The 54560-nt window shown below is 63.0% G+C and carries 57 protein-coding genes and 1 pseudogene (1 of these 58 running past the window's edge); 34 read left to right on the top strand and 24 right to left on the bottom strand.

Going from position 1 to position 54560, the window contains the following annotated elements; genetic code table 11:
- The first annotated feature begins 49 nt into the window (after window positions 1-49).
- Both LB571_RS05135 and LB571_RS05130 read left to right on the top strand, forming a co-directional pair.
- Window positions 50-922 (top strand): carbohydrate ABC transporter permease, encoded by an 873-nt coding sequence (locus LB571_RS05135; RefSeq protein WP_263484726.1) that lies wholly within the window; start codon window positions 50-52, stop codon window positions 920-922.
- A 1-nt stretch (window position 923) separates the two neighbouring features.
- A complete protein-coding gene (locus LB571_RS05130) occupies window positions 924-1748 on the top strand; it encodes a carbohydrate ABC transporter permease (protein ID WP_224592698.1) in 825 nt (274 codons plus the stop codon).
- 87 nt (window positions 1749-1835) lie between these two features.
- Here LB571_RS05130 and LB571_RS05125 read toward each other — a convergent pair whose 3' ends face one another.
- Window positions 1836-2174: a hypothetical protein gene (locus LB571_RS05125; RefSeq protein WP_224592695.1), complete on the bottom strand. Its 339-nt coding sequence runs from the start codon at window positions 2172-2174 to the stop codon at window positions 1836-1838.
- A 153-nt stretch (window positions 2175-2327) separates the two neighbouring features.
- Between LB571_RS05125 and LB571_RS05120 the strand changes: the two genes are divergently transcribed.
- From LB571_RS05120 to LB571_RS05090, 7 genes are all read left to right on the top strand, one after another.
- On the top strand, window positions 2328-3071 hold the full coding sequence (locus LB571_RS05120) for a DUF899 family protein (RefSeq protein WP_224592693.1): 744 nt from the start codon (window positions 2328-2330) through the stop codon (window positions 3069-3071).
- 223 nt (window positions 3072-3294) lie between these two features.
- Complete coding sequence (locus LB571_RS05115) at window positions 3295-4293, top strand: YihY/virulence factor BrkB family protein (RefSeq protein WP_224592691.1); 999 nt, start codon at window positions 3295-3297, stop codon at window positions 4291-4293.
- 129 nt (window positions 4294-4422) lie between these two features.
- Window positions 4423-4980, top strand: a complete 558-nt coding sequence (locus LB571_RS05110) for a DUF4142 domain-containing protein (RefSeq protein ID WP_224592688.1) — start codon at window positions 4423-4425, stop codon at window positions 4978-4980.
- Between the two features lie 305 nt (window positions 4981-5285).
- Window positions 5286-5750 carry a cupin domain-containing protein gene (locus tag LB571_RS05105; RefSeq protein WP_224592686.1) on the top strand — a complete coding sequence of 155 codons (465 nt, stop codon included), beginning with the start codon at window positions 5286-5288 and terminating at the stop codon, window positions 5748-5750.
- Window positions 5751-5991: 241 nt separating this feature from the next.
- A complete protein-coding gene (locus LB571_RS05100) occupies window positions 5992-6384 on the top strand; it encodes a RidA family protein (RefSeq protein ID WP_140789581.1) in 393 nt (130 codons plus the stop codon).
- Window positions 6385-6738: 354 nt separating this feature from the next.
- On the top strand, window positions 6739-7497 hold the full coding sequence (locus tag LB571_RS05095) for a hypothetical protein (protein WP_411961402.1): 759 nt from the start codon (window positions 6739-6741) through the stop codon (window positions 7495-7497).
- A gap of 119 nt (window positions 7498-7616) precedes the next feature.
- Window positions 7617-8972 carry a hypothetical protein gene (locus tag LB571_RS05090; protein WP_224592682.1) on the top strand — a complete coding sequence of 452 codons (1356 nt, stop codon included), beginning with the start codon at window positions 7617-7619 and terminating at the stop codon, window positions 8970-8972.
- Window positions 8973-8983: 11 nt separating this feature from the next.
- On the opposite strand, the gene LB571_RS05085 is transcribed toward LB571_RS05090, so the two are convergent.
- The 3 genes from LB571_RS05085 to LB571_RS05075 all read right to left on the bottom strand — a co-directional run bounded on the left by LB571_RS05085 (window position 8984) and on the right by LB571_RS05075 (window position 14157).
- Entirely contained in the window at window positions 8984-9208 is a 225-nt protein-coding gene (locus LB571_RS05085) for a WYL domain-containing protein (protein ID WP_224592680.1), read from the bottom strand.
- 196 nt (window positions 9209-9404) lie between these two features.
- Window positions 9405-12896: a carbamoyl-phosphate synthase large subunit gene (carB, locus tag LB571_RS05080; protein ID WP_224592677.1), complete on the bottom strand. Its 3492-nt coding sequence runs from the start codon at window positions 12894-12896 to the stop codon at window positions 9405-9407.
- Window positions 12897-13323: 427 nt separating this feature from the next.
- Window positions 13324-14157 carry an SH3 domain-containing protein gene (locus LB571_RS05075; protein WP_224593029.1) on the bottom strand — a complete coding sequence of 278 codons (834 nt, stop codon included), beginning with the start codon at window positions 14155-14157 and terminating at the stop codon, window positions 13324-13326.
- Between the two features lie 193 nt (window positions 14158-14350).
- Between LB571_RS05075 and LB571_RS05070 the strand changes: the two genes are divergently transcribed.
- Entirely contained in the window at window positions 14351-14596 is a 246-nt protein-coding gene (locus LB571_RS05070; protein ID WP_224529214.1) for a hypothetical protein, read from the top strand.
- 105 nt (window positions 14597-14701) lie between these two features.
- Here LB571_RS05070 and LB571_RS05065 read toward each other — a convergent pair.
- Window positions 14702-14857 (bottom strand): annotated as a pseudogene (locus tag LB571_RS05065) (metallophosphoesterase); the annotation flags it as partial.
- 106 nt (window positions 14858-14963) lie between these two features.
- Window positions 14964-15320 carry an ArsR/SmtB family transcription factor gene (locus tag LB571_RS05060; RefSeq protein ID WP_015316191.1) on the bottom strand — a complete coding sequence of 119 codons (357 nt, stop codon included), beginning with the start codon at window positions 15318-15320 and terminating at the stop codon, window positions 14964-14966.
- A 195-nt stretch (window positions 15321-15515) separates the two neighbouring features.
- Between LB571_RS05060 and LB571_RS05055 the strand changes: the two genes are divergently transcribed.
- On the top strand, window positions 15516-16694 hold the full coding sequence (locus LB571_RS05055; protein ID WP_140617776.1) for an MFS transporter: 1179 nt from the start codon (window positions 15516-15518) through the stop codon (window positions 16692-16694).
- A gap of 45 nt (window positions 16695-16739) precedes the next feature.
- On the opposite strand, the gene LB571_RS05050 is transcribed toward LB571_RS05055, so the two are convergent.
- Complete coding sequence (locus tag LB571_RS05050) at window positions 16740-17198, bottom strand: MarR family winged helix-turn-helix transcriptional regulator (RefSeq protein ID WP_015316193.1); 459 nt, start codon at window positions 17196-17198, stop codon at window positions 16740-16742.
- A 275-nt stretch (window positions 17199-17473) separates the two neighbouring features.
- On the opposite strand from LB571_RS05050, the gene LB571_RS05045 reads away from it, so the two are divergent.
- Window positions 17474-18268 (top strand): SDR family NAD(P)-dependent oxidoreductase, encoded by a 795-nt coding sequence (locus LB571_RS05045; protein ID WP_224592674.1) that lies wholly within the window; start codon window positions 17474-17476, stop codon window positions 18266-18268.
- Window positions 18269-18288: 20 nt separating this feature from the next.
- On the opposite strand, the gene LB571_RS05040 is transcribed toward LB571_RS05045, so the two are convergent.
- Window positions 18289-18888: a LysE family translocator gene (locus tag LB571_RS05040; RefSeq protein ID WP_224592672.1), complete on the bottom strand. Its 600-nt coding sequence runs from the start codon at window positions 18886-18888 to the stop codon at window positions 18289-18291.
- Between the two features lie 96 nt (window positions 18889-18984).
- Between LB571_RS05040 and LB571_RS05035 the strand changes: the two genes are divergently transcribed.
- Window positions 18985-19854 (top strand): LysR family transcriptional regulator, encoded by an 870-nt coding sequence (locus tag LB571_RS05035; protein WP_224592669.1) that lies wholly within the window; start codon window positions 18985-18987, stop codon window positions 19852-19854.
- Window positions 19855-19863: 9 nt separating this feature from the next.
- Here LB571_RS05035 and LB571_RS05030 read toward each other — a convergent pair whose 3' ends face one another.
- From LB571_RS05030 to LB571_RS05020, 3 genes are all read right to left on the bottom strand, one after another.
- The gene (locus tag LB571_RS05030) at window positions 19864-20514 is read right to left on the bottom strand and encodes a dihydrofolate reductase family protein (RefSeq protein ID WP_140665015.1); all 651 of its coding nucleotides are present in this window, start codon (window positions 20512-20514) and stop codon (window positions 19864-19866) included.
- 111 nt (window positions 20515-20625) lie between these two features.
- On the bottom strand, window positions 20626-21462 hold the full coding sequence (locus LB571_RS05025; RefSeq protein ID WP_224592667.1) for a protein-L-isoaspartate O-methyltransferase family protein: 837 nt from the start codon (window positions 21460-21462) through the stop codon (window positions 20626-20628).
- Window positions 21463-21515: 53 nt separating this feature from the next.
- The gene (locus tag LB571_RS05020) at window positions 21516-22880 is read right to left on the bottom strand and encodes an Nramp family divalent metal transporter (protein WP_224592664.1); all 1365 of its coding nucleotides are present in this window, start codon (window positions 22878-22880) and stop codon (window positions 21516-21518) included.
- Window positions 22881-23112: 232 nt separating this feature from the next.
- On the opposite strand from LB571_RS05020, the gene mntR reads away from it, so the two are divergent.
- The 4 genes from mntR to LB571_RS05005 all read left to right on the top strand — a co-directional run bounded on the left by mntR (window position 23113) and on the right by LB571_RS05005 (window position 24715).
- Window positions 23113-23562, top strand: coding sequence for a manganese-binding transcriptional regulator MntR (gene mntR / locus LB571_RS05015; RefSeq protein ID WP_140761141.1), 450 nt, complete (start codon window positions 23113-23115; stop codon window positions 23560-23562).
- Between the two features lie 104 nt (window positions 23563-23666).
- The gene (locus tag LB571_RS05010; RefSeq protein ID WP_015316201.1) at window positions 23667-23855 is read left to right on the top strand and encodes a hypothetical protein; all 189 of its coding nucleotides are present in this window, start codon (window positions 23667-23669) and stop codon (window positions 23853-23855) included.
- Window positions 23856-23881: 26 nt separating this feature from the next.
- The gene (locus LB571_RS28755) at window positions 23882-24007 is read left to right on the top strand and encodes a hypothetical protein (protein WP_263484715.1); all 126 of its coding nucleotides are present in this window, start codon (window positions 23882-23884) and stop codon (window positions 24005-24007) included.
- Window positions 24008-24013: 6 nt separating this feature from the next.
- On the top strand, window positions 24014-24715 hold the full coding sequence (locus LB571_RS05005) for an alpha/beta hydrolase (RefSeq protein ID WP_318012381.1): 702 nt from the start codon (window positions 24014-24016) through the stop codon (window positions 24713-24715).
- Here LB571_RS05005 and LB571_RS05000 read toward each other — a convergent pair.
- Entirely contained in the window at window positions 24712-25113 is a 402-nt protein-coding gene (locus LB571_RS05000; RefSeq protein ID WP_224592661.1) for a hypothetical protein, read from the bottom strand. The genes LB571_RS05005 and LB571_RS05000 overlap by 4 nt on opposite strands.
- A 117-nt stretch (window positions 25114-25230) precedes the next feature.
- On the opposite strand from LB571_RS05000, the gene LB571_RS04995 reads away from it, so the two are divergent.
- Together LB571_RS04995 and LB571_RS04990 are read left to right on the top strand one after the other, a co-directional pair.
- Window positions 25231-26154: a neutral zinc metallopeptidase gene (locus tag LB571_RS04995; RefSeq protein ID WP_015316203.1), complete on the top strand. Its 924-nt coding sequence runs from the start codon at window positions 25231-25233 to the stop codon at window positions 26152-26154.
- A gap of 156 nt (window positions 26155-26310) precedes the next feature.
- Window positions 26311-27576, top strand: coding sequence for a TCR/Tet family MFS transporter (locus LB571_RS04990; protein ID WP_224592658.1), 1266 nt, complete (start codon window positions 26311-26313; stop codon window positions 27574-27576).
- A 33-nt stretch (window positions 27577-27609) separates the two neighbouring features.
- Here the strand turns inward: LB571_RS04990 and carA are convergent, their stop codons facing one another.
- Window positions 27610-28815: a glutamine-hydrolyzing carbamoyl-phosphate synthase small subunit gene (carA, locus tag LB571_RS04985; protein WP_224592654.1), complete on the bottom strand. Its 1206-nt coding sequence runs from the start codon at window positions 28813-28815 to the stop codon at window positions 27610-27612.
- Between the two features lie 275 nt (window positions 28816-29090).
- On the opposite strand from carA, the gene LB571_RS04980 reads away from it, so the two are divergent.
- Window positions 29091-29540 (top strand): GatB/YqeY domain-containing protein, encoded by a 450-nt coding sequence (locus tag LB571_RS04980; protein WP_224592652.1) that lies wholly within the window; start codon window positions 29091-29093, stop codon window positions 29538-29540.
- Window positions 29541-29604: 64 nt separating this feature from the next.
- Here LB571_RS04980 and LB571_RS04975 read toward each other — a convergent pair whose 3' ends face one another.
- Window positions 29605-30522: a LysR family transcriptional regulator gene (locus LB571_RS04975; protein ID WP_224592650.1), complete on the bottom strand. Its 918-nt coding sequence runs from the start codon at window positions 30520-30522 to the stop codon at window positions 29605-29607.
- 100 nt (window positions 30523-30622) lie between these two features.
- Between LB571_RS04975 and LB571_RS04970 the strand changes: the two genes are divergently transcribed.
- The gene (locus LB571_RS04970) at window positions 30623-31414 is read left to right on the top strand and encodes an alpha/beta fold hydrolase (RefSeq protein WP_224592647.1); all 792 of its coding nucleotides are present in this window, start codon (window positions 30623-30625) and stop codon (window positions 31412-31414) included.
- Window positions 31415-31441: 27 nt separating this feature from the next.
- Here LB571_RS04970 and LB571_RS04965 read toward each other — a convergent pair whose 3' ends face one another.
- Complete coding sequence (locus LB571_RS04965) at window positions 31442-32425, bottom strand: hypothetical protein (protein WP_140665034.1); 984 nt, start codon at window positions 32423-32425, stop codon at window positions 31442-31444.
- A gap of 377 nt (window positions 32426-32802) precedes the next feature.
- On the opposite strand from LB571_RS04965, the gene LB571_RS04960 reads away from it, so the two are divergent.
- Together LB571_RS04960 and LB571_RS04955 are read left to right on the top strand one after the other, a co-directional pair.
- Complete coding sequence (locus LB571_RS04960; protein WP_224592644.1) at window positions 32803-33513, top strand: DNA helicase; 711 nt, start codon at window positions 32803-32805, stop codon at window positions 33511-33513.
- Between the two features lie 52 nt (window positions 33514-33565).
- Window positions 33566-34123, top strand: a complete 558-nt coding sequence (locus LB571_RS04955; RefSeq protein WP_224592626.1) for a GNAT family N-acetyltransferase — start codon at window positions 33566-33568, stop codon at window positions 34121-34123.
- A gap of 52 nt (window positions 34124-34175) precedes the next feature.
- Here LB571_RS04955 and LB571_RS04950 read toward each other — a convergent pair whose 3' ends face one another.
- The 4 genes from LB571_RS04950 to LB571_RS04935 form a co-directional block, all read right to left on the bottom strand.
- Window positions 34176-35213, bottom strand: coding sequence for a P1 family peptidase (locus LB571_RS04950; protein WP_224592623.1), 1038 nt, complete (start codon window positions 35211-35213; stop codon window positions 34176-34178).
- Window position 35214: 1 nt separating this feature from the next.
- A complete protein-coding gene (locus LB571_RS04945) occupies window positions 35215-36399 on the bottom strand; it encodes an MFS transporter (protein ID WP_224592621.1) in 1185 nt (394 codons plus the stop codon).
- Between the two features lie 113 nt (window positions 36400-36512).
- Window positions 36513-36722: a DUF2061 domain-containing protein gene (locus tag LB571_RS04940; protein WP_015316213.1), complete on the bottom strand. Its 210-nt coding sequence runs from the start codon at window positions 36720-36722 to the stop codon at window positions 36513-36515.
- A 130-nt stretch (window positions 36723-36852) separates the two neighbouring features.
- A complete protein-coding gene (locus tag LB571_RS04935; RefSeq protein ID WP_224592618.1) occupies window positions 36853-38517 on the bottom strand; it encodes a Na/Pi cotransporter family protein in 1665 nt (554 codons plus the stop codon).
- Between the two features lie 379 nt (window positions 38518-38896).
- On the opposite strand from LB571_RS04935, the gene LB571_RS04930 reads away from it, so the two are divergent.
- The 3 genes from LB571_RS04930 (at window position 38897) to rpoD (ending at window position 43794) form a co-directional block, all read left to right on the top strand.
- The gene (locus LB571_RS04930) at window positions 38897-39265 is read left to right on the top strand and encodes an RcnB family protein (RefSeq protein WP_224585886.1); all 369 of its coding nucleotides are present in this window, start codon (window positions 38897-38899) and stop codon (window positions 39263-39265) included.
- A gap of 142 nt (window positions 39266-39407) precedes the next feature.
- Window positions 39408-41342, top strand: a complete 1935-nt coding sequence (gene dnaG / locus LB571_RS04925; protein ID WP_224592614.1) for a DNA primase — start codon at window positions 39408-39410, stop codon at window positions 41340-41342.
- A gap of 427 nt (window positions 41343-41769) precedes the next feature.
- Window positions 41770-43794, top strand: coding sequence for an RNA polymerase sigma factor RpoD (gene rpoD, locus LB571_RS04920; protein ID WP_140713786.1), 2025 nt, complete (start codon window positions 41770-41772; stop codon window positions 43792-43794).
- A 59-nt stretch (window positions 43795-43853) separates the two neighbouring features.
- On the opposite strand, the gene LB571_RS04915 is transcribed toward rpoD, so the two are convergent.
- On the bottom strand, window positions 43854-44912 hold the full coding sequence (locus LB571_RS04915; protein WP_224592611.1) for a TauD/TfdA family dioxygenase: 1059 nt from the start codon (window positions 44910-44912) through the stop codon (window positions 43854-43856).
- Window positions 44913-45252: 340 nt separating this feature from the next.
- On the opposite strand from LB571_RS04915, the gene LB571_RS04910 reads away from it, so the two are divergent.
- The 5 genes from LB571_RS04910 (at window position 45253) to LB571_RS04890 (ending at window position 48113) form a co-directional block, all read left to right on the top strand.
- A complete protein-coding gene (locus LB571_RS04910) occupies window positions 45253-45546 on the top strand; it encodes a GYD domain-containing protein (RefSeq protein WP_015316219.1) in 294 nt (97 codons plus the stop codon).
- Window positions 45543-45824, top strand: a complete 282-nt coding sequence (locus tag LB571_RS04905) for a DUF333 domain-containing protein (RefSeq protein WP_224592607.1) — start codon at window positions 45543-45545, stop codon at window positions 45822-45824. Before LB571_RS04910 ends, LB571_RS04905 begins: the two co-directional genes overlap by 4 nt.
- A 3-nt stretch (window positions 45825-45827) precedes the next feature.
- Window positions 45828-46886: a DMT family transporter gene (locus LB571_RS04900; protein WP_224592604.1), complete on the top strand. Its 1059-nt coding sequence runs from the start codon at window positions 45828-45830 to the stop codon at window positions 46884-46886.
- A gap of 3 nt (window positions 46887-46889) precedes the next feature.
- Window positions 46890-47270 carry a thiol-disulfide oxidoreductase DCC family protein gene (locus tag LB571_RS04895; RefSeq protein WP_181172913.1) on the top strand — a complete coding sequence of 127 codons (381 nt, stop codon included), beginning with the start codon at window positions 46890-46892 and terminating at the stop codon, window positions 47268-47270.
- A 144-nt stretch (window positions 47271-47414) separates the two neighbouring features.
- Window positions 47415-48113 (top strand): PadR family transcriptional regulator, encoded by a 699-nt coding sequence (locus tag LB571_RS04890; protein ID WP_015316222.1) that lies wholly within the window; start codon window positions 47415-47417, stop codon window positions 48111-48113.
- Between the two features lie 114 nt (window positions 48114-48227).
- Here the strand turns inward: LB571_RS04890 and LB571_RS04885 are convergent, their stop codons facing one another.
- On the bottom strand, window positions 48228-48395 hold the full coding sequence (locus LB571_RS04885; protein ID WP_181177954.1) for a hypothetical protein: 168 nt from the start codon (window positions 48393-48395) through the stop codon (window positions 48228-48230).
- Window positions 48396-48478: 83 nt separating this feature from the next.
- Here LB571_RS04885 and LB571_RS04880 point away from each other — a divergent pair, with 83 nt between their 5' ends.
- Complete coding sequence (locus tag LB571_RS04880) at window positions 48479-49120, top strand: TetR/AcrR family transcriptional regulator (protein ID WP_224592601.1); 642 nt, start codon at window positions 48479-48481, stop codon at window positions 49118-49120.
- Window positions 49121-49164: 44 nt separating this feature from the next.
- Window positions 49165-49455, top strand: coding sequence for an HlyU family transcriptional regulator (locus LB571_RS04875; protein WP_140617800.1), 291 nt, complete (start codon window positions 49165-49167; stop codon window positions 49453-49455).
- Window positions 49456-49567: 112 nt separating this feature from the next.
- On the opposite strand, the gene LB571_RS04870 is transcribed toward LB571_RS04875, so the two are convergent.
- The gene (locus LB571_RS04870; RefSeq protein WP_015316225.1) at window positions 49568-50602 is read right to left on the bottom strand and encodes a class I SAM-dependent methyltransferase; all 1035 of its coding nucleotides are present in this window, start codon (window positions 50600-50602) and stop codon (window positions 49568-49570) included.
- Between the two features lie 285 nt (window positions 50603-50887).
- On the opposite strand from LB571_RS04870, the gene LB571_RS04865 reads away from it, so the two are divergent.
- Window positions 50888-52888 carry a putative bifunctional diguanylate cyclase/phosphodiesterase gene (locus tag LB571_RS04865; RefSeq protein WP_140793270.1) on the top strand — a complete coding sequence of 667 codons (2001 nt, stop codon included), beginning with the start codon at window positions 50888-50890 and terminating at the stop codon, window positions 52886-52888.
- 81 nt (window positions 52889-52969) lie between these two features.
- Here the strand turns inward: LB571_RS04865 and LB571_RS04860 are convergent, their stop codons facing one another.
- Together LB571_RS04860 and LB571_RS04855 are read right to left on the bottom strand one after the other, a co-directional pair.
- Window positions 52970-54172: an MFS transporter gene (locus LB571_RS04860; RefSeq protein WP_224592598.1), complete on the bottom strand. Its 1203-nt coding sequence runs from the start codon at window positions 54170-54172 to the stop codon at window positions 52970-52972.
- A 174-nt stretch (window positions 54173-54346) separates the two neighbouring features.
- On the bottom strand, window positions 54347-54560 hold the end of the coding sequence (locus LB571_RS04855) for an Lrp/AsnC family transcriptional regulator (protein WP_224593022.1). The gene runs 245 nt beyond the window's last position; the window shows 214 of its 459 coding nt (coding positions 246-459); its start codon lies off the right edge, out of view — the gene reads right to left on this strand; it ends in the stop codon at window positions 54347-54349.

The following is a 54560-nucleotide window of genomic DNA, read 5'->3' as shown; positions in this document are numbered from 1 at the left end:
GAGCCTGACGCGCCAGCGTGCGCGCTCGGCATGGCTGTTCCTGGCGCCGATGCTTGTGGTGCTCGCCGCCGCTGCCGGCTGGCCGCTGGCGCGCACGGTCTATTTCAGCTTCACCGATGCCTCGCTGTCAGACCTCGACGCCCGCCAATGGGTCGGCCTGGCCAACTATGTCTCGGTGCTGCGCATGCCGAGCGGGCGGGTCATCTATGACGGGCTGCTTCTCGACCCGGTCTGGTGGGGCGCCGTGTGGAACACCGTGCGGTTCGCGGTGGTTTCAGTGACCTGCGAGACGATCCTCGGCATGGTCGTCGCCCTGGTGCTCAACGCCGAATTCCCCGGCCGCGGCGTCGTCAGGGCGGCGATCCTCATCCCCTGGGCGATCCCGACCATCGTCTCGGCGAAGATGTGGCAGTGGATGCTGAACGACCAGTTCGGCATCATCAATGTCGTGCTCGTCAACCTCGGGGTGATCGACCACAAGATCGCCTGGACCGCCAGCGCCGACACGGCGATGGCGGCGGTGCTGATCGTCGACATCTGGAAGACGACGCCCTTCATGGCGCTGCTGATCCTTGCCGCGCTGCAGATGCTGCCGCGCGAGATCATCGAGGTCGCCAGGCTGGACGGCGCCAATCCCTGGCAGATCTTCTGGCGGGTGACCTTGCCGCTGATCCGCCCGGCGGTGATGGTGGCGGTGATCTTCCGGGCGCTCGATGCGCTGCGCATCTTCGACCTGATCTATGTGCTGACGCCCAACAATGCGCACACCAAGTCGATGTCGGTGTTCGCCCGCGAGAACCTGTTCGAGTTCGACAAGTTCGCCTATGGCTCGGCCGCGTCGACCTTGCTCTTCCTCATTCTCGCTCTGCTCACCATGCTCACCATCCGCATCGGCCGGCTAAGCCTGGACGGAGGCCGCTGAGATGTGGCTGCTGAAGCGCATGGGTTTTTATCTGCTGGTCGGAGCAATCGTGCTGATCGCCTTGTTCCCGTTCTATTACGCCATCGTCACCAGCCTGAAATCGGGGACCGAGCTGTTCCAGGCCGACCTGTGGCCGAAGGTGCCCAACCTCGGCAATTATCGCAACGTGCTGTCCGAAGGCGCCTTCCTGCGCAACCTGCTGAACTCGCTGGTGGTTTCAGGCGCGGTGGTGGCGCTATCGCTGTTCCTCGGCGTCACCGCGGCCTACGCGCTGGCGCGTATCCGTTTTCGCGGCCGCTCGGCATTGCTGTTCGCCATCCTGTCGGTCTCGATGTTTCCGCAGGTGGCGGTGCTGGCCGGGCTGTTCGAGCTGGTGCGGCTGTTCGGCCTCTACAATTCGCTCCTCGCGCTGATCTTCTCCTACATGATCTTCACGCTGCCGTTCACCGTCTGGGTGCTCACCGCTTTCGTGCGCGACCTGCCGGTGGAGGTCGAGGAGGCGGCGATCCTCGATGGCGCGACGCCGTGGATCATCATCACGCGCATCTTCCTGCCGCTGATGTGGCCGGCGCTGGCGACCACCGGGCTGCTGGCCTTCATCGGTGCCTGGAACGAGTTCCTGTTTGCGCTGACCTTCACCTCCAACGACGCGCGGCGGACCGTGCCGGTGGCGATCGCGCTGCTTTCGGGCAATTCGCAGTTCGAAATCCCCTGGGGCAACATCATGGCCGCCTCGGTGATCGTCACGGTGCCGCTGGTAATGCTGGTGCTGGTCTTCCAGCGCAAGATCGTCTCCGGCCTCACCGCCGGCGGGGTCAAGGGGTGAGGAGTGGTCGGCGAAGCCGATCAATCGACAACGATTTGTCGATTGAAGCGACGAACGCCCGAAGCCATAGCGGAGGGCAGGGCATCCTCAGATATCGGGCGCGTTGCCGATTTTCTGCTTGATCTCCAGCGCCCAGGCGCGGCCCTCGTCGCCACCCCATAAGAGCCAGGCGATGGTGCCGGCCGAAGGGTTTTCTTCATTGCCGTAATTCTTGCCGCGCTTGTCGACCTCGTGGCGGGCGAAGTAGCTGACCATGCGGCGGATGGTGGAAGGCGCCAGCTTCTCCCGGTTCTTCAGCTCAGTCGCCCGCGTCACGCCGATCTCGGTGCCGCCACGGCCGAACTGCTTGCGCAGCCGCAGGCCCTTGGCGGCATTGTCGGCCACCACTTGCGGGCAGCGCAGGTCGATCTCGTCGGCTTCGTGCATTCTTCTCTCCACTCGCAGCTGTAGCCGATAACGGGGATGTGGCAAGGCCGGGCCTGTCCCGATGCGAAATGTCGGGACCGGTTCCGGCCAAACGTCCTTGGGTCGCAGAGCAACCGCGCCGGGACGCCGGCGCGCGGAACCAAGGAGCCGATCATGATCACCTTTCCCAACGAATCCGCCAGATACCGCACCGCGCGCGAAAAGCTGCTGAAGAAGGAAATCGAGCTGCGCCGGGCCATGGAAGCCGTGGCCGAGGCACGTCGCGCGCTGCCGCCGGGCGGGCTGGTGCCGCAGGATTATGTATTCGACGGGCTCGATGCCGCCGGCAAGCCCGCCAGGATAAAGCTGTCGGAGCTGTTCGCGCCCGGCAAGAACACGCTGATCCTCTACAATATGATGTTCCCGCGCCATCCGCGGGAGACGCGCGACGTCGCGGCCAGCGGCGGTACCGCGAAGCTCGCCCGGCCCGACCAGCCATGCCCGTCCTGCACCGCCCTGCTCGACCAGTTCGACGGCGCGGTCGGCCATCTCGAAGCGGCCGGCTTCAACTTCGCCGTGGTGGCCAAGACGGCGCTGGAAAACCTCGTCACGCTCGGCCGCGATCGCGGCTGGCGCAACATGCGGCTGGTGTCGTCGGCCAACAACAGCTTCAAGCGCGACTACAATGCCGAGGATGCGGACGGTGCGCAGATCCCGCTGCTGTCGGTGTTCCACCGCGACGCTGACGGCATCAGGCATTTCTGGTCGTCGGAACTCGGCTTCGCACCGACCGAGCCCGGCCAGGACCCGCGCGCCATCGGCACCTGCGAGATCCTGTGGAACCTGATGGATTTCACGCCGGAAGGCCGGCCGAATTTCGGCGAGCAACTGCAATATGGCGAGGCGTGCTGCCACTGAGGACGCTCAGTCCGCACGCTTCAGTTCGGAGTGGCTCTTCAGCACGTGGTCGCCGTAGGCCTGTTCGATGAGGTAGGGGGCTCGTCGGATGCCTTGCGTTTGACCAGTGTCCTTGATCCCGCGCTTCACGTGGCTGCTGGAACTCTCGCTCAAGTCGGCCGGAACATCGGAAGATCCGCTGCATTGATAGGAGACGGTTTGCGACCCGCTTCACGGATTAGACGTGCGCCCTGCAATTAAAGACGTATGGGACTTGGTGCGAGAAAGCGTGGTTGGCTTTGTCAACGACAATGCCCTTAGCCATGGCGCGGCAATGGCGTTTTATGCCGCCACGTCGCTGGCCCCGGTCCTGATAATCGTCGTTGCGATAGCCGGCATCGCTTTTGGTCATGACGCGGCACAGTTGGCCTTGTCTGCTCAGATATCGGGGCTGATGGGCCGGGAAAGCGCGGCGCTGCTTCAGACGGCGCTCGAAGGGGCATCCAGCAAATCATCGGGGACCCTGGCGGCCCTCATCGGCGTGGCCACGCTGCTCGTCACCGCCTCCGCGGTGTTTGGCGAGATGCAGCAGGCCCTGAATGCAATATGGAAGGTTGAAGCGAAAGGGGATTCGCTGTCGCGTCTCTTGCGCGCGCGTGCGGCAAGTCTGGGCCTGGTCGCCGCCCTTGGCTTTATGTTGCTGGTATCCCTGGCGGCGAGCGCGGCGATCTCGGCTCTGGGCAGCGTGATCGGCGCTTATCTGCCGTTCGGCCAATTTGTTCTGAGCGCCATCAACACCCTGATTTCCTTTTCCCTGATCTCTGTGATGTTTGCCGCGATCTACAAAGTGCTGCCGGACCGTGCCTTGCAATGGCGGGATGTCGGGATCGGTGCCGTGGTGACCGCCGCTCTGTTCACGTTGGGAAAGTCGCTTATCGGCTGGTATATCGGCACGAGTGCGATCGCATCGTCCTATGGTGCGGCCGGAGGGCTGCTCGTCATACTGCTCTGGGTCTATTATTCATCGGAAATCTTTCTGCTCGGTGCGGAGTTGACGCGCGCCTATTCCGTTCGACGGGGGAGCAGGTCCGACCTGGACGGGTTGGTTCAAAATGCTCCGGCTCCGGAAAGCCTTGTTCCAATGCACCGAAGCCCCGGCTCTTCGGGCTTGGTCCCCTTGTTGGCGGTGGCGTGCGTGAGCGCGACGATGACAGCCTTTCTGCTGGGGCCTCGCCGCCCTTAGGGAGAGATCCTGCCGTGGTCGCAAGGCTGCTTTCCCTTCTACGGCGCGATGAGAAGGATGCGGCTGGCAACCTCGCCGCATCTGCGGCGTTGGACTCCTCGAGGGAACCATTCCGATCGGAGACGCCAGATGAAAATGCTCCTGACCATGGTCGCCGTCGCGCTGACCGCCGTCGCGCCCGCCGCCCTTGCCCAGACGAACGGCACCAATTCGAACGCCGTCGCGCCCATGTTGCCCGACAGCAAGGTCGACACCCCGACCTTTGTCGGCGCAGTGCCCAGTGCCAATGAATTCGAGATCCAGTCGAGCCAGCTGGCCGAACAGAAATCCGCCTCGGCCGACGTCAAGGCCTTCGCCGCCCAGATGATCAAGGACCACACCAAGGCCGGCGAGGACTTCAAGCAGGCGCTGAGCAAAGGGCAGACCACCGCCTCGATCAAGCCCGCCGGACCCGCGCTGCAGCCCAAGGACCAGCAGATGCTGGACCAGCTCAAAGCCGCCAGCGGCAAGGCGTTCGACCAGAAATACGTCATGATGCAGACCGAGGCCCACAAGCAGGCGGTCGCCCTGTTCAGCACCTATGCGAAATCGGGCGACGACCCCGCGCTGAAGGAATTCGCCAAGAAGACGCTGCCGACGCTGAAGATGCACGAGAAGCACGTGAAGGAGCTCGGCGCGGCGCATTAGGGGGGCGGTGGCCAGGGCGAGAACGGTTCGAGATCCGCGCTCTACGGCCGCCCCCCCTGTCCTGCCGGACATCTCCCCTCAAGTGGGGAGATTGGCGGCTTCGGCGCCGGCTCTCTTCCTGGCGCTGTTGAAAATTGGCGAGAGCAGCGACAACAGCCAATCTCCCCCAAGAGGGGGAGATGTCCGGCAGGACAGAGGGGGGCGCCGTAGGGCGCTACGTCGGTACGCCCAGGCAAAACGCGCAACTTGGCCCTGTGCCTTCACCGGCCATGCGCTACACTGCCGCCTCACCTCGGGAGCACCCCATGCCCAAGATCGACCTCGCATCCGTGCCCGTGCGCAAGGGCTCGGGCTACCCCGCACCCTTCGACGCCCCTTGCGCCGACCGTACGCGCCGGCGCCTCGGCGATGCCGGCGGGCTTACCGATTTCGGCGTCAACCTGATGACATTGCCACCCGGCGGCTGGTCGAGCCAGCGTCACTGGCACAGCCACGAGGACGAGTTCGTCTATGTGCTGGAAGGCGAACTGGTGCTGGTCGAGGATGGCGGCGAGACGCTGCTCAAGGCCGGCGACAGTGCTGCCTTCGCCAAGAACAGCGGCAATGGCCACCATATGATCAACCGCTCGCCGGTTACGGCGCGCTACCTGGAAGTCGGCTCGCGCTCTCCGGACGATGTCATCACCTGCTCCGACATCGACATGATGAGCCCGAGTTCGGACGGGCGCTTCCTGCACAAGGACGGCACGCCCTATCCGGGGCAGGGGTAGGGCTGGACCATGCGTCGGCGCTGGCATTCCGCCCGTGCCGGGATAAGCTGCCAATAACCGCGGGAGTCGGCGCCAGCCCCCTCATCCGGCCGCTTCGCGTCCACCTTCTCCCCAGCTGGGGAGAAGAGATTGGCGCTGGCGCTCGTAATCTCCTCTCCCCTCTGGGGAGAGGTCAGCCGAGCGAAGCGGAGGCTGGGTGAGGGGGGTTGGCGCCAGCCCTGCCAACCCAGGGAGGACACCCATGAAAAAAGAAGTCATCGAAGTGCCCGTCATGTCGGACAAGGTGCGGGCGCTCGGCCTGCCCTGTTCGACGGCGGTGAGGGCCAATGGTTTCGTGTTCATCTCGGCGACGCCGCCGGTGGACATGGTGACCGGCGAGATGGTGCGCGGCGACATCGAGGTCCAGACCGAAGCATCACTGAAGGCGCTGAAACACTGCCTGGAAGCGGCCGGCACCTCGCTGGAAAACGTCGTGATGGTGCGCATCTACGCGGTCAATTCCGGCTTCTACAACGCGATAAACAGGGTGTATGCCCGGTATTTCAACGTGAACCCACCGGCGCGGAGTTTCGTGCCGGTGGCGTCCTGGCCGATGGAGTTTGATATCGAGATTGAGTGTGTGGCGGTGGGGTGAGGGGAATTGTCTCCTGCACTGATCAAAGGGTCAGAACGGTTGAGCCGACGCGGGATGTCGCCAACATGCGAATAATTTGCGCCTATTAACTGGAAAAGTGCCTTAATGGGTTCCGATCTTTTTCGTCAAAAGATACACAACCATGTGTCGTTCGCTGATTGTGTAGACTCAGGTTTGTGCAGCTAGAACGTATTAGGACGTATATTGAGTTCATATCTGCAAATAGCTGAGGAGATTCTGAGTGCCGCCAGGCGACCGCTCAGCGCACGTGCGATTCTCCGCTTAGGATATCTGCAGGGCCTTGTACCTCAGCATCTCTATGGGAGGACGCAGCATAAAACTCTGCAGGCACGCTTGAGCGAAGACATACTTCAACGACGAGATCAAAGTACGTTCTTTAGAACCAGGCCCGGCCAATTTTTTCTTAGGAAATTTTTGACCGATCCGTCACTTCCTATCGACTATCGAACGCCCATGGTGGCCAGACGTAGAACCCGGGAGCTTCTCGGGCATTCCGCATTGGCAATGCATTCTAACAATCTTGCCTCGCTGATTGGCAAAGGTGAAAAAATTTCACCCAGAGTCCTTACTCAAGCTTTCGAAAAAGGTCAGTTTGAATACGTGGACCCTAGGCGTGATTCTAACGATAGAGTCTTGGTTTGGTCGCTTGCGACAGTAGTGCGAGATCGTTATGTCCTCGGCTATCGGACGGGAAGGTATCGCGATGACCGCGATCAGTTTGCATCGAAGAGATCCATTTTCTTTTCCACTTTGGTCAGCGAGGACGATAGAACGCTATTCGACCTTGACGGGCTTGGAATCGCTAATAGTGCGCTTGCGGCTGCAGCTGTTGACCTTGATATTTCGCCTATGTTGTGCTCACCGGAGCACGATGATTTTCGACACTCTTTGAAGTTCTTTGTAGTAGCGGACGGGAAATCTGTAAAAGACGTACTTCTGGCGGTGGTTGAGATAGTGGCCCCTGACTGGTTTGAGCCAACAAGCAGAAAACTATCATTGAATCACCTTCATTGGATTGATATGTCGGTTCCTCAGAATAATATTGCAGATTTTGACCCTTGGTCTCAAAAAATATTGGCGTTATATTCCTAGTCTAATGTCGAGAGCGACGTATCTTAATGGTCCCGCGTATCTTCCAGCGTGCGGAAATTTCCTATCTCAAAAACGAGATAGGATCCGGATCCAACGCGCGCGCTAAGGCGGCGCTTCAGATGCTTGCGCAGGACTACCGGCGTGGAAGAACCTTGCCCTTAAAGGATTTGCCCTCGGTAGAGAACGTTCTACTCGGTGCATTAAATTCAGGTTCCTCAGACGAAAAGGTCAGGCGATGGGCCATAAACGCGATTGCTCTTTTTGGCCGGAAGGAGTCCTGCTTAGAGCCCGTTAAGCGTTGTCTTGAACTTTTTGATAATGAGCCACAAGTTGTTGCTTCTGCAATTTCTGCTATATTCAAACTTGATAAGCATGACGCTTATCAATATTTGAAGAAGCAGGGATGCGTCACGCCCGATCTGCTCCACCTATCTGCCCTTCAATCGGTCAGTTCTAGGGCGTTGGATTTAAGTGGCACTAAGATCAATATTGATACGGCGCCTGCAACCATTTTGAAGCTCGCCTTGGTCCTCGTTGGTATAGATAAGGCTCCCGATAATATTTTTGATCCACGTTATTCAAACTCTGAGATCGTCCGTGTGCTGGGAAGTCATGACGAGCCTATTGTGTCGCAGTACTCAGTCTGGGCAATTGCTGAGAATAGTCGCTTAGGAACGCGTGATCTAGGCATCGATGTAACGGCCCTTGATGATCATCCGGACAACGTTCGGTCTTATGTTTACCGGCTCTTCGGAGGCGAGTCAGAATACTCGACGTTGAAGCATGACATAATTCTTCAAGGCGTCGATGATCGCAGCCAGGAAGCCAGAGCAGGCTTGGCAAAGGGTATACGAGACAGCTTCTACGAAGGTCTGGATGGTGTTATTCTGGACTGGTGGGCTCGCGAAAAAGATGAGGAAGTTCATCAATTAATAGTTGATCATTTTGTACGGCAGGCGTCTCACGCGCAGCCGTACAAGAATCTGGCACTTGAAATATACTCAGCTGCTGATACTAGAGTCCGAGAAAGAATGGAGGCTGCGGCGGCTACCAGAGAAATCTATAAAGAATTCCGTGCGAAATCATACAATGACGAGCTTGGCTCACTTTTTGGAGGTGGAAACGTGACGACATACAACATAGACAAGTTCCAAAGCGGGGTCACTTCGTTTGGCGGCAATGCAACAAACGAAGGTAGCGTAAGCCTTACGCTGAATGCCGATCAGCGTCAGCAGGCGATTAGTTTTCTTGGAGCTGCCTCGGATGCGATCGCAGACCTGCCCATTTCTAAAGAATTGTCTGACGAAGCCGTTACAGCAATTGATCAAGCGAAGGTCGAACCATCAAAAGACAAGCTTTCGAGGGTGGTGAATACCTTAGCAAAGGTGAGAGATGGGCTCTCAAGTGTAGCAGGCGGCGCTGCTTCAATAGCGAAAATAGGAGCGGTGATCGCTTCGTTGTCAAGCTACCTCTAGATATAGAAAATCTATCGATTTTTGATGAAGACGATATCTTTCAAGGAAAAATCCCTTAATTCACCCTTGTCTAGGTCGGTGCCTTGTAAGAACCACTGATGTTCTTGGTGCCATTCAGTCGTGCCGAACCAAATTTTGACTGGTGTAATGCGGCGCACTGAATGATCTCCTCTCCAATTGGTATAGTTGAAAATAAGTTCCTTGTTATCTTTGGTCATCTCAGCGATCTCGATCATTTTTTCGCATATTGAGCATGGATGAAGAATGGCGTACTCAAGATCCGATGCCTCTGTATCGGTATGGTCCCCCAGTTCACCCTTTGTGCTGCCGTGTTATCTCCTGTTTTGCGGTCGAAAAGAAGCCCCTTTTCGGCATTTTCCAAATCTCTACTCCTGAGAATCCGCAAAGCGGAATCCTAGAGGATTGGCTCTCCTAAGCAAAATACTCCTGAAGCGGCCGGACCTCGAGGCTCCCCGCCTTCAGCGCCGCAATCGCCTCCGCCACGGCCGCAGCCCCCGACAGCGTCGTGTAATACGGCACCTTCTGCATCAGCGTTGCCCGGCGCAGCGATTTGGAGTCCGACACCGCCTTCTGGCCATCGGTCGTGTTGAAGACGATCTGGACCTGGCGGTTGCGGATGGCGTCTTCGATGTGTGGGCGGCCTTCCAGGACCTTGTTGATCTTCTGGGCGTCGACGCCGTTTTCGGCGAGGAAGCGTTGCGTGCCCGAGGTGGCCAGCACCTTGAAGCCGAGGCCGGCGAGGCGCTTGACCGCCGGCAGGATGCCTTTCTTGTCCTCGTCGCGGACCGAGACGAACAGCGTGCCGGAGCGGGGCAGGTCGACGCCGGCTCCGAGCTGGCTCTTGGCGAAGGCCAGCGCGAAATCGCGGTCGAGGCCCATGACCTCGCCCGTGGAGCGCATTTCCGGGCCGAGCAATATGTCGACGCCGGGGAAGCGGGCGAAGGGGAAGACGGCTTCCTTGACCGCGATGTGGCCGGGATTCCTGGGGTCGGGCATGGCGCCGTAATGGGCGAAGGCGTCTTCCAGCGTCTCGCCGGCCATGATGCGGGCGGCGATCTTCGCGATCGGACGGCCGATGGTCTTGGCGACGAAGGGCACGGTGCGCGACGCACGCGGGTTGACCTCCAGCACATAGACCGTGCCGTCCTTGATCGCGTATTGCACGTTCATCAGGCCGCCGACATTGAGCGCGCGGGCAAGAGCCGCCGTCTGGCGTTCCAGCTCGTCGACCAATTCGGAGGGCAGCGAGTGAACCGGCAGCGAGCAGGCACTGTCGCCCGAATGGATGCCGGCTTCCTCGATGTGTTCGAGAATGCCCGACACGAAGGTCGCCTTGCCGTCGCAGAGGCAGTCGACATCGACCTCGATGGCGCCGGAGAGATAGGTGTCGAACAAAAGCGGGTTCTTGCCCAGCAGCGTGTTGATCTGGCCGGTCTTGTCGTTGGGATATTTCTGCTTGATGTCCTCCGGCACCAGGCCGGGCACGGTGTCGAGCAAATAGGATTGCAGCATGCCCTCGTCATGGATGATCTGCATGGCGCGGCCGCCGAGCACATAGGAGGGGCGTACCACTAAGGGGAAGCCGAGTTCGCCGGCGACGAGGCGGGCCTGCTCGACCGAATAGGCGATGCCGTTCTTCGGCTGGCTGAGGTTGAGCTTGTGCAGCAGCTTCTGGAAGCGGTCGCGGTCTTCGGCCAGATCGATCATGTCGGGCGAGGTGCCGAGGATCGGAATGCCGGCCTTCTCCAGCGCGTCGGCCAGCTTCAGCGGCGTCTGGCCGCCGAACTGGACAATGACGCCGACCAGTTCGCCCGAGGCCTGCTCGGCGCGCAGGATCTCCAGCACATCCTCCGCCGTCAGCGGCTCGAAATAGAGCCGGTCCGAAGTGTCGTAGTCGGTCGACACGGTTTCGGGGTTGCAGTTGATCATGATCGCTTCATAGCCGGCATCGCGCAGCGCGAACGCGGCGTGGCAGCAGCAATAGTCGAACTCGATGCCCTGGCCGATGCGGTTCGGCCCGCCGCCAAGGATGACGACCTTCTTGCGCGCCGAGACCTGCGCCTCATCGGCGAGCGCGCCGGCGAAGGGCACTTCATAGGTCGAGTACATGTAGGCGGTGGGCGAGGCGAATTCGGCCGCGCAGGTGTCGATGCGCTTATAAACCGGATGAACGTCGAGCTTTTCGCGAGTCTTCTGAACGACTTCGGCGTCGGTCTTCGTCAGCGAGGCGAGGCGGGCGTCGGAGAAGCCCATCGCCTTCAGCATGCGCAAATTGACTGCGTCGCCCGGAATGCCGTGCTCGCGGATGCGGGCTTCCATGGCGACGATGCCGGCGATCTGTTCGAGAAACCAGGGGTCGATCTTGCACATGGCGTGCACGTCTTCCAGCGAGGTGCCCATGCGGATCGCCTGTGCCACCATGCGCAGCCGGTCGGGCGTCGGCGTGCCCAGAGCGGCGCGGATGGCGTTGCGGTCGTCGGCGCTGTTGGTAGCGCCAAGGCCGGGGATCTCGATCTCGTCGAGGCCGGTGAGGCCGGTCTCGAGACCGCGCAGCGCCTTCTGCAAAGACTCCTGGAAGGTGCGGCCGATGGCCATGACTTCGCCGACCGACTTCATGGCCGTGGTCAGCACCGGCTCGGCGCCGGGGAACTTTTCAAACGCAAAGCGCGGGATCTTGGTCACGACATAGTCGATGCTCGGCTCGAACGAGGCGGGCGTGGCGCCGCCGGTGATGTCGTTCTCCAGCTCGTCCAGCGTGTAGCCGACGGCTAGCTTGGCGGCGATCTTGGCGATCGGGAAGCCGGTCGCCTTGGAGGCGAGCGCGGACGAGCGCGAGACGCGCGGGTTCATCTCGATGACGACGAGACGGCCATCGGCCGGGTTGACGGCGAACTGCACGTTGGAGCCGCCGGTCTCGACGCCGATCTCGCGCAGCACCGCGATCGAGGCGTTGCGCATCATCTGGTATTCCTTGTCGGTCAAGGTCAGCGCCGGGGCAACGGTGATGCTGTCGCCCGTATGCACGCCCATCGGGTCGATGTTCTCGATCGAGCAGACGATGATGCAATTGTCCGCTCTGTCGCGGACGACCTCCATCTCATACTCCTTCCAGCCGAGCACGCTCTCCTCGATCAGCACTTCGGTGGTCGGCGAGGCGTCGAGGCCGGACTGGACGATGTCGTAGAATTCGGCCCTGTTGTAGGCGATGCCACCGCCGGTGCCGCCCATGGTGAAGGACGGGCGGATGATGGCCGGCAGACCGACATGGTCGAGGGCCTGGGCGGCGATCGCCATGCCATGGCTGATGTAGCGCTGCTTGCGGTCGCCTTCGCCGAGGTTCCAGCGGGTTTCCAGCGCATCGAGTTCGGCGTCAAGATTGTCGGGCTTCTCGGCCTTCAGCGCGGCGCGCTCGGCCTCATGCGTCTTGCGGTCGGCGTTCTTGACGTCGGTGGCGTTGGCCAGCATCGACTTCGGCGTCTCCAACCCGATCGTCTTCATCGCCTCGCGAAACAGCGCGCGGTCCTCGGCCTTGTCGATGGCATGGGCGTCGGCGCCGATCATCTCGACATTGTAGCGCTCGAGCACGCCCATGCGGCGCAGCGACAAAGCGGTGTTGAGCGCGGTCTGGCCGCCCATGGTCGGCAGCAGCGCGTCGGGCCGCTCCTTGGCGATGATCTTGGCGACCACTTCTGGGGTGATCGGCTCGATATAGGTGGCGTCGGCCAGTTCCGGGTCGGTCATGATGGTGGCCGGGTTGGAATTGACCAGGATGACGCGAAATCCCTCTTCCTTCAGCGCCTTGCAGGCCTGGGTGCCGGAATAGTCGAATTCGCAGGCCTGGCCGATGACGATGGGGCCGGCCCCGATGATCAGGATCGACTTGATGTCGGTGCGTCTGGGCATGTCTATGAATTCCGTTCGGCAGCGGGCTTGCACAAAAAACCGGGACGGGAAGACCCGGCCGGTTGTGCTCGCGATTCTGGTATCAGGCTAGGAGGGCCTTATAGGGAAGAGTTTTGCCCGATGTAACCCCGAAAATGCGGGATTGGGCGGGGCTGCACAGGCTGGGCGCGCGCGTTGGGTTTGAATGGGTATCTTGCAGTGCGTTGGCGCTGCCCCTCACCTGCCTGCCGGCATCCTCTCCCCGTATAGCGACGGGGAGAGGGGTGCTGCGGTCGCCGGTGTCGCCAATCACCGCTGTTGCAAGAAGAGCGCAAGGTTGCGGCCAGCATCTTTCTCCCCGTCATTATACGGAGAGAAATGCCCGGCAGGGCAATGAGGGCGGCGCAAACCCCAGCAATCAGGCAGCCACGGCAAAAGTCGCCGAACTCTAATCCCCCAGCACCACCGTGTCCGTGATCTCGAACCGCTCCGACACGCCGATGCGGATCATGTTGAGTTTGCCTTCCCGGGTGAAGCGGAAGTCGCTGCCGGCGTCCGAGCTTGCCGGCAGGCCGGCAGTGAAGGAGATGACGCGGCTGCCGCCATCGGGCCAGGTCACGGTGACGTCGGCCTTGTCCGTGCCCTTGTGCGTCACGCTCGCCGCGCAAGGCGCCATGGGCTGTCCAACGTAGCGGGCGCAGGGAATTTGCAGGCCGGCATCGCCGGCCGTGGCCCCGGTTGGCTCTTCGGCCGCGGGTCCGTTTTCAGCCGCAGCCAGCGCCAGGCCATAGGCATCCTGCATGGCGATCTCCGCCGCGGATTTCGGCATGGCTTCGGGGCTGGCGGGTTGGTTCACGTCACCCAGCCGAGCGGTCAGGTCGGGCGCATCGGGCGTCGCGGCGGCTTCGGTGGCCATGGCGGGCGTATCCGCGGCCTCGTCGGGCACGGTCGCCGGATTGAGGGGAACGAGGTAGCGCGCGGGAGCCCAGCCGGTGGCTTTGGGATTGTCAGACTCGACCTTGCACCAGGGATGGCCGTCAATGTCGTTGCAGCCGAGGTTCCGTACGCTCGCACCGGCCGCCAGGCGGGCCTCGGTCTTGCCGATCGCCGACGGCTTGGCGCGCACATTGAGCAGGTCGTCGGGGGCGAGCCCGGTGACGACGGAGATGAAAGGACCTTCTTCCGCACGGGCCGGGACAACAGCCAGCCACGCCACCATCAGCAGCGGAACCGCAACCAGCGCATGCAAACCTGTTCGGAGCGTAACTGTGCGCCTCATCATCTGGCCGTGCGCCGATACTCGAAATTCCATGCCGCGGCCATCTTGCCGCATGTTCGGCCGGTTTTATAGGGGACGATGGGCCGCCATGTAAGCCCGAAAATTGTTGCGAAGCCTTGGTATAGGCGGTGCTGGCTTGGGCGGTATTGACGCCCGCCGTCCATCGGATACGCTTCGAGCGTGTGCGGGGACCTACATGGCCGGGGACGGATATTCGCCAATCATCAAAGGCATTTTCATTGCGGAAGCGATTGTTGGAAGCATAGCGCTGATCGCCTTCCTCTGGACAGGAAAAGGCGTCGCACTAATTTATGGACGCGGTGTTTTCCTCATAGACCGGACCGAAAGCCCCTATCTCTATTGGAGCGGACTAGCGGTGATTTTAGCTGGTTTCGTGGCGTTTCCGATCTGGTCTCTCTACCGGAAGCCGCGAAGGCGCTGAGAAGACTTACCGGCCCTGTCTAGTTCCATCGAATGAGTGGCGGCATCCTGACAGGTGCTGCCCAGCCGAAGGAGAATGCCTACAGCACTTGTGCAGGCAGGATGCTTACGGCATGAATCCCGTCCTGAGCGCGTGCGCCCGTTCCGGGCGTCCCGCCTGTTCAGCCTGCCGTGCCGCCGCCTCGTGGTCGTACTCGACGGCGATCGTCTCGAAGCGATCCGGCTGGCCGGCGCCGCCCAAGGTAACGATGTCGTAGCGGGCTAAGCGCATTTTCGAGGGGGCTCCACAGGCTGGCGAAGGACTGGTCGAAAGGGCGACCCTGACAGGGACATGATTTCCTCCCGCTTAGCGAGGGAAAGAAAATGCGTCAGGCCGACACTTCGATGTCGTGGCCGCCGACGGCCGGCAGGGCGGCGTCGCCCGCGGCCGCGGCGATGACGCTGTCGAGCAGGCCGGGGAAGCGGGCGTCGAGATCGGCGCGGCGCAGCGTGATCATGCGGTTGGTGCCGACCACTTCGGCGCGGGTGACACCGGCCTCACGCAGCTTGGCGAGGTGGTAGCTCAGATTGGTCTTGGAGCCGAGATCGAGGAAGCGGCTGCAGTTCAGCGGCACGCCTTCCTTGCTGGCGAGATAGCGCACGATCGCAAGCCGCGTCGGGTCGCCGAGCACGCCGAGCACAATAGGCAGGCTGATCTGGTCCGTATTGGGGTGTGGCAAGGTCATGGCTGGAACCTAAGCACAGTTCGGGCCGATTTCAACGCGTCGATCCTGCCCGGTCCATACACACTGTTTCTCCAGTTCATGGCCGTCCTGACACAGGGCTGTCAGCATGGTTATGCTATTTTTGCCTGGCTTCATTGACATGATGCCCCTTTATGTCCAATTGTTCAATAACTTTTGAACTAAGGACGCTTTCCCATGGACAAGAGAATTTTCTGGCTTGCGCTCGGATCGTTTGCGATCTCGACCGAAGGCTTCGTCATCTCCAGCCTCCTGCCCGATATCGCCAGGGATGCCGGCATCTCCGTGCCGCTCGCCGGCTCGCTGATCACCGCTTTCGCGCTCGCCTATGCCGTGGGCACGCCGATCCTGGCGACGCTGACCGGCGAATGGGACCGGCGCCGCGTGATCCTGTGGACGCTGGTGTTCTTCGTCGTCGGCAATGTCGTCGCCGCCTTGAGCTCATCCTTCGAAGTGCTGCTCGTCGCACGCATCATCATGGCGCTGTCGTCGGGCCTGTTCGCGGCGACCGCGCAAGGCACGGCGGTGGCGCTGGTGGACGATCATCACCGCGCCCGCGCCATCGCCGTCGTCGTCGGCGGCACCACGGTGGCGGTCGCAGTCGGGGCGCCGCTTGGCGCGCTCGTCGCGGCCATCGCCGGCTGGCGCGGCACCTTCTATGCCATTGCTGGCCTTGGCGCGCTGTCCGGCGCCATCCTGTGGTACCGCCTGCCGCGCGGCATCATCGGCACCAGGCTGCCGCTGAAGCGCCGGCTGGCGGCCGCCATGCGTCCCGGCGTGATGCCGATCCTGGTGACGACATTGCTGGCGCTGGTCGGTGCCTTCACCGTCTTTGCCTATGTCGCGCCGCTTGCCATCGAGGGCGGCGGGCTGAGCGAGATCGCGCTGCCCGGCATGCTGCTCGCCTTCGGCGTCGGCGCCGTCGTCGGCAACATTGCCGGCGGCCAGGCGGCCGACCGTTTCGGCGCCACGCGCACCGTCGGCTGGTCGCTGGCGTTGAGTGCCGCCATGCTGATCATGCTGTCGGTCATCCCGACCTTCCTGCCGCAGCACATTGCCGGACCGGCGCTGATGGCCATGATGGTGCCGTGGGGCATCGTCGGCTGGGCGTTCCCGCCGGCGCAGGCCAGCCGCATCATCAAGTTGGCGCCGGACGCCGCCCCGATCGTGCTGTCGCTCAATGGTTCGGCGCTCTATCTCGGCGTGGCGGTGGGCGCGGTGGTCGGTGGTGGCGTGCTGCGCTACGGCGCGCCCGCCGATCTCGGCCTGGTCGCGGCGGTGTTTCCGATCGTCGGGCTCGGCATCGTGCTGGCGGGGCGGGTGTTTGCCCGGGCCGTCACCATGCCGGCGGAATAAGGCCGGCTCCGAGGCTTGCATCCTTGTTTTTTCGCGGCCGCTTCTTCAGCTGGAAGGAGTGGCCGCGGGCAATTCCAGCTTCAACGCAGCCACTTCATCGAGTGTGGCCCGCAGTTTCGCGGCCTGCTCCGCGCCGATCATGGCCTCGAATTGCCGCTGGGCGACGCTCCATAGCTTGATCGCCTCGTCGAGCTTGGCCTGTCCTGATGACGTCAGCCGTACGCGCTTGACGCGGCGATCGTCCTTGTCGGGGAAGGTTTCGACATAGCCGTCGCGGACCAGGGGCTTCAGCGTGTGGCCGAGCGCCGACAGATCCATGATCAGCGCCTCGGCAATGGCTCCCATCGCCGGCTCGCTGCCGACACTGATCTGGAAGAGCAGGCCGAACTGTGTGCCCTTCAGGCCGGAAGGCGCCAGCGCGTCGTCATAGAACCGGCCGAGCCTGCGCGCGGTACGCCGCAAGGTGGCATTGTTGCAACGGCTAAATCCGTCAGCTTCACTCATGATCGCTCCTTGCTGGAACACCTCCGGCGAAACGCATCGCCTCCAATGCTCTCTCTTGTCACGCAATTCCGGACGCAGAACCGCTGGGCACTTGCTGGAATTGTCTGGCAGGTGCGCCAGCCTGCCGCAGAAATAGTTTTCGCCGCCGCCGTTGACAAGATGGTGGCATATACCTACTTCGCGAAAAGTGGCATATACCACTAACTCGAATAACAGCCTGGCCGGCGGATATTTATCCACCGGGGCCGAAGACAGCGAACACAAGGAACGTGACAATGAGCAAGAATGACAACAAGGGCACGGCGGTCGTTACCGGCGCTTCGTCGGGGATCGGCGCCGTCTATGCGGACCGTCTGGCGGGGCAGGGCTACGACCTGGTGCTGGTGGCGCGCCGTGCCGACCGGCTGCAGGCGCTGGCCGAGAAGTTGCGCCATGACCACGGCCGCAACGTGAGCGTGATCAGCGCCGATCTGTCCGACGACGGCGATGTGCGCCGTGTCGAGCAGTCGATATCAGCCGACGAAACCGTGACGCTGCTGGTCAACAATGCCGGCCTTGGCGGTCAGGCAGCGGTGGCAACCGCCGATGCCGACGCGGCCGAGCGCATGATCAAGGTCAATGTCGTGGCTCTGACCCGGCTGACGCGTGCCGTGCTGCCTGGGTTCCTGGCGCGCAACCGGGGCGGGATCGTCAACATCGCCTCGGTCCTGGCCTTCGACACCTCGTTCGGCGGCATCTACAGCGGCACCAAGGCCTATGTCGTCAACTTCACCGAAGCCCTGCATCGCGAGGTCGCGGGCACCGGAGTGACGGTGCAGGTGGTGCTGCCGGGCGCGACCCGAACCGATTTCTGGGAGCTTTCCGGCGGTGATATCGACCAGTTGCCGAAGGAGATCGTCATGACCGCCGACGATATGGTCGACGCCGCCCTTGTCGGCCTGGCCAGGGGCGAGGCCGTCACCGTGCCGGCGCTTGCCGACACGGGAAAGCTGGACACATTCCTAGGCGCCCGCCAGGCCTTCTATGGCAGCCTGCACGCCGACAAGCCGGCCCCGCGCTATGCGGCTTAGGCTGACGTGGCGGCCGGCCGTCAGGCCGTCCGCCACATCGGGATGATCGAGGCGGCGAGCACCAGCGCGAGCACGATGTTGAGCGCGCGCCATTGCCACTCGGTCTTGAGCAGCCGCGCCAGCACCATGCCCGCCACGCACCAGACGGACAGCGAGATGGCGGCGGTGAGGCCGAAGGTCGAGCCGAGCAGCAAAGCGAGTTGCGCCGGACCGTCGGCAAGCGCGGCGAAGGAGGCCGCCGCGCCCAGACCCATCGCCCAACCCTTGGGGTTCATCCACTGGATTCCGGCGCCGCCCAGGAAACTGTTGGGTTTGGCCATGGCGACATCGAGATTGGGCGGGCCGGCGCGGCCGATCTTGATTGCCAGCCAGACGAGGTAGAGCGAGCCGGCGATCTTCATGGCAAGCTGCAGCGACGGCATGGCAAGCAGCAGCCCGGCGAGCCCGGCGGCGGCCGCCCCCGTCACGGTCGCGAGACCGGCGGCACTGCCGACCATCAAGGGAACCGAGCGGCGAAAGCCGAACTGCGCACCCGAAGCGGTCGACAATGTCGTGGCGATGCCCGGCGTCGCGGTGGCCACGAAGGCAAACAGGATGAGCGGCAGGATCGGCTGGAGCATGGAGCGTCCTTTGTCGGAGGCTTCATGGTAGACTGAGCGTGGCATCAGTAAATGCAATGTTTGCGATGATGATCATTAGCATTTATAATGCCGGTCATGATCCGAAATCTCGATGTCAGTCTCATGCGCACCTTCGTCACCGTCGCCGACAAAGCCAGCATGACGGCGGCGGCCAACGCGCTGCACCTGACGCAAGGGGCCGTCAGCCAGCAGGTCAAGCGGCTGGAGGAAACGCTCGGCTGCAGCCTGTTCGAGCGCGACAGGCGCGGCTTGCGCCTGACGCGGTCCGGCGAGCGGCTGTTCGACAAGGCCAAGCGCCTGCTCAGCCTCAACGACGAGATCTGGGCCGAGATGGCGGGCAGCGCGGTGGCCGGCCAGGTTCGGCTCGGCGTGCCCTACGACCTGGTCGGCACCTTGCTGGCTCCCGTCCTGAAGGCCTATGCCGAGGCCTATCCGCAGGTCGAGATATCGCTGGTCTGCGCCTCCTCGCCGGAACTGGCGGCGGCACTGGCGGCCGGAACCATCGACCTCGCGGTAATCGAGGAGCGGGTCGGCCCGACCTCTGGCGAATGCCTGGCCATCGATCGGTTGGTCTGGGTCGGCGCAAGGGGTGGGGTGGCTCGCGCCAAGCGGCCATTGCCCGTCTCGATCGTTGCCGACACCTGCGCCTTCCGGCCGGTGGTGCTGGCGGCACTTAACGAGCATGGGCTGGAATGGCGCAGCGTGTTCGAGAACGGCAACATCGACGCGACGACGGCGACGGTGCGTTCCGACCTCGCCGTCACTTCATGGCTCGCTTCCACCGTGCCAGCCGATCTCGACATATTGCCGTTCGACAGCGGCCTGCCGCCGCTGCCGAATTTTGCCATCAACCTGCACCTGCCGAGGCATGGCGTGAGCACGGCGGCGCAGGAATTCGCACGGCATATACGCGATGGGCTGGCGCGGCGATCGCAGGCTGCTTGATGCCCGAATTTACTTCCAGTTCTTGCGCCGCTCGAGTTCGGCCGGGGATGGCTCGCCCGTGACAAAGGAGCCCACCTTGATTTCGCCCGCGCGCTCATAGGTCGCGATGATGACGCCGGTGGTCGAAGTCTGCGATTTGACAAGCTTGAAAGCGGCCGGCATCGCGGCCTCGCCGAACAGCCGCTTGCCCTTGCCCAGCAACAGCGGGAAGATCATCAGCCGGATCTCGTCGATCAGCCCGTTGGCGAGCAGGGTCTGAATGAGATCGCCAGATCCCTGGATGAGCAGGTCAGGTCCATCTTCCTGCTTGAGGCGACGCAAAGCCGTGATGATATCGGGCCCAAGCGCGTGCGTGTTCTGCCAGGTCAAAGTATCCGGCCGATGGGTCGCCACATACTTGGTCGCAGGGTTGAACGCATCCGCGATCGGATCTTTCTGGTAGGGCCAGTACGCGGCGAAGATGTCGTAGGTTCTGCGGCCGAGCAGCAGGGCGAAGGGTTTGGAGAACAATTCCTCCATTGCCGCGCCTCCCACCTCGTCAAAGTAGTGGAACGTCCAGCCGCCGAATTCGAAGCCGCCGACCGGATCCTCTTCCGGCCCTCCCGGCGCCTGCATGACGCCATCGAGGCTGACGAAGGTCGCGGCGATGATCTTTCTCATTGTGCTCTCCCTTGCTTGCGGCCACGCCATCGCGGCCGGACTTCAACCCAAGGACGGAGCAACCGCGCCCATCCCGACAAAGGCCGCGAGATTTGGTCCGCCCTCGATAGGTCAGCCGCGGACGCTCACGGCTTTCGACGAGAACCAGACATGCTCGAAGATCGCCGTGGCGGTGCGGTCCGGCTGCCTGTCCTCGACCAGCCAGATCGAGCGGCTGCGCGTGGCCTGCTCGTGTGTCGGGATCTTCGCCGCAAGATCCGCGAGCGAGGCGCCGAAGCATGGGATGAACCAGGCACGCATGAACGGATCGCAGGCAAAGCCCTTTTCGGTGCGGGTCACCAGCATCGCCAGCGGGACGCGCTCGGCGGGACGCCAGGGGAAGATCATGCGGCCGCCGGGGCGCAACGCTTTCAGCCATCCGGCGGGAGGGGCGACGACACCGGCATTGACATAGATGATGTCGGACGGCGGCAGCGGCGACGTCACGGCATCGCCATGGACAATGGTCGCATTGCCGTAGGTTTCGAGATTCTTGCGTGCCAGCCCGGCCAGGTTTTCGTCGATCTCGAAGGCGGTGACGGTGCCGCCTGGCGAAACCAGTCTGGCCAGCAAAGCCGTGTAGTAACCGCTGCCGGCGCCGATATGCGTGATGGCTTCGCCAGGCTTTGGTGCGAGTTTTCCGATCCACATGGCGTGCAGAAAGGGCTCGCCATTGTTGATGCCCTTGTCGGCATCGAGCGCCACCAGGACGTTCTGGCAGATGTGGGCCGGATCGGCGCTTGGCGTGGTGACCGTGCCATTGCCGGTGATGACCGTCCATGGGCCGGGGCCGAGGAAGGCCTCGCGCGGTACGCTGGCGAACACCTCTTCCAGGCGCGGGTCCGATGAGGCGGCGTTGACCGCCATCAGCCGCGCGTAGAATGTCCGGATATCTTCGAGGTCGCTCATGGCATCGGGAAAATAGCGCGATCCGGCGGTTTGTCCCGTGATTAAACGGAACTTCAGCCAACCCCGAACATGGTGTCGTAGAGCAGCTTGAAATTGAGCACCAGGATGATTGCCGCGACCACCCAGGCCAGTGCGGCGACGCCGCGCGGGATGGCGAGATTGCCCATCTTCTTCTTGTCGGACACGAACTGCACCAGCGGGACGACCGCGAAAGGCAGCTGCATGGACAACACCACCTGGCTGAAGACCAGCAACTGGCCAGTGCCCTTCTCGCCATAGAGCGCGGTGACCACCACCACCGGTATGATGGCGAGGCCGCGCGTGAGCAGGCGCCGCGCCCAGTTGGGGATGCGCAGGCGCAGAAAACCTTCCATGATGATCTGGCCGGCGAGCGTCGCCGTCACCGTCGAATTCAGGCCCGACGCCAGCAGTGCCACGGCAAACAGGATCGAGGCGATGCCGAGGCCAAGCAGCGGCGACAGCAGCTTGAAAGCCTGGTCGATCTCGGCGACATCCTGGTGGCCGGTTTCGTGGAAGGCGACGGCCGCGACGATCAGGATGGCGGCGTTGACGAACAGCGCCAGCATCAGGGCGATGGTGGAGTCCGTCGTCGCCCATTTGATGGCATCGCGTTTTCCAGCCTCCGTGCGCTCATAGGCGCGGGTCTGCACGATCGAGGAATGCAGGTAGAGATTGTGCGGCATGACCGTTGCGCCGATGATGCCGATGGCGATGTAGAGCATCGCCGGATTGGTGACGATTTCGGAGGACGGCACGAACATCGAATGCAGGATCGTGCCGGCCGGCGGAGCGGCAACGAAGATCTGGATGGCAAAGCAGCTGAAGATGATGATCAGCAGCGCGACGACGAAGGCTTCGAGATAGCGGAACCCCTTGTTCATCAGGAGCAGAACCAGGAAAGCGTCGAGCGCGGTGAGCATGGCGCCGCCGATCAGCGGGATGCCGAACAAAAGCTGCAGCGCGATCGCGGTGCCGATCACCTCGGCGAGGTCGCAGGCGATGATGGCGAGCTCGCAGGCGATCCACAGCACGAGATTGACGGGGCGCGGATAGTAGGCGCGGCAGGCCTGGGCGAGGTCGCGGCCGGTGGCGATGCCAAGGCGCGCGGCCAGCGCCTGCAGCAGGATCGCCATCAGGTTGGACAGCATGATGACAAACAAAAGCGTGTAGCCGAACTGGGCGCCGCCGGCGAGGTCGGTCGCCCAGTTGCCCGGGTCCATATAGCCGACCGAGACCATGTAGCCGGGGCCCATGAAGGCGAACAAGCGGCGGAACCAGACGCCTGATGTCGGCACCGCGATGGAGGAGTTGACCTCGCGCAGGCTGGGCTGATCGTCTTCATCCCGTCTGGCGAACCGCCATGCGGACCGGGAGGTTGTGACGTCTGCTTCTGACATGAAAAGGCTTTCCGCGACTTCCGGACGATGCCCTCAAGGTATGCCATGGCTCAACATTATGCAATAAGCTATATTTCATTGTCGGTGCTTTTTATCACTCCGCGCAGTGCGTGCGAGGGCGGCACCTCGGAGACGCCGGTTGCGCCTCTCTTGGAATGCAAATAAACGGCCTGAAGAATCAGAGCCCGTGCTATAAAAGCAGGGACGGCAAACTCCCGAGGAGGAGCGCGCATTGGCGCTGAAGAACAGACCGGTCCCGCGTGAGCCGTTGCTCGATGCCGATGTCCATTCGGAAGGGTTCCGGCAGACGCGCGAAGCGCGCCGCAGTGCGCTGGTCGAGGATTATGTCGAACTGATCGCCGACCTGATCGAGGACGGCAACGAGGCGCGCCAGGTCGACATCGCCGCGCGCCTCGGCGTCGCCCAACCGACGGTGGCCAAGATGCTGACGCGGCTATGCGCCGACGGGCTGGTGTCGCGAAAACCCTATCGCGGCGTGTTCCTGACCGAAGCCGGCCGCAAGGTCGCAGAGGAAAGCCGCATCCGCCACCAGACGGTCGAGGCCTTTCTGCGCTCGCTCGGCGTCAGCGCCGAGACGGCGCGCATCGATGCCGAGGGCATCGAACACCATGTCAGCGCCGAGACGCTGGAAGCGTTCCGCAAGGCGATGACGGCGCGCTGAAGCGCTTCATTGCCGCGTTTTCGACCATGTTAGCCGCTGGAACCGCCGGCGCTTATGCGCGTTCCCCTCTCATTGCGCGCCTATCGCGCGCCAGGGAGGAAGCAATGGGCATCGAGCAGGCACCGACCGCAAAAGGCAAGCAGGCAGCCACAGGATTGGAACAGGCGGCCGCCAGGGACGAGCGCAAGACCGAGGCCGAAACGGGACATCCGCTGAAGAAAGGCGCCGATCGTTTCGAGGAACGCTCGAAAAGCTCCGACGGCAAGAGCGCCGGCGCCAAGCAGAAAGAGTAAGCGGCAGCAGTTCTGGACCGATGCGGATGACCATCGAGTGGCGCCCGCCTGAACGCTTTGTCTTTCAGGGACATTCGATCGCCTGGGGCGTCATGGGGGAAGGACCGCCCGCCGTCGTTCTCCACGGCACGCCATTCTCCTCGGTCGAGTAGCGCCGCATCGCGCCATGGCTGGCGAAGCAGCGACGCGTCCACTATTTCGACATGCTTGGCTATGGCTGGTCGGACAAGCCGGACGGCGATGTGTCGCGTGGCATGCAGAACGAGCTGTTCGCGGCGCTCTATGCCCACTGGAAGCTGGAACGGCCCGACGTGGTCGCGCATGATTTCGGCGGATCGACCGCTCTGCGCGGTCATCTGCTCAACGGTTTGGAGTTCCGCTCGCTGGCGCTGATCGATCCAGTGGCGATCAGCCCGCAAGGTTCGCCGCTGGTCCAGGCAGCCAGGCAGAACGAGAAGGTTTTTGCCGGGCTGCCCGCATATGTCCACGAAGCGATCTTGCGGGCCTACATCGATGGCGCGACGGACAATTCGTTGCGCACAGACGAGATGCAGGCCTATCTGCGTCCATGGCTTGGCGACGAGGGCCAGAAGGCGTTCTGGAGGCAAGTCGCGCAGATGGACGACAGGTACACGGAGGAGGTGGAGTGGCGATATGGCGAGATTCGCTGTCCGGTCACCATCCTGTGGGGCGAAAATGACGATTGGATCCCGGTAAAGGACGGCAGGGAGCTGGCGCGGCGCATTCCCGGCGCGACGTTTCAGACAGTCCCCGGCGCCAAGCATCTCGTCCAGGAAGACGCGCCGGAGGCGGTCGCCGCCACGGTCCTCCAGTTCTGGCGGAGCCTGGAAGGCGGCTAGGGCGGTTCAGCGTTTGATAGAACCGCCGGACCGGCCCAATTTCCTTCGCTGGTCTTCGGCTCGTCTGATATCTCGCGCTTGACCGTGTCGCGCACGCTGGCCAGCGCCGGCACCGAAAACTGGCTGCTATTGTCGGCGTCGCGGGTGAGGCCGAGCGTGGGACCGAGCAAATGGCTGATCGACAGGCCGCCGCGCTCCAGCGCCTGCAACGTGGCCGGATCGGTGACGGCGACGCTGGGATCGAGCGTCACCGCGCCGGCATTCGCAAGCCCGAGGCACGGCAACGCCACCGGCATCGACAGGAAACACCTGATCGTCCTCAAGCCTGGAACCCCCTTCCAATGCCGGCGATGCGACAGGCCTTGCGGCGCTCCCGGCCAGTGTGGTGGAGCGGCCATGCGGCGCTGCCTGGCCACAAAAATGCTGTGACTTGGAGCAACCATTGCGATACTTGTTTGTTGGATTGAGCCGGCCCTGCCGGAGCAATGGGGAAGTTTGCAGCACGAGGAGTTGCCATGCTCTGGAGAGGCCGTCGTCAGAGTGACAATATCGAGGACGACCGCAGCGATGGCGGCGGCGGCGGGATCGGTGGTGGTGGCGGCCAGTTCCGCATTCCGATCGGTGGCCGCGCCGGTGGCGGCGGTAGCATATTCCTCGTCATCCTGGTGGTGCTGGCAGGATGGTATTTCGGCTTTGATCCCTCAACGATCCTGGGCGGTGGCGACGGTGGCCTGCTGCCAGGCGGCGGTGGCCAGATATCGGACAACAGCGGCGGCCAGGACAGCGGCGCAACGCCAGCCAATGACGAGATGAAGCAGTTCGTGGCGACCGTGCTCGCCGAGACGGAAGACACCTGGACCGGCATCTTCAAGTCGCAAGGCCTGACCTATGAGGACCCGAAGCTGGTGCTGTTTTCCGGCCAGGTCCGCTCCGCCTGCGGCTTTGCCTCGGCGGCGGCGGGACCGTTCTATTGTCCGGGCGACCACAAGGTCTATCTCGACATGACCTTCTTCCAGCAGCTCGACCAGCAGTTCGGCGCTTCCGGCGAGTTCGCCCGCGCCTATGTCATCGCGCATGAGGTCGGCCACCACGTGCAGAACCTCACCGGCATCATGGGGAAGTTCAACCAGATGCGGCAAGGCATGAGCGAAGCCGATGCCAACCAGCTGTCGGTGCGCATCGAGTTGCAGGCCGACTGCTTCGCCGGCGTGTGGGCGCATTACACCGGGCAGAAGGGCATATTGGAGCAAGGCGACTTCGAAAGCGCGCTGAACGCGGCCAAGCAGATTGGCGACGATACGCTGCAGAAGAAGATGCAGGGCTATGTCGTGCCGGAAAGCTTCAACCACGGCACCTCGCAGCAGCGGCAGACCTGGCTGACACGCGGATACAAGAGCGGCAAGCTTTCGGACTGCAACACGATGAGCGGCCCGCTCTAAGCAGCCGTTTTCGGACATGGACCTGGCGGCCAAGACGCCGTCAGGGAGTGTCAGGATCAAAGCCTCCTGCCTGTTCCCGCATTGTTCCTTTCCGCGGGCTCGCCTATAAGGTGCGTCCGCCCGCGCCCCCAAGGCGGCCAGAGGAGCTTGACCATCATGATCGACCCCAAAACCGCCAAGCGGGGCCTTGCGCTGGTTTTCACCACGCTGCTGCTCGATATCATCGGCTTCGGCATGATCATGCCGGTGCTGCCGGCCTTTCTCAGGGAATTGACCGGCGTCGGCATCAGCGAAGCGGCGATCGAGGGCGGCTGGCTGTTCTTCGTCTATGCGGCCATGCAGTTCTTCTTCGCGCCCATCATGGGCGGCCTGAGCGACCGATTCGGGCGGCGGCCGATCCTGCTCGCCTCGGTGTTGACCTTCTCCATCGACAATTTGATCTGCGCCATCGCCTGGTCCTATCCGATGCTGTTCATCGGTCGCGTCCTGGCCGGCATTTCGGGCGCCAGCTATTCGACGACGTCGGCCTTCATCGCCGATATTTCGAACGACGAGAACCGGGCGAAGAATTTCGGCCTGCTCGGCATTGCCTTCGGCGTCGGCTTCGTCATCGGGCCGGTGCTTGGCGGATTGCTCGGTACGTTCGGGCCGCGCGTGCCGTTCTTTTTCGCCGCCGGGCTCGCCTTCGTGAACTTCCTCATCGCAATGTTCTTCCTGCCCGAAACGCTCGATGAAAAGCACCGCCGCCGCTTCGAGTGGAAACGTGCCAACCCGGTCGGCACGCTTCTGCAGATGCGCCAATATCAGGGCATCGGCTGGATTGGGCTGGTCTTCTTCCTGATGACGCTCGGCCACATGATGTATCCGGCGGTGTGGTCGTTCGTCTCCAACTACCGCTACGGCTGGAGCGAGCAGCAGATCGGCTTCTCGCTCGGCGCTTTCGGCCTGTGCGGCGCCATCATCATGGGCACGGTGCTGCCGCGCGTCATCCCCAGGCTCGGCGAGTGGAGGACGGCGGTCATCGGCCTGACGTTCACCGCGGCCAGCGCCTTCGGCTATGCCTTCGCCTCGCAAGGCTGGATGGTCTACGCGGTGATCGTCGTCGGCTGCCTGGAAGCGCTGGCCGATCCCCCGCTGAGAAGCCTCGCCGCAGCCAAGGTTCCCCCTTCGGCACAAGGCGAATTGCAAGGCGCGATGACCTCGATCTTCTCGATCACCTCGATCATCACGCCGCTGCTCTATACCGCGGTCTTTTCCTGGTTCACCGGCCCCAGCGCGCCCGTCACCTTCGGCGGCGCGCCCTATCTGGTCGGTGCATGCTTCCTGGTGCTGGCGGTCATCATCTTCGTCACCAAGGTGGCTAGGCCGGCGACGGTCATCAATGTCACGAACGATGTCGTGGAAGATGGAGCCCAGCTATGAGCGGGAGGCAAGTGAGGGGTGGCGCGACGCGTCTCAGGCCCTTTCCGCCAGCAATTCCTCGCCGCGCTTTTCGCGGATGAGGTTGACGAAGCGGCGGAACAGGTAGTGCGAGTCCTGCGGGCCGGGGGAGGCCTCGGGGTGGTGCTGGACCGAGAATACCGGGCGGCCGGTCAACGCGATGCCGCAATTCGAGCCGTCGAACAGCGAGACATGGGTTTCCTCGACACCCGCGGGCAGCGAGTCGGCATCGACGGCAAAGCCGTGGTTCATCGAAACGATTTCGACCTTGCCGGTGGTGTGATCCTTGACCGGATGGTTGGCGCCGTGATGGCCCTGGTGCATCTTGGCGGTCTTGCCGCCCAGCGCCAGCGCCAGCATCTGGTGGCCGAGGCAGATGCCGAACACCGGAATGTCGGTCTTGAGCAGGTCCTGGATGACCGGCACCGCATAGTCGCCGGTGGCTTCCGGGTCGCCGGGGCCGTTGGAAAGGAAGATGCCGTCGGGCCGCATGGCGAGGATTTCTTCCGAACCGGTGCTGGCCGGAACCACGGTCACCTTGGCGCCCAGACCGGCGAGCAGGCGCAATATGTTGCGCTTGACGCCGTAGTCGATGGCGACGACGTGCAGCGAAGGCTCGGCCTGTTCGCCAAAGCCTTCGTTCCACACCCAAGGCGTCTCGCGCCAGACAGAAGACTGGCCCGACGTAACCTCCTTGGCGAGATCGAGCCCGATCAGGCCCGACCATGCGGCTGCACGCCGCTTCAGCTCGTCGAGGTCGAAGACGCCGTCGGGCGCGTGGGCGATGACGGCATTGGGCATGCCCTTTTCGCGGATCAGCGCGGTGAGCGCGCGGGTGTCGATGCCCGAGAGCGCGACGATGCCGCGCTTCTTCAGCCACTGGTCGAGATGGCCGGCGGCGCGGTAATTGGACGGGTTGGTGACATCGGCCTTGAACACGGCACCGACGGCGCCGGCACGAGCGGCCGGATTGAGGTCTTCGATGTCCTCGCCATTGGTGCCGATATTGCCGACATGCGGGAAGGTAAAGGTGACGATCTGGCCGGCATAGGACGGGTCGGTGAGGATTTCCTGGTAGCCGGTAAGTGCCGTGTTGAAGCAGACCTCGGCGACCGCCGAGCCGGTGGCGCCGAGGCCGCGACCCTCGATGACGGTGCCGTCGGCCAGCACCAGAAGGGCGGTCGGCTTTTCAGTGGCCCAGGCGGGCGTCATCTCGGCCATGGCGGCACTCCTATCAAGCCGCGCGCTTCCATAGCCCGGCGGGCGTTGGCGCGGCAAACGGCGCGAAGCGGCGAATTCGCGGCCTCCACGCACCCAAGCTTCAGTTCATGCAAGGCCCAGTACATAGGGGAAGGGGACAGGGCGGTCAATGATCATGCGAAAGAGGGCCGCAATTTATTTCATTGAGGAATATCATAGGCTTGCCCGGGCATATCAGAGTTTGCGTTGGCCTGTCCCCGGCGCTATTGTCCGCGCCGACCGAAGGAGAGAGAGCAATGCGCGCGAAAATCGCCGAATCCCTGAAGACCGCGATGAAGGCGCAGGACAAGCACCGGCTGCCGACATTGCGGCTGATCCAGGCCGCCATCCACGACCGCGACATCGCCAATCGCGGTGCCGGCAGGGAACCCGCCAGCGATGAGGAAATCCTGCAGATCCTGGCCAAGATGGTGAAGCAGCGCGAGGAATCGGCCAAGGCATTCGAGGACGGCAAGCGCCCGGAACTGGCCGCGCAGGAACGCGGCGAGATGGAGATCATCCGCGGCTTCCTGCCGACGCAGCTTGACGATGCCGCGGTCACGGCGGCGGCGCGCGAGGCGATAGCGGCGACCGGTGCGGCCAGCCAGAAGGACATGGGCAAGGTGATCGCGGCGCTGAAGCAGAAATATGCCGGCCAGATGGATTTCGGCAAGGCGAGCGGCATCGTCAAGGCGCTGCTGCAGTAGGGCTTTCTACTCTCGCATCGTCGGCTTCCAACACGGCCACTCGACGCCAAGCTGCGGCTTGCTGTTAGACCCGAGGCTCCAACGCGCGGCGCAATGCGGGTGCTTCCCGCTGGATATGGTCCCACAAGCGATTGGCGATCGGGCCGTGCGGCCGGTCGCGGCGGCGCGCCACCACCAATTCGTCGGTGCGGCCCGGCAGATGACTGCCGGCTATGGATAATAGCTGCCCGTCGCGCAGCTCTTCCGCGATCAGGAAGTGGGGCAGGTGGCCCCAGCCGAGCCCTTGCAGGATGAGTTCCTTCTTCATGGCTTGATCGGGGACCAGGCATCGCGGCGCGCCCTCGGCCACGAAATAGTCCTGTCGTGGCGAATGAAGGGCGGTGTCGCGCATCACGCACTGGGTGAATGCCTGCATCTTCTCCAGTGTGACCGGTTGGTCGACGCGCTCCGGCAGAAAGCCCGGCGCCACGACGGGAATGAACGACACCTTGCTGAGATCGATCCATTCCACCCGTACGTCGCCCTTGTCTATCCAGTGCAGGATGAGATCGGCTTTGTCGTCAAAAAGGCGTTCCCACGGGCCGCCGACGGCTTCGAAATGGAGATGCAGCCGCGTGCCGGGGCACTGGGCGAAGAACCGCCCAAGCATGCCCAGCACCTGCGGGCGCGGGCAGAGGTCGCCGATCACGACGTGGATATCGCTTTCCTCGCCCATCGAGAGCTGGGCGGCGTGGATGCTCAGGCCTTCCAGTTCGCGCAGCAGCGATTGCGCCCGTCGATGGAACGACAGCCCCGCTTCCGTCGCCCGCACGCGATAGCCGCCGCGATCCAGGAGGACGAGGTCGAGCTGTCGTTCGAGCCTGGCGACGGCGGCGAACACCGCCGGATGCGAGCGATGGAGCAGGGCCGCGGCCGGCTGAAAGCCGCCGCAGCGGATCACCGCGTCGAAGCACTGGAGGTCGTGCAAGGTGAATTCGGCCATGTCAGCTTTGATTACAGAGATTGTCCTATCTTTGTAATATCACCAAATCCCAGCCACAGCTACGCTTTGCCTCATTCAACGTTCCAAAAGGATTTTAATCATGAGTGAGTTGAATTTCGTGACTGTCGGTGACGGCACGCGCATTGCCTACCAGCTCGACGGTGACGCTGGGCAACCGGTGCTGGTGCTGTCCAACTCCATCGCCACGACGCTGCACATGTGGGATGGCCAGATCGGCGAACTGTCCAGGCATTTCCGCGTTCTGCGCTACGATTTTCGCGGCCATGGCGGATCGAGCGTGCCAGTCGGCGCCTATTCGCTCGACCGGCTTGGCCGCGACGTGATCGAACTCATCGGCGCGCTCGGCCTTGGCCGGGTACATTTCCTCGGCCTGTCGCTGGGTGGTTTCGTTGGGCAGTGGCTCGGCATCCACGCGCCCGAGCGGATCGACCGGCTGATCCTGAGCAACACTTCATCTCACCTCTCGCCGGCAAGTTATTTCGACGAGCGGATCGCCGTCGTGCGGCAGGCGCCGGACATGTCGGAAACCGCCGAAGTGTTCCTCAACAACTGGTTCCCGGCCGGCATGGTGGCGGCCAACGAGCCTGTCATCGAGAAATTCCGCGCCATGCTGCTCGCTATCGACCGTCTGGGCCTGGCGGGTCTGTTCGCCGCGGTTCGCGACGCCGACCTTCGCCGCACGGTGGCCCTGATCGACCGGCCGACATTGGTAATCGCCGGCCAGCATGACACGGTGACGGCGGCCAGCCACAGCGAACTGATCGCGGCAGCCGTGCCCGGGGCGAAGCTTGTCGTGCTGCCCGCGGTTCACCTGTCGAACGTGGAATACCCCACCGAGTTCATGCAGGCCGTGCTCGATTTCCTGCACTGAGCCGGAGCAGGGTGCCGTGGGTCCATCTCACGGCTCCTTGCACATCGGCAGTGGCTGCGGGGGCGCCGCCGGATGGTCCTTCTTGTACTGGGCAATGACCGGCTCGAGGGTTTTTCGCGGCCAGAATTTCGGCGTACCGATCTCTTTCAGGCAGGATGCGTTCCAGTAGGTGCCTGAACCGGAATGGCCGTTTGCCACGGCGGCGATGTCGCGCGATTCCGGATAGATATAGAGCGTGGTGGGGTTGTCCTTCACCATCGAGATGAGCTGCCTGGCATCGGCCGGCGACCAGCTGGTGCAGCCATTGCTGCGGCCGCCGGCATAGTCCACCAGCTTGCCGAACGGCACGAAGCCGTCATGGTCGGCATAGGAACTGCTCGGGCTCTTGCGCAGGCACATGCCGCGCAGCACCTGCGCCGCGTGGCCGCCGATCACGCGCTGCCTGGCGTTGGCGGCTTCGCCTTCGCCGTCGAACTGGATGAAGGTGCGCTGGAAAGCCACGTCCTGTTTGGCGCCGATGCGATAATAGCCCTTGAACGAGGTTTTCGCCTCGCGGGTCATGTAGGGACCGCCGGCGGTCAGTTCCGAATCCATGGCATTGCCGAAATTCCTGGCGCAGCGCCTGCCATTGGAGAAATCCACCGTGCCTTTCAGGTTGCGGCCGCCGCCGTGCCCCGACGAAATCGCGCGAAACGACTGGCTGGCTTCGCATACGACATAGTAGCGGCGCCCGAGCACGCCATTGCCCAAATCGCCGGGACGGGTGGCGTCCATGGCGAAGTAGCAGGGGTTCCGGACGACGCCCTGGGCGACTTTTTTCAGGTAAAGCGCGCGCGCCCGCTCCAGCACCACTTGTGAAATCTGGCCATCGCCATCTCCGACATGGGCCTGCAGCCAGGCCGGAATGGCCGATGGCGCGGCAAAGGACCGGGCCGATGCCATCAAGGCCATGACGACGACGAGGAGACCGAGGAACGTAACGACACCCAACGGGACAGATCTCAACCGCACCGGACCCATTCTCCTGTCGAAGCCGTTTGTGATCCCCGCGGAATCACCCGAGGCGATCATAAAACGCGGCGCGCCGCCAGGCGAAACACATCTTGTTTAGCGCACCGGCAAGTAGGCGCGAAAAGACCAGGCCGACGCGCAACCATCCATAAACGGACATGCTGGGTCAAGGCTTGCGGCGGGAGCCTCCATATCTACGAACGCCCGATTTTCGAGCCGGCGCGATTGGGCTATGATCTGATTCTGGCGTGGCCCACGCCTCCTCCCTCCGCCGGGAAAGCATCGTTCATGCGGGGCCATCCAATCACCGCACCGACTGTTCGAGCACCAGGCATAAGGAGGGGTTGCAAAAACTGCTCGCACCAGGAGGTTTTGCGATGAGGCTGTTTTGGCCCGTCTATCATCTGAAGCGTCAAGCCAGGCTGTTGTCCCGCGAGGTGAAAATACCGCTCCACCAGGCGCTCGACCGTATCGCGGCACAAGAAGGTTTCGCGAGCTGGAGCCTGCTTGCGGCGAAGGCCGCGGAAACTGGGCCCGCAGGCAGATTGTTTGCACAACTGGCGCCCGGCGACCTCTTGCTGGTCGGCGCGCGGCCGGGCCAGGGCAAGACGCTGATGAGCCTGGAACTGGCGGTCGAAGCCATGAGGCGCGGCCGGCGCAGCGTGTTCTTCACGTTGGAATATACGCAGGCGGACATTCTCGACCGCTTCCGCGCGATCGGGGTCGAGCCACGGCAATTCGAGGGTCGGTTCGAATTCGACAGTTCCGATGCCATCTCGGTTGACTACATGGTGGCGCGGCTGACCTCGGCCGGAGCCGGCACGCTGGTGGTGATCGACTACCTGCAATTGCTCGACCAGAAGCGGGAAAATCCGGATCTGATGATCCAGGTACGCAGGCTGCGATCATTCGCGCGCGACAGGGGGCTTATCCTGGTCTTCATCGCGCAGGTCGACCGTTCGTACGAACTGTCGAAAAAACCAGTCCCCGATATCGACGATATCAGGCTGCCCAATCCGCTCGACCTGTCGCTGTTCAGCAAGACCTGCTTCCTGAACAAGGGAGAGATACACTTCCAGGCGGCTTGAGCCCCCTGCTGTCCAAGGCTATGCCTGCAGCGTTTTTCAGGAGGCATCGATCATGGTCGAGATCGTCAAACCGGCGCTTGAACATCTGCCGAGCTACAAGGCGGCGCTCGAACGCGGCTGGTCGCCGGACAATGTGCGGCTCCTGGACGCGACGCGCGAGCAGCTTGCGGCAATAGAGGAAGATCCGGTGGCGTTCCTGGCCAGCCTCGACGATCCCGAAGCCAAGGGGCCGCCCATCGCCTTGCCCGACGGGACACGGGTGCCACGCCTGCCGGGCTTCCGCCGCTGGATCTGGGACGGCGAGGCGGCGGGCTCGATCGGCTTTCGCTGGCAGAAGGGCACGGCGGAACTGCCTTCGCACGTGCTTGGTCATATCGGCTACGCCGTCGTGCCCTGGAAGCGGCAGCGCGGCTACGCCACCGAAGCGTTGCGGCTGATGCTGGACGAGGCGAGGGCGGTAGGCCTTCCCCATATCGAGATCACCGCCAAGCCGGGCAATCCGGCCTCGCACAAGGTGATCCTGGCCAATGGCGGCAAACTCGTCGAGCGCTTCTTCGAGGACGCCGCCTATGGCGGGGTGCAGAGCCTGCGGTTCCGGATCGATTTGTAAGAGGCGGTTTGGAAACTCCACGCCGGCGGCCATCTGATGGCGTTTTCCGCGCCTATCGCCTTTCGGGCTGGTCGCCCAGCCAGTCGGCGAGCGATGCGCGATGGGTGCCGGCCCTGCCGGTGAATGCCTCGGCGGACAGCATGGAGTTCAGCACCGCCTCCTGCGTCGCTTCCGCCGCCGCCCGGAACAGGATGTCGATGCGTGCTTCGTTGAGCGCGAGCAGCGGCACCAGATCTCGGTTTTCATCGTGGTCGACCGGGTTGCCGGTGCTGAAGGCGATGGCGATGTCCCCGCTGCCATTGCCCCAGAAGGAGCCGAGCCTGGCGATGCCGGCGCCCGCACGGCGCGCCAGGCGCTCGAGCTGGCGGTGTTCGAGCGGCACATCGGTCGCCAGAACGACGATGATCGAGCCGCGTTCGGCCTCGGCCTGCCGCCTGGGGTCGGGCCGGCGCCCATCGGGCAGGACGAGGTCGCCGGCCCTGCCGAAATTCGACAGGACGAGAACGCCAAGATGATGTCCGCCGGCGAGCGCGATTTTCCTGGAGGCCGAGCCGACGCCGCCCTTGAAGCCGAAGCAGCTCATTCCCGTTCCGGCGCCGACATTGCCCTGTTCGAACGCGCCTTCTCGGGCATCCGCCAGCGCGGCAAGGGCATGCTGCTCTGATATCGCCATGGCCTGGATGTCGTTCAAGGGACCGTCATTGCATTCACCGACCACCGGATTGACCGTTCCGGTGGTGCGGCCGATATCGGGGTTCTGGCGGATGGCGTCACGGATCAGCGCCGTGGCGCAGGTGCCGACCGAAAGCGTGTTGGTCAAGAGAATAGGCGTCTCGATGGTGCCGAGTTCCTTGACCTGCATCAGCCCGACGGTCTTGCCGAAGCCGTTGATGACATGGCTTGCCGCCATCACCTTGGTGCGGAACAGGTTTCCGCCATGCGGCAGGATCGCGGTCACGCCGGTGTTGATGTCGCCGTCGCGCAGCGTGCAGTGACCGACGCGCACGCCAGGCACGTCGGTGATCGCGTTTTGCGTGCCCGCCGGCAAGATGCCGCAGGTCAGGCCGAAATCGGCGACAGTCCTTGCCATCTTATTCGGCGGCCGCCGGTACCGGCGGGCCGATGTCGCTGCGCCGTTCCCAAAGATGGGAGATGACAGCCACAATGACGGCGACGAGCATCGCAAAGGCGCCAACAAGCGACAGGCTGCGATAGCCGTAGCCGGCATTGAGCATGGCGGCACCCAGCGATGCGGCCAGCGCGATGCCGATATTGAAGCCGGACGGGATGAGCGAGGCGGCGAGGTTGGAGGCGTCGGCCGTCCAGGCCAGGATGCGGGTCTGGATCGGCGTGCCGATGGCGAAGTTGAGGCCGCCCCAGACGATGATCGCGACGACCATCGGCACGGGATAGGGGCTGACGGCATAGATGATGGTCAGCGTCACCGCCTGCAGGGCAAGCATGGTGATCAGCGACGGCATCAGTTTCCAGTCGGACAGTTTGCCGCCCAGGAAGACGCCAAGCGTGGCGCCGACGCCGTTGAGCAGCAGCACCCAGGGCACCAGGTTTTCGTCGAGCCCGGTGACCTCCAGCAGCGTCGGGGTGATGTAGGTGAACAGGCAGAACTGGCCGAGCATCAGCATCAGCATCAGGATCAGCGAAGTCCAGACCTGCTGGCGCGCCAGGACGCGGACCTCGCTGGCAAGGCTCGCCGACCTGGCCTGATATCCGGTGGTGCGCGGCAGCAAGGCCGCCATGGCGAGCGTTGCCGCTACGCCCAGCGCGCACATCACCCAGAAGGTCGCGCGCCAGCCCCAGATGTTGCCGATGGCGGTGCCGGCCGGCACGCCGATGACGTTGGAGACGGTGAGACCCGACAGGATGACGGCGACCGCCATGCCGCGCTGATCCTCGCGCACAAGGCCGACGGCGACCACCATGGCGACGCCGAAATAGGCGCCATGCGCGACAGCCACGGCAATGCGCAGCAACAGCATCGAGGCGAAGTCGGGTGCCAGCGCGCAGGCCGCCTGGCCGAGGGTGAAGACGACGGCGAGGCCAAGCAGCAAGGTCTTGCGCGATAGGCTCTTGGTGGCAAGCGCCAGCAGCGGCCCGCCGATGGCGATGCCGCAGGCATAGCCGGAGACGAGATAGCCGGCGGAAGGAACCGAAACGCCTAGCCCCTGCGCCACCTGCGGCAGCACGCCGGCGATGACGAATTCGGTGGTGCCGAAAGCGAAGGCGGCGATGAACAGGGCGATGAGCGGCAGCGACATGAAAAGGAACCCCCGAATGCAGGGCTCAAACCATGGATGACCGTAGCAGGCAATCCAGAAATTTTTGTCGCCGGTTTAGGTTTTCTTGACGGGACCCATCGATCGCAAGCCCATCAGGTGACGGACTTGCGTCCGTAAGGAATCTTCAGCCATGCCCGCTCATGAAAATAATAGAGCAGCGACTTGGTGAAGACCTCCGTCACCCCGATGGCGGCCGCAAGCTTGATGCTTCCGGTCACCACCAGCGAGATGATCATCGTATCGATGGTGCCGGTCACGCGCCAGGAAAGCGCCTTGGCGAAACTGCGCGAATGGGTATCCATCGATTTCCTCCCGGTGGAAACGGATGCTTAGCCGACGGATGGCTGGATAAGCAAAGGCTAAATTTGGCGCTCTTTCCCGAATGATGGAAGCGTGTTCCAAATCGGTGCGATTGCAGGAAGCTTCCGCCAGTCAGCTCGCCTTCAGCCGCGATCCCGTGAGCAGGCCGCGCTCTTCCAGAACCGGGTAGGCCATCGAGGCCAGCAGCGAGTTGATCTGCTTCAGGTCGCGGATGGTGTCGAGGTGGATCGAGCTGGTTTCGACGCTTTTGGCGGTGCCTTCGCGCAGGCGCATAAAATGGCTGGCGCTGGTTTCCTTCTCGCGGTCGCGCAGCCGGTCCTTTTCCAGCACGAGTTGGCGCGCGGTTTCGGGATCGCGCGAGACCAGGACGTTGAAGGCGAGCCGGGCATTGGCCAACACCGAGCCATGGAAGGCGCACAATTCGCTCCAGCCTTCGTCGGTGAATTCCAGCCCGCGGTCGAATTTCTTCTTCACATGCACCAGCATGTTGCGCACGATGATGTCGCCGACCTGCTCGAGCTTGACGCAGGCGCCGATCAGCTCCTGGCAGCGCAGCGCCTCGTCTTCGGTCATCGGATTCCTGGTGACCTTGGCGAGGTAGAGCTTTATGGCCGCGTGCCTGCGGTCGACACGGTCGTCGAGGGCCGCCAGCGCCTTGATCTTGTCCGAGTCGGCGTCCTCGTAGAGTTCGATGATGCGCTTGAGCATGATCTCGACCGTCTCGCAGACACGCACCACCTCGCGTGTGGCGTTGGCCAGGGCCTGGCTCGGCACATCGATCGCGCTTTCGTTGAGCGCCGACAGTTCGACGACGTCGAGCGCAGCGGCCGGCGCCGGTTTGGCGCCGAGCGCCACGATCCTTTCGGAGGCTCGGTAGACCAGACCGGCCAGCGGCAGGCCGGCGAGCAGGATGACCACGTTGAACAGGATATGGGCGTTGACGATCTGATCGGCCGCCGTCGGGCCGAGGAAGGCAACATGCGGCCGGAAGATCATGAACAGGATCAGCATGATCAGCGAACCCAGCCCGCGCATCAAGAGATTGCCGACCGGCACGACACGCACTTCGGGACTGGCCGAGCGTGTCAGCATCGGCGCGATCAGCGACGAACCGAGATTGACGCCGAGGATGAGGACAAGGCCGAGTTCAGGGCTGATCAAGCCACGGCCGGCCAGCGTCGCCATCAACAGCACCGCCGCGATGCTCGACTGGAACAGCCAGGTGATCATTGCCGCCAGCAGGTACGCGGTGATCGAATCGGTGGAGAAGTAATTGAGGATGACCGGCAGCAGCTGGCTGTTGCGCAGCGGCTCGGACGCCTGGCCGATCATTTCGAGGGACAGGATCAGGAGACCGATGCCGACCAGGATGCGGCCGGTCTGGCGCCAGTCGCGCCGCTCCGTGGCCATGAACATCACCGTGCCGGCAATCAGGCAGAGCGGCACCAACAGCGTGAGGTCGAAGGTCAGAAGCTTGACCACCAGAGCCGAGCCGATCTCGGCGCCACGCACGGCCAACTGACCGGCGGCGCCCGAGACGATGCCTGAACCGGCGAAGGAGCCGACCAGCAAGGTGACGGCGGTGGAGCTTTGCAGCGCGATCGCAAGGCCGGTGCCGGCCAGCACCGCCATGATCGGATTGCGCATGGTGGCGCGCAGGCGATGACGCAGCACGTCGCCATAGGCCCGCTCGACGCCGGTCTTGACCATGCGGGTGGCAAACAGCATCAGCGCCACCGCACCGGCCAGATGCAGGAGGACGACCGAGCCGCTCATCGCGGCGCCTGCATGGCGGTATGGCGCGCGCGGCGGGCAGCATGGCGACCGGTGGTTAAAGCGAGGGTACGAATCATGGTCATGGCAGCCTTGGAATATAGTCGGAATATTTTAGCCGGATAATAAAAATTTGTCGATTTCAAGGGCTCGCCGCGAGGCGACGGCCGGTGTCGGAAAATGGACGGGTCCGCAAATGGTTGCACGGGCTTGAGCCGTGGGTCGGCCGGACCTGCGAGGGTGTTGGCGCCGCTGCTTGCGCTTATGTTCAAATATTCGGACTAAACAGCGAGATTCATTACACAATTGTAATGCTGGCGTTCAGTTTCGGTTCATCCCCTGGCCGCTATTCCTCTGGCATCGACAACCAAGGAGACTTCCCATGAAACGCATTGTTCTTTCCGCTCTGGCTTTCTCGATGCTGGCGGCCACCTCACTCACCGGCCAGGCAGCGCCGATGAATGCTCCGGTCGCGCCGCAGTCGAACTACACCAAGGTCGACTGGCAGAGGCCCGGCGACCACCGGGATATGAAAAAGCGTGTCTTCAAGAAGAAGGTCGTGGTGAAGCGGAACAACTGGCGCAATGGCCATAAATATTCCGGCTGGAGACAGCACCGGCCGATCCGCGACTATGGCCGCTATGGCCTGCACCGTCCCGGCCGCGGCCAGGAATGGATCCGCGTCGGCAACGACTATGTGCTAGTCGGCATCCTCTCCGGCGTCATCTTCGGCGCGCTTGCCGCGCAGTAAGTTCCGACTGGTGCCGGACTGAAAAAGAAGGCGGTCCGCAATGGCCGCCTTTCTATCTGGCCTGTGGAAACCGGGCATCGTCCGCATTAGGGGTCGTCTGAAATCGCGGGCATGATTATATGGTGGGGAAACGAGTTCCCTAATGCGCTTTCCACCCGCCTTTCTCGACGAGATCCGCGACCGCGTGCCGATTTCATCGGTTATCGGCCTGCGCGTCGCGTGGGATCGCAAGAAGACCAATGCCTCGCGTGGCGATTATTGGGCGTGCTGCCCGTTTCATGGCGAAAAGAGCCCGTCTTTCCACTGCGAGGACAGGAAGGGGCGCTACCACTGTTTCGGCTGCTCGGTCTCGGGCGACCATTTCAAGTTCCTCACCGAACTCGAGGGACTGAGCTTTCCCGAGGCGGTCGAGAAGATCGCCGACATGGCCGGCGTGCCGATGCCGGTTCGCGATGCGCAGGAAGAGCGGCGCGAGAAGGAACGCGCCAGCCTGACCGACGTCATGGAAATGGCGACCGTCTTCTTCCAGGAACGCCTGCAAGGGCCTGAAGGCGCCAAAGCCCGCGCCTATCTGCGCGACCGTGGGCTGACGCCGGCGACGCAGCAGTCGTTCCGGCTCGGCTTCGCGCCCGACAGCCGCAATGCGCTGAAGGAACATCTGGCGGCCAAGGGCGTGCCGAAGGCCGATATCGAGGCCTGCGGGCTGGTGCGCCATGGCGACGATATCCCGGTCTCCTATGACTGGTTCCGCGACCGCATCATGTTTCCGATCCCGGATTCGCGCGGCAAGATCATCGCCTTCGGCGGCCGCGCGCTGGCGCCCGATGCGCTCGCCAAATACATGAATTCGCCCGATACCGAGCTCTTCCACAAGGGCAATGTGCTCTACAATTTCGCCCGCGCCCGCAAGGCATTGGCGAAAGGCGGTACGGTCATCGCCGTCGAGGGCTACATGGACGTGATCGCGCTGGCGCAGGCCGGCTTCGAGAATGTCGTGGCGCCGCTCGGCACCGCGCTTACCGAAAACCAGCTCGAATTGTTGTGGCGCATGGCGCCGGAGCCGATGCTGTGCTTCGACGGCGACAAGGCCGGGCTGAAGGCGGCGTGGCGGGCCGCCGACATGGCGCTACCGTCAGTACAGGCCGGACGCTCGGCGCGCTTCGCGCTGCTGCCGGAAGGCAAGGATCCCGACGACCTGGTCAAGGCCGAGGGGCCGGATGCCTTCCGCGCCGTGCTGGCCGATGCGCGGCCGCTGGTCGACCTCCTGTGGATGCGCGAGACTGCGGGCGGCGTCTTCGACACGCCGGAGCGGCGGGCGGAATTGGGACAGACGCTGCGGGAACTCAGCAGCCGCATCCGCGACGAAAGCACGCGCTACCACTACCAGCAGGAAATGCGCGAGCGGGTGCTGAGCTTCTTCGGCTCTCAGCGCAATGCGCGCCAAGGCCGCCAGGACTGGAAACCGGGGCAGGGCAAGGCAACCGCACCCGGTGGCCAATTCGCCAAGCCTGGTGGCGGCCGCATGGCGATCACCGAAAGCCTCGGCCAGTCGGCGCTGGTCAAGCGCGGCAGCGAAGGGATGTCGGTGCGCGAGGCGACGATCATCGTCGCCTTGATCAACCATCCGGCGCTGATCGACGAGAACTTCGCTCATGTCGAGTTCCTCGATCTCGCCAATTCCGATCTGACCCGGCTGCATGCCGCCATCCTCGATGCGCTGGCGCATGACATGGCCAACGACCGCCACGCCGTGGTGGCGACGATCGAGCGGGCCGGCTGCGCCGAGATCTGGGAGCGCGCCGTCGGCCTGATCAAGCGGGCGCGGCAATGGCCGGCGCTGGAGACGGCGGCGCTCGAGGACGCCCGCGACGCCCTGAACCAGGCGTTGCACTTGCAGCGCAGCGCGCGCACCTTACATAAGGAACTGAAACAGGCGGAAGCGGCGCTCGAGGCGGATCCTTCGGACGAAAATTTCCGCCATCTGATCGAAATTCAGGCGCAGTTTCAGGATGTACAAGCGACGGAAGCGCTGATCGAAGGATTTGGCGTTTCGTCGGGCAGGGCTGGGCGAGCCTAAGTGCAGCTGAGTGCAGGAATGAAGGCGCGGCCGCGCTTCCCTTGGGGGCGCGGTGCGCTAAGTCGGGTAATTGATTCGCTTTTTTCATGCGAATCATGCCAGAGGCGCTTGACCTTCGGACAGAATGACGGAATCAGGACGATTCGAAACGTTAACCCGCACCCGCGTCGACGGGAAACAAGCGATGCAAGGTACTTGGTCACTGGACAGGCGGCCCGCCTGCCACAGATATCAGGGTTAATCTGGACTTAATGTATGCCGCCCAAGAGTGAAACCCGGTTTTGGGGCAACGGCATGCACCAAACAAAAGAGTGGATGCAGTTTGTGGGCCGGGTAAGGCGCGTTTAGAAAAACGGGCGTATCCGATTTGACTGGTCCGACAGCTTACGCGGCCCCGATGGCCGGCCGCTAGGAGAAGATAAAGACTATGGCGACAAAGGAAAAGGAAGAGGTCGAGACCGAACGCGAAGGCGCCACCGATGGGCCTCTGCTCGACCTTTCCGATGATGCTGTCAAGAAGATGATCAAGGCCGCCAAGAAGCGCGGCTATGTCACCATGGACGAGCTGAATTCGGTGCTGCCTTCCGAGGAAGTGACCTCCGAGCAGATCGAGGACACGATGGCGATGCTGTCCGACATGGGCATCAACGTCGTCGAGGATGACGAACAGGGCGAAGAGGCCGAGGCCGGCGACACCGCCGCCGATGCCGAGGAAGACGCCAACGAGCTGGCCGAGCAGACCGGCACCGCGGTCGCCGCCACCACCACCAAGAAAGAGCCGACCGACCGCACCGACGATCCGGTGCGCATGTATTTGCGCGAGATGGGCTCGGTCGAGCTTCTGTCGCGCGAAGGCGAAATCGCCATCGCCAAGCGCATCGAGGCCGGGCGCGAGACGATGATCGCGGGCCTGTGCGAAAGCCCGCTGACCTTCCAGGCCATCATCATCTGGCGCGACGAGCTCAACGAATCCAAGATCCTGCTGCGCGAGATCATCGACCTCGAAGCCACCTATGCCGGCCCCGAAGCCAAGCAGGCGCCGGTGGTCGAACGCGTCGAGGAAGCACCCAAGGTCGAGGAAAAGTCGCGTCGCGGACGCGATGACGAAGACGACATCACCAATGTCGGCGCCGACACGCGCGGCATCGGCGATGATGACGAGGAAGACGAGGACGAGGCGAGCCTGTCGCTGGCGGCGATGGAAGCGGAACTCCGCCCTCAGGTGATGGAGACGCTCGACGTCATCGCCGACACTTACAAGAAGCTCAGGAAGCTGCAGGACCAGCAGGTCGAGAACCGTCTGGCCGCCGCCGGCACGCTGTCGCCCAGCCAGGACCGCCGGCTGAAGGAGCTGAAGGACCAGCTGATCAAGGCGGTGAAGTCGCTGTCGCTCAACACGGCGCGTATCGAGGCGCTGGTCGAGCAGCTCTACGACATCAACAAGCGGCTGGTGCAGAACGAGGGCAAGCTGTTGCGCCTGGCCGAAAGCTATGGCGTGCGCCGCGAGGAATTCCTGAAGGAATATCAGGGCTCGGAACTCGACCCCAACTGGACGCGTTCGATCGCCAACCTGACCTCGCGCGGCTGGAAGGAATTCACCAAGAACGAGAAGGACGCGATCAAGGATTTGCGCGCCGAGATCCAGAATCTGGCCACGGAAACGGCCATTTCGATCCTGGAATTCCGAAAGATCGTCAACCAGGTGCAGAAGGGCGAGCGCGAAGCCGCGATCGCCAAGAAGGAAATGGTCGAGGCCAATCTGCGCCTCGTCATCTCCATCGCCAAGAAATACACCAATCGTGGCCTGCAGTTCCTCGACCTGATCCAGGAAGGCAATATCGGCCTGATGAAGGCCGTCGACAAATTCGAGTACCGCCGCGGCTACAAGTTCTCGACCTACGCGACATGGTGGATCAGGCAGGCGATCACGCGTTCGATCGCCGACCAGGCGCGCACCATCCGCATTCCGGTGCACATGATCGAGACGATCAACAAGATCGTGCGCACCTCGCGCCAGATGTTGCACGAGATCGGCCGCGAGCCGACGCCGGAGGAACTGGCCGAGAAGCTCGCCATGCCGCTCGAAAAAGTGCGCAAGGTCTTGAAGATCGCCAAGGAGCCGATCTCGCTCGAAACGCCTGTGGGCGACGAGGAGGATTCGCATCTGGGCGATTTCATCGAGGACAAGATGGCGATCCTGCCGATCGACGCGGCGATCCAGGCCAATCTGCGCGAGACCACCACGCGCGTTCTGGCTTCGCTCACCCCGCGCGAGGAGCGCGTGTTGCGCATGCGCTTCGGCATCGGCATGAACACCGACCACACGCTGGAAGAAGTCGGCCAGCAGTTCTCGGTCACCCGCGAGCGTATCCGCCAGATCGAAGCCAAGGCGCTGCGCAAGCTCAAGCACCCGAGCCGCTCGCGCAAGCTGCGCAGCTTCCTCGATAGCTGAGTTCATTTTTGTCGCGAACAGTTAAGGGCGCCGATCGGCGCCCTTTTTCGTTTCGGGCGTCAAAGCAACGGCACGTTCAGCCGCGCGCCCTTGACGGTGATGCCGCCCCGGTTGCCGATCTCTATCGAGCCATAGCGCTGCCGGAAGCAGTCCGGCAGCGGACGGTCGCCGGGGACCGACAGCCACAGGCGCAGGATATGGCGCCGCTTGTCGGGATCCGGCCAATCGCGAAAGCCCATGCGGTCGTGAAGCAGCGAATGATTGTAGACGAACTGCATGTCGCCAGGCCGGAGCCGCATCGACAGGTTCAGCCTGACATCATTGGCAAGGCTGTCGAAAAGATCCAGCGCCTCGACATGGGCTGGAGTGAGGCGCATGGCATCGGGGAAGCGCTGCGCGCTGTCGATGTACTGACGCTGATAGATGCCGGTCAGCAGTCCGGCATGCCAGTTGAGCACCGGGATTTCGAAGTAGGGCTTTTCGCCTTCCGGGATCTCGCCGCGCCGGTCGGTGGCAATCGGATCGAACAGCAGGCGGACCAGATCGGGCCGTCTCTTGCGCATCTCGTTGTAGATCGTCACCGTGCTCACCAGCAGGGACTCGCCGCCCTGCATGGCATCGCGCAGGCAGAGCAGGCCGACGACATCGGCGGAATCGGTGTGAAATGTCTGGCGTTCCGACGTCTGGTAGATGCGTGTCCTGGGGTCCCTGGCGTCGGCGCCGATGTCGCGGACATGGCCGAGTATATGGCCCTGGGCATTCTGGGACCGAGCGCTTCCCAGATGGGCGCCAACCCCGCGGAAGATCGTTGCCGCCATCTCGGCGGAATATCTCTCGACCGGGAGACTGCGCAGCACCTCGAAGCCAATTCCGGCAATCAGTTTTTCGCGAAGCGCGGCAAGGTGGCCGGCAAGCCGGGGCAAGGGGAAATCAGCCTTGGTCAGACTGCCGATATCGTGCGAGCCGGCGAGAAAGCCGGTTGCGGCAGCTTCCAACTCCGCGACGTCCTCCGGCTCCAGTTCGACCAGCCATTTTTCAGGATGCTGCGCCATGTCCTCGCCGATCCAGGCGGCGGGAATTTCGATCTGTTCCGGCGGCAGCTCTGATGTCTCGCGCATGAAGCTCTCCTGCGGCTGGGTTGGCCCGGATGAGGTATTGCCGGCCTGGGCCCACGACGGAGATTGCCGCACTCAGGCGGGTTTTTAAACCGGCTTTACCTGACCGCCGCCGGCTGATTTGCGGTTGATGCCTGCGAGCGCCTTTGTTGCGTCGGCTGGCGTGAGGTCGCACGGCATTGGTCCCGCGCAGTAGCGCTTGCAGGACGTCGGCAGCGGGAGGATACTCCGGCGTCGGATGCATTTTCGGGCGACAACCCCCGGAAGCCAGCCCCGGCCGAGGCCGTGTCGACAAGCCCATGGCCTGAGTGCCGTGCTCCGTGGCCCCGGAGAGAGGCCTACCATGACGACCTACATCATGCTGATGAACTGGACCGAGCACGGCGCCAAGAACGTGCGCGACTCGCCCAAGCGCCTCGACGCCGCCAGGAAGCAACTGGGCGAGATGGGAGGATCGTTCAAGTCGTTCTACCTGACCATGGGCGAATTCGATATGGTGGCGGTGGTCGAGGCGCCCGACGATGCGGTGCTGGCGCGTTTCGCGCTGATGCTGGCCGCGGGCGGCAATATCAGGTCGCAGACGATGAAGGCTTTCCCGGAGCTCGCTTACCGCGAGATCATCTCGTCGCTTGGATGATAGTATCCGCCTTGCGCAAACAGGTCGGCACGGCCAATCCCGCATCGGTCCATTGCGCGGCGATTGACGGACGCCTGACAATCAAGAAGGACAAGGCCGGCAACGGGTTTTGCCACCTGCCCAACGGGCGCCTCTGTGAAGAGTGGGCGCTGTTTCGCGACAACAGATGCGTCGGGCCGTCATGCATCGGAACTGAGGCGCGGACTTCCGTTGGGCGATCTCGCAAACCGTGCCTGGCGGTGTGGTCGATGACATGGCGTGCCACCATGATAGGGTAAGCCATGACCCATTCCCATTCGCATCTTTGGCCTGGCGTACCGCTTGCCCTCGGCTCTGCCGTCTTGTTCGGCGCGACGCCGCCCCTGTCCAAGCTGCTGCTCGACAGCGTCAATCCGTTCATGCTTGCGGGCATGCTATATCTCGGCGCGGGCCTTGGCCTTGCCCTCTATCGCCTGTTGCGCGGCAGGCAAGCCAATGCCGGCGAGGCGCGACTGGCCGCCGAGGATATTCCATGGCTTGCACTGGCCATCGGCATGGGCGGCATTGTTGGACCGGTCCTGCTGATGTTCGGCCTCATCCTCAACACGGCATCCAGTTCTGCATTGCTGCTCAACCTCGAAGGGCTGGCAACGATGGCGATCGCCTGGCTCGTCTATCGCGAAAATGTCGACCGGCACCTGCTTTTCGGTGCCTTTGCCATTCTCACTGGCGCTGTTTTGCTTTCGTGGCAAGGTAATGGCGTCACTTTCAACCTTGGCGCGTTGCTGGTCGCGGGGGCGTGCCTGGCATGGGGACTGGACAACAATTTCACGCGCCGGATATCGGCCACAGACCCGGTGGTGATCGCCATGCTGAAGGGGCTCGTGGCCGGTACCGTCAATGTCGGCCTGGCATTGATCGGCGGCGCCTCGCTTCCCGCCGCGCCGATTGTCGCCTCGGCGGCGGCTGTCGGTTTCTTCGGCATCGGCGTCAGCCTGGTGATGTTCATCCTTGCGTTGCGCCATCTCGGAACGGCGCGCACCGGAGCCTATTATTCGCTGGCGCCGTTCATCGGTGCCTTGCTGGCCATCGTCATGCTCGGCGATGCCGTGACGCTGAAGCTGGCGATTGCAGGGTTGCTGATGGGCGTCGGGCTCTGGTTGCATCTGTCGGAACGCCACGATCACGAGCATGAGCACGAGGCGCTGGAGCATGAGCACAGCCATGTGCATGACGAGCACCACCAGCATCATCATGACGGGCCGGTGACGGAGCCGCATTCGCACTTGCACCGGCATGCGCCGCTGCGCCACAAGCATCCGCATTATCCCGATCTGCACCACCGGCACGATCACGGCTGACACATGTCCAGGCCCGTGCTGACCGTCTGGTACAACACGCGCTGCCCCGTCTGCGATGCCGGCATCGGTCGGCAGAAGCGGCGGCTGGTCGAGGCGGTCAAGGCCGGTCGGATCGAATTCCGCGACATCAACCTGGAGCCAGATGCGCTGTCGTCGCGTGGCATCGCGCTGGAGGACATCCGCCGCCGGTTGCATGCGACCGACGCCCAGGGCAGGCTGCTGGTCGGTGCAGACGTGGCGATCGCGGTCTGGCTGACAACGCCTGGCGAGGGATGGCTGGCGCACCTGTTCGGCAATCGGCTCATGCTGCCGCCGACCCGCATTGCCTACGATCGCTTCGCCGATCTGCTGTACGGCTGGAATCGGCGCAAGGGCCGCTGGTAGCCCATTCACACACCATCCATTCCTGCCGCGCCTGACGCCTCGACGCCACCCCTTGGTTCAGATACATCGTAAGATATATCTTGACTCACCGACAGGGTGTTCCTAATTAAGATATATCGTGAGATAGAACTCAAGGAGCAATCAATGCACAAGCACAATTTTGGGCACAATCATTCCGACCGTCATCATTTCGGCGAGCGCATGTTCATGCACATGGCCGGCAAGTTCGGTGGTAGGGGGGGCGGCGGCTTCGGTCCGTTCGGGGGCAGGGGCGGCGGCGGCCGCGGTGGACCTGGCGACTTCTTTCGCGCCGGGCGCATGCTGGCCGACGGCGACCTCAAGCTGATCACGCTGTCGCTGCTGGCCGAGGCGCCGCGTCACGGCTACGACATCATCAAGGCGCTGGAAGAGCGCACCAGCGGCATCTACACCCCGAGCCCGGGCGTGGTCTACCCGACGCTGACCTTCCTGGAAGAGGCTGGCTATGCCGTGTCGTCGAGCGAAGGCAACAAGAAGGTGTTCTCGATCACCGAGGCCGGGCAGGCGCATCTGGCCGACAATCGCGAGATGATCGACGGCGTGCTCGATCATCTCGAGCGGTTCGGCCGCAAGATGGCCAAGGCGCGCGACTGGTTCGGCTGGAACGACGACGGCGAGGATCGTCGCGGCGGCCGGGGTGGACGTGGCGAGCGCTCCGAAACGCGCGACGAATTCCGCGCCATCCGCCACCGGCTGCGCGCGGCACTCGGCGAGATCGTCGATGCCCCGGCCGAAAAGCAGGCCGAGGCGATCGCCATTCTGGAAGCCGCCGCCGAAGCGCTGGAAGCGCTGACACATCGCTGAGCCCACGATGCGGCGCGTCTCCTGAAGCGCGAAAGCTCAACAAAAAGCCCGGGGAGATCCGGGCTTTTCTCGTCAGGGCAGGTCGGCATCATTCCTTGCCGACATATTCACTGATCAGCTTCTCGTGCGCGCCTTCTCGATCTTGGCCGTCTCGGCGGAGATGCGCTCGTCGGTGCGGTACTTGACCAGGTTCACGAGGCTGCCGGTGAGCAGCAGGATGCCCATGGCCAGTAGCCGATAGCAGGAATGAACCTCGTTCAAGACCTTTTGAACACTGTTCACGATACCCTGGATGTGGTAAACGAAGCAGCGTCGGGTCGAAAACAGCAGGTCATTTGCTAGGCGCGCTCATTCAGAAGGAAAGCATGGCACTCGACAAGGAAGAGACGGGCGAGCGGGTGCTGGCCATTGCCGAAGCGCTGCTCAACGAGGGCGGCAGGGACAATCTGAAGGCCAGGACCATTGCCGAACAGGCGGGCATCTCGGTCGGCTCGGTCTACAACCTGTTTTCCGATCTGGACGGGGTGCACCGCGCCGTCAACATGCGCCTGCTCGACCGGCTGGGGGGCGCGGGCGCCGCGGCGATGGCCGAGCTTGCCAGGCGTGGCATCACCGACGTGCGCCAACGGCTGATGGCACTGGCAGGCGCCTATGTTCGCTTCGTCGAGGCGCATCCCGGCAGCTGGCCGGCGCTGCTTGCCTTCAACAGGCGGCGTCCGGTGCTGACCGAGCCCGACGTCTACGAGGCGCGGCTCGACCGGCTGTTCGAGATCATCGCCAGCGTGCTTGCCGATGGCGGCTTCGATCTCGACGAGGACACGCGCCGGATCGCCGCGCGAACCCTCTGGTCAAGCGTACATGGCATCGTCACCAGCGGTTATACGGCCAGGTCCGACCGCCGCCAGGCCGATGAGATCGGCCAGCAGATCGAGCTCCTGGTCTCCGTCTTCATCAGGGGACTGGAATGCGGCGGCACATTCGCGCATGCTGGAGGAACAACGTCGTGAATCGCACGCGAACCGCGATCGCCGGCGACAGGGAGATTTGAGCGATGTCTTTTCTGAAGCGTCTTTTCGGCGGTGGCGGCGAAGCGGCCGAGCCCGGCAGTGCCGCACCGGCCAAGCAGGTCGAGCACAAGGGCTTCACGATCAGCGCCACGCCCTACAAGGCTGATGGCCAGTACCAGACCTGCGGCGTCGTCTCCAAGGAAGTCGACGGCGTGGTGAAGGAGCACAAATTCATCCGCGCCGACCGTTTCGCCGGGCTGGACGACGCCGTCGACATCTCGATCAAGAAAGGCATCCAGCTCGTCGACGAACAGGGCGAGCGGATTTTCGGCTAGGGCATGCCGTTCCCGAAACGAGCCTGGGGTGCGCGTAAGAGGACCGAACCCTCGAGCACCGCGGTCGAAGCGCTCGAGGTCTTACGTCAGCCGGTTTGCATCCAGACGGGTATTATCCACGCTTGTGGATGACGCCGTAAAGCACGTTGCGGTTCTCGCCGAAGTAGACCTGCGCGTCGACTGCGTTGCGGTCGACGCTGGCGTTGATGATGTTCCACATGTCGACCTCCGACCGCAGCAGCAGCACCCAGTCCATGAACGTTTCCCGGTAGCCGGCGTCAGGAGTGCCCTCGGCGTAGTTGGCGAACAGGAAGGTCCCGTTCGGCTTCAGCATCTGCAGGCAGGTCTTGGTGAGTTTCACGGCGACGTTGTGCTGGAGGTAGTCGTAAAGGCCGGAGGCATAGATGAGGTCGAACTTGCCGAGCTTGTGGCCTCTGGTGAGCACAGTGCGCACCGAGCCGTCGATGGCCTCGACCGCGGTGCCCTGGAAGTCGCGCGCGATCAGTCCGACGCTCTGGGGATCCTGGTCGAGCGCGACCCAGCGCTTGAGGCCGCCCTCGGCCAATGCGGCCGAACGGTTCGCCTCGCGCAGATGGCCGGCAGCGATCGCCAGGACTTCCGTTTCGGGCCCGTTCCTGGCCGCGGTTTCATCGACATAGCGGGTCAGCAGATCGCGGCGCTCGCGTGCGGCGACGCATGACGGAACGTTCTGGGTGTGGCTGTAAAGCGCCTTGCCGACCTCCGAGGCGCTTGCGACGCTCTCGGCAACATGCGGGTCGCAATAGATGTAGTCGAGCAACTGCGCGTCGCCGGAATAACCCCTGGGCTTGGTGAAGGACCAATGTGTCAGCGGATCCTCCAGAAAGTACTTCTGGATCGGGTGGTTCTGCGCCACCGGTATCAAGGCCTGCCAAACGTCGGGATGGACCTTGGCGCGCAGCGCGTTGAGAAGCGACAGCAGGCGGCGGACGATCTCGGCGGGAAATTTTTGCTGCTCGACCTGTTGCTGTGTGGCGTGGAGGATGAGCGCCAGCTCCGCGCGAGCGGTTTCGAACGCTTCGCCATGATGCTCGGGCTTTCCTCGACGGAGACCACCGGCGATCGCTTCAGCAGTAATCAGACTCTGGCCGTCAAAGACAGTTTGCACACCAAGGCTCCATAGTTAACAGTCAGTTAACTTATTGCGTAGAATACTCGATTTGCCAACGGCGGCTCCGTTGCATTCTATCGATATGATTAATTTCCCGCTAACCATATCAATTCTTTGGGGTTTTTGAGAGCGGGATTCCGGGTTCGAGTTAACGGAAACTTGTCCTGCGTCATTGCATTTGATCGCGCGGCAAGTCGTGTCGCGCCAAGGAGTCGGTCTGCGTTGGGGGCAGAAGCTGGAAAAGAGTTCGGAACGCGAAATGTCCTTCAGTCGGGATTTGTCGTGAACGAACGCGCGTCATCCGCAGTGGCCGATGCGGTGGATGCGGAACCGCCGCGTCAGGAGCTGGGGGCGGCCGAACTTCGAACCCTTTACCGCACGGAAGCCCAGGCGAAGCGAAGGAAGGAAGCCAGGCCAGGCCTCTGGATCGCCGTCGTCATCTACGTCTTGTTTTCGGCATCGGATCTGCTGCTGATACCCGACGTGGCCGCCCTTACGATCACGGCCCGCTTCGCTGTCGGACTGACTGCACTGTTGGTCCTGGAAGCACAGCTTCGCAGGGGAGCCGCCACCGACTGGCTTGACGTAACCTGCGCCGCGGCCATCATCTTTGGCTATATCGGCTGGCTTTGCCCCGCGTCCATGGGCGCGAACAAGGAAAGCGTCGCCTATTATATGGTCTTTGGCACCATTTTCATGATGAGTGCCAATCTCTTCTTCACATTCCGCTTCAAGGTCTCGATCATAACGTCGACGATAATTTTGTGCATCTTGTATGTGGTGAACTACTTTTTACCCGCTACGCTGATATACAAAATGGTCTTCGGCACCTTCTACGTTTCGTGCTTCACATTCACGTCCTATGTGAACTGGAAGCTGAACGAAGAACGCTACAACGTCTTCCTGAACGCGCTGGAAGCCAAGATCCAGCACAAGGAGGCGACCGAGCGCGGCAAGGCCCTGCTCAGGCTGTCGCGGACGGATCCGCTGACAGGGCTGGAGAACCGGCGCGCGATCGACGAAAAACTGCGCGACTATTGGAACGACTGGCAAAAGCTTGGCCACGGTTTCGCGGCGATCCTCATCGATGTCGACTTCTTCAAGAAGTTCAACGATTGCTATGGCCATCAGGAAGGCGACCGTTGCCTGATCCAGGTCGCCGATGCGCTCAGCGACCTGATCAAGCAACATGATGGCTCCATCGGCCGTTATGGCGGCGAGGAATTCATCGTTCTGGCCCGCATGGACAAGAAGGGCGAGGTCGCGGATCTGGCGGAAGCCATTTGCCGCACGATCGAGAACCTGGCGATCGCGCATGAGTTGCGCCGGGATGGCATCTCGATCGTGACGGCGAGCGTGGGCGCGGCGTTCACCAGGAAGCAGACCGCCGCCAAGCTGGAGAAGATCATCCACGAGGCCGATCGAGCGCTCTATCTTGCAAAAGCCAGCGGCCGAAACTGTGCCCGGCTGTTCGATCCGACCGATCCCCAGAGCAGCGACGAGAGCGAGAACCTGGCGGCCTTGCTGAAGATCGCCATTGGCCAGGACCTCGTTTCGCTCGTCTACCAACCCATCCAGGACGTCGCGTCGGGCGGGTTCGAGGCCGTGGAGGCGCTGATGCGCCTCAAGATGCTCGACGGCACCCTGGTTCCGCCGAGCCTGTTCATTCCCGTCGCGGAACGAACCGGCGCCATCCTCGAGCTCGGGCGCTGGGCAATAAGGACGGTGTGCGCCGAACTCCTGGCGCAGGATCACGTGCGCGTCGTCAGCGTCAACGTCTCGCCGATCCAGCTCAAGACGCCTGGCTTCGCGACGTCGGTCGCGACCATTCTGGGGGAGACCGGCGTAACCGGAAACAGGCTGGCCTTCGAGATCACCGAGGGGCTGGAGATGGAGATGCATTCCGACATCCTGCGCTGCATCAGTGACCTGAAGCTGCTCGGGATCAGGATCTGGCTCGATGATTTCGGGACGGGCTTCGCCGGCCTTTCATGGCTTCGTCTCATCGACTTCGATACGGTCAAGATCGACCGCTCGTTTCTTCACGACTGCGGCACCCCCAAGGGCATGGCGATGCTGCAGGACATCATCGCGCTGGTCAGAAATCGCGGCCACAAGATTCTGGTCGAAGGGGTGGAGACCGAAGAGCAGATGGTCCTCATGCGCCAATTCGGCATAGACAAGGTCCAGGGCTTTCACGTCGGCCGTCCGGCTCCGGCCGCGAATTTCCAGACCAAGCGGGCCATTCAGAAGCGGCCGTTCACGGTTCTCAAGTCGGCGTGACCGCGAGGTAGGCATGGCTTGACCGGCCATTGGCCCGTCAAGCCCGTCTGCCCTCTGGCGACGATTGCAGTGCGGCGATGCCTATGCCGTCTGCAACGCCCTGCGTGGCAGCGGCGGGAAAGCGATCGCTATGCCCGCGGCACCCAGGCCGATAAGCGCCGAGCCGATGAACAGCCAATGGTAGCTGGCATAGGCGTCGAAGATCATGCCGCCGGCAAGCGGCCCCAGCGCCATGCCGAGGCTGGAGAGCATGGTGGCGGCGCCGAATACGGTGCCGAGGATGCGCTGGCCGAAATATTCGCGCGCCAGCACCGCGTAGAGCGGCATGACGCCGCCATAGGTGGCGCCAAAGATGACGGCCAGCATATAGAACTGGTCGAGCTGGCTGATCGAGAGATAGGCGGCAATGACGATCGCCTGGATCGCCAGCCCGGCGATCAGCACCGGCTTCACCCCGAGCCGGTCGGCCAGCACGCCGTAGAGCAGCCTGCCGCCGAGGCCTGCCAGACCCTCGACACTGTAGATCGAGACAGCGGCCATCGGGGCGACGCCGCACAGCATGGCGTAGCTGACCATGTGGAAGATCGGGCCGGAATGGGCCGCGCAGCAGGCGAAGAAGGTCAGCCCCAGCACGATGAATTGCGGCGAGCGCAGCGCCTGGCCGACCGTGAGGCCGGCGCCTTCGGCGGCTTGTGATGCGGCGGCATCCGAGGCGACAGCCTTCGGCGGCTGGCGCACCAGAAGCACGGCGGGCAGCAGAAGCACCCAGGCCAGGATGCCGATGTCGAACATGGCGCTACGCCATTCGTAGGCGGAGATCAGCCAGCGGGCGAGCGGCGAGATCGTCATCGGCGCCACGCCCATGCCGGCCGAGACCAGCGATACGGCCAGTCCGCGATTGGTGTCGAACCAGCCTGACGTCAGCGCGATCATAGGCGCGAAGAAGGCGCTGGCCGCGAGCCCGACGAGCACGCCATAGGTGATCTGGAAGGTGAGAAGCGAACCGGCGCGGCTTGCCAGCACCAGCGCCAGCCCGAGCAGCACGGCGCCGATCGTGACGACGATACGGGCGCCGAACCGGTCGGACAGGGCACCCCAGGCGAAACCGCCAAGGCCCATCACCAGGAAATTGAGTGTCATGGCGCTCGAAATGCCCGCGCGCGACCAATTGGTATCGAGCGCCATGGGTTCGAGAAAGATCGCCAGCGAAAACATCGTGCCGATGGCGACACAGGACATCAGCGCGCCAGCCGCGACGATGACCCAACGGTAGGAATGGTTCATGGTTTTCTCCCATGCCGGAACGCGGTCTTGTGGTGGCACGGTCCAGCTTCGCCGTGCCCTTGCGTCCGAAGGACGCCGGCACCAGCGCCCATCCTACAATCCGGTTGCATTTTTTATCCAGTCTGGACGTTAGGGCTTTGACGGATACAGACCCTTGGATTGCGCTGGCTTGTCCTAGATCGGCAGTTCCGATGTGTATTTGATCGTCTGGCTGGGCACGTCGGTCTTGACGTTCTGCACGCCCTTGATGCGGCTGAGATGCTCCGACTGGAAGCGCCGGTAGTCATCGATGCCGGCGGCCACGACGCGCACCATGGCGTCGCAGTCGCCGAGCATGAGATAGCACTCCATCACTTGCGGCAGCTTGGCGACCTCGGTGGCGAAATGT

This window comes from Mesorhizobium sp. BR1-1-4 (assembly GCF_020165375.1).
In the GTDB taxonomy this organism is placed as follows: Bacteria; Pseudomonadota; Alphaproteobacteria; order Rhizobiales; family Rhizobiaceae; genus Mesorhizobium; species Mesorhizobium australicum.
This window is presented reverse-complemented; position numbering and strand designations above follow the sequence as displayed.

Bases quoted from the DNA above. Each gene is read 5' to 3' on its own strand.
- LB571_RS05135 (WP_263484726.1), top strand. From the start codon at position 50: ATGCTTGTGGTGCTCGCCGCCGCTGCCGGCTGGCCGCTGGCGCGCACG.
- LB571_RS05130 (WP_224592698.1), top strand. From the start codon at position 924: ATGTGGCTGCTGAAGCGCATGGGTTTTTATCTGCTGGTCGGAGCAATC.
- LB571_RS05125 (WP_224592695.1), bottom strand. From the start codon at position 2,174: ATGCACGAAGCCGACGAGATCGACCTGCGCTGCCCGCAAGTGGTGGCC.
- LB571_RS05120 (WP_224592693.1), top strand. From the start codon at position 2,328: ATGATCACCTTTCCCAACGAATCCGCCAGATACCGCACCGCGCGCGAA.
- LB571_RS05110 (WP_224592688.1), top strand. From the start codon at position 4,423: ATGAAAATGCTCCTGACCATGGTCGCCGTCGCGCTGACCGCCGTCGCG.
- LB571_RS05105 (WP_224592686.1), top strand. From the start codon at position 5,286: ATGCCCAAGATCGACCTCGCATCCGTGCCCGTGCGCAAGGGCTCGGGC.
- LB571_RS05100 (WP_140789581.1), top strand. From the start codon at position 5,992: ATGAAAAAAGAAGTCATCGAAGTGCCCGTCATGTCGGACAAGGTGCGG.
- LB571_RS05090 (WP_224592682.1), top strand. From the start codon at position 7,617: ATGCTTGCGCAGGACTACCGGCGTGGAAGAACCTTGCCCTTAAAGGAT.
- LB571_RS05085 (WP_224592680.1), bottom strand. From the start codon at position 9,208: ATGATCGAGATCGCTGAGATGACCAAAGATAACAAGGAACTTATTTTC.
- carB (WP_224592677.1), bottom strand. From the start codon at position 12,896: ATGCCCAGACGCACCGACATCAAGTCGATCCTGATCATCGGGGCCGGC.
- LB571_RS05075 (WP_224593029.1), bottom strand. From the start codon at position 14,157: ATGATGAGGCGCACAGTTACGCTCCGAACAGGTTTGCATGCGCTGGTT.
- LB571_RS05070 (WP_224529214.1), top strand. From the start codon at position 14,351: ATGGCCGGGGACGGATATTCGCCAATCATCAAAGGCATTTTCATTGCG.
- LB571_RS05060 (WP_015316191.1), bottom strand. From the start codon at position 15,320: ATGACCTTGCCACACCCCAATACGGACCAGATCAGCCTGCCTATTGTG.
- LB571_RS05055 (WP_140617776.1), top strand. From the start codon at position 15,516: ATGGACAAGAGAATTTTCTGGCTTGCGCTCGGATCGTTTGCGATCTCG.
- LB571_RS05050 (WP_015316193.1), bottom strand. From the start codon at position 17,198: ATGAGTGAAGCTGACGGATTTAGCCGTTGCAACAATGCCACCTTGCGG.
- LB571_RS05045 (WP_224592674.1), top strand. From the start codon at position 17,474: ATGAGCAAGAATGACAACAAGGGCACGGCGGTCGTTACCGGCGCTTCG.
- LB571_RS05040 (WP_224592672.1), bottom strand. From the start codon at position 18,888: ATGCTCCAGCCGATCCTGCCGCTCATCCTGTTTGCCTTCGTGGCCACC.
- LB571_RS05035 (WP_224592669.1), top strand. From the start codon at position 18,985: ATGATCCGAAATCTCGATGTCAGTCTCATGCGCACCTTCGTCACCGTC.
- LB571_RS05030 (WP_140665015.1), bottom strand. From the start codon at position 20,514: ATGAGAAAGATCATCGCCGCGACCTTCGTCAGCCTCGATGGCGTCATG.
- LB571_RS05025 (WP_224592667.1), bottom strand. From the start codon at position 21,462: ATGAGCGACCTCGAAGATATCCGGACATTCTACGCGCGGCTGATGGCG.
- LB571_RS05020 (WP_224592664.1), bottom strand. From the start codon at position 22,880: ATGTCAGAAGCAGACGTCACAACCTCCCGGTCCGCATGGCGGTTCGCC.
- LB571_RS05010 (WP_015316201.1), top strand. From the start codon at position 23,667: ATGGGCATCGAGCAGGCACCGACCGCAAAAGGCAAGCAGGCAGCCACA.
- LB571_RS28755 (WP_263484715.1), top strand. From the start codon at position 23,882: ATGACCATCGAGTGGCGCCCGCCTGAACGCTTTGTCTTTCAGGGACAT.
- LB571_RS05000 (WP_224592661.1), bottom strand. From the start codon at position 25,113: ATGGCCGCTCCACCACACTGGCCGGGAGCGCCGCAAGGCCTGTCGCAT.
- LB571_RS04995 (WP_015316203.1), top strand. From the start codon at position 25,231: ATGCTCTGGAGAGGCCGTCGTCAGAGTGACAATATCGAGGACGACCGC.
- LB571_RS04990 (WP_224592658.1), top strand. From the start codon at position 26,311: ATGATCGACCCCAAAACCGCCAAGCGGGGCCTTGCGCTGGTTTTCACC.
- carA (WP_224592654.1), bottom strand. From the start codon at position 28,815: ATGGCCGAGATGACGCCCGCCTGGGCCACTGAAAAGCCGACCGCCCTT.
- LB571_RS04980 (WP_224592652.1), top strand. From the start codon at position 29,091: ATGCGCGCGAAAATCGCCGAATCCCTGAAGACCGCGATGAAGGCGCAG.
- LB571_RS04975 (WP_224592650.1), bottom strand. From the start codon at position 30,522: ATGGCCGAATTCACCTTGCACGACCTCCAGTGCTTCGACGCGGTGATC.
- LB571_RS04970 (WP_224592647.1), top strand. From the start codon at position 30,623: ATGAGTGAGTTGAATTTCGTGACTGTCGGTGACGGCACGCGCATTGCC.
- LB571_RS04960 (WP_224592644.1), top strand. From the start codon at position 32,803: ATGAGGCTGTTTTGGCCCGTCTATCATCTGAAGCGTCAAGCCAGGCTG.
- LB571_RS04955 (WP_224592626.1), top strand. From the start codon at position 33,566: ATGGTCGAGATCGTCAAACCGGCGCTTGAACATCTGCCGAGCTACAAG.
- LB571_RS04950 (WP_224592623.1), bottom strand. From the start codon at position 35,213: ATGGCAAGGACTGTCGCCGATTTCGGCCTGACCTGCGGCATCTTGCCG.
- LB571_RS04945 (WP_224592621.1), bottom strand. From the start codon at position 36,399: ATGTCGCTGCCGCTCATCGCCCTGTTCATCGCCGCCTTCGCTTTCGGC.
- LB571_RS04940 (WP_015316213.1), bottom strand. From the start codon at position 36,722: ATGGATACCCATTCGCGCAGTTTCGCCAAGGCGCTTTCCTGGCGCGTG.
- LB571_RS04935 (WP_224592618.1), bottom strand. From the start codon at position 38,517: ATGAGCGGCTCGGTCGTCCTCCTGCATCTGGCCGGTGCGGTGGCGCTG.
- LB571_RS04930 (WP_224585886.1), top strand. From the start codon at position 38,897: ATGAAACGCATTGTTCTTTCCGCTCTGGCTTTCTCGATGCTGGCGGCC.
- dnaG (WP_224592614.1), top strand. From the start codon at position 39,408: ATGCGCTTTCCACCCGCCTTTCTCGACGAGATCCGCGACCGCGTGCCG.
- rpoD (WP_140713786.1), top strand. From the start codon at position 41,770: ATGGCGACAAAGGAAAAGGAAGAGGTCGAGACCGAACGCGAAGGCGCC.
- LB571_RS04915 (WP_224592611.1), bottom strand. From the start codon at position 44,912: ATGCGCGAGACATCAGAGCTGCCGCCGGAACAGATCGAAATTCCCGCC.
- LB571_RS04910 (WP_015316219.1), top strand. From the start codon at position 45,253: ATGACGACCTACATCATGCTGATGAACTGGACCGAGCACGGCGCCAAG.
- LB571_RS04905 (WP_224592607.1), top strand. From the start codon at position 45,543: ATGATAGTATCCGCCTTGCGCAAACAGGTCGGCACGGCCAATCCCGCA.
- LB571_RS04900 (WP_224592604.1), top strand. From the start codon at position 45,828: ATGACCCATTCCCATTCGCATCTTTGGCCTGGCGTACCGCTTGCCCTC.
- LB571_RS04895 (WP_181172913.1), top strand. From the start codon at position 46,890: ATGTCCAGGCCCGTGCTGACCGTCTGGTACAACACGCGCTGCCCCGTC.
- LB571_RS04890 (WP_015316222.1), top strand. From the start codon at position 47,415: ATGCACAAGCACAATTTTGGGCACAATCATTCCGACCGTCATCATTTC.
- LB571_RS04880 (WP_224592601.1), top strand. From the start codon at position 48,479: ATGGCACTCGACAAGGAAGAGACGGGCGAGCGGGTGCTGGCCATTGCC.
- LB571_RS04875 (WP_140617800.1), top strand. From the start codon at position 49,165: ATGTCTTTTCTGAAGCGTCTTTTCGGCGGTGGCGGCGAAGCGGCCGAG.
- LB571_RS04860 (WP_224592598.1), bottom strand. From the start codon at position 54,172: ATGAACCATTCCTACCGTTGGGTCATCGTCGCGGCTGGCGCGCTGATG.